Source organism: Actinokineospora guangxiensis, from assembly GCF_042657845.1.
In the GTDB taxonomy this organism is placed as follows: Bacteria; Actinomycetota; Actinomycetes; order Mycobacteriales; family Pseudonocardiaceae; genus Actinokineospora; species Actinokineospora guangxiensis.
Genome location: NZ_JBHSKF010000004.1, coordinates 110,422 through 164,807, shown reverse-complemented (window position 1 = coordinate 164,807; position 54,386 = coordinate 110,422). Strand labels below are relative to the sequence as shown.

At 72.6% G+C, this 54,386-nt stretch carries 60 protein-coding genes and 2 tRNA genes (3 of these 62 cut by a window edge); 23 read left to right on the top strand and 39 right to left on the bottom strand.

The genetic code is table 11. The features are described 5' to 3' along the window. From ACFPM7_RS11030 to ACFPM7_RS11010, 5 genes are all read left to right on the top strand, one after another. Positions 1-428: the 3' portion of a response regulator transcription factor gene (locus ACFPM7_RS11030; protein WP_378246702.1), read on the top strand. It extends 223 nt beyond the left edge of the window; 428 of the gene's 651 nt are visible here — the last part of the coding sequence; its start codon lies off the left edge, out of view; it ends in the stop codon at positions 426-428. Positions 429-541: 113 nt separating this feature from the next. After that, positions 542-1,609, top strand: coding sequence for a WD40/YVTN/BNR-like repeat-containing protein (locus ACFPM7_RS11025; RefSeq protein WP_378246700.1), 1,068 nt, complete (start codon positions 542-544; stop codon positions 1,607-1,609). Between the two features lie 109 nt (positions 1,610-1,718). Then, positions 1,719-2,126 (top strand): VOC family protein, encoded by a 408-nt coding sequence (locus tag ACFPM7_RS11020; RefSeq protein ID WP_378246698.1) that lies wholly within the window; start codon positions 1,719-1,721, stop codon positions 2,124-2,126. Positions 2,127-2,416: 290 nt separating this feature from the next. Then, on the top strand, positions 2,417-3,091 hold the full coding sequence (locus ACFPM7_RS11015; protein ID WP_378246696.1) for a copper homeostasis protein CutC: 675 nt from the start codon (positions 2,417-2,419) through the stop codon (positions 3,089-3,091). Between the two features lie 197 nt (positions 3,092-3,288). After that, positions 3,289-5,949 (top strand): serine/threonine-protein kinase, encoded by a 2,661-nt coding sequence (locus ACFPM7_RS11010; RefSeq protein ID WP_378246694.1) that lies wholly within the window; start codon positions 3,289-3,291, stop codon positions 5,947-5,949. On the opposite strand, the gene ACFPM7_RS11005 is transcribed toward ACFPM7_RS11010, so the two are convergent. The 4 genes from ACFPM7_RS11005 to ACFPM7_RS10990 form a co-directional block, all read right to left on the bottom strand. Beyond that, positions 5,946-7,901, bottom strand: coding sequence for a transglutaminase TgpA family protein (locus tag ACFPM7_RS11005; protein WP_378246691.1), 1,956 nt, complete (start codon positions 7,899-7,901; stop codon positions 5,946-5,948). The two genes, ACFPM7_RS11010 and ACFPM7_RS11005, sit on opposite strands and share 4 nt — an antisense overlap. 155 nt (positions 7,902-8,056) lie before the next feature. Further along, positions 8,057-9,148, bottom strand: coding sequence for a DUF58 domain-containing protein (locus tag ACFPM7_RS11000; RefSeq protein WP_378246689.1), 1,092 nt, complete (start codon positions 9,146-9,148; stop codon positions 8,057-8,059). Further along, positions 9,145-10,125, bottom strand: a complete 981-nt coding sequence (locus ACFPM7_RS10995; protein WP_378246687.1) for an AAA family ATPase — start codon at positions 10,123-10,125, stop codon at positions 9,145-9,147. The genes ACFPM7_RS11000 and ACFPM7_RS10995 overlap by 4 nt, the downstream gene beginning before the upstream one ends. Then, entirely contained in the window at positions 10,122-12,305 is a 2,184-nt protein-coding gene (locus tag ACFPM7_RS10990) for a hypothetical protein (RefSeq protein WP_378246685.1), read from the bottom strand. Before ACFPM7_RS10990 ends, ACFPM7_RS10995 begins: the two co-directional genes overlap by 4 nt. An 89-nt stretch (positions 12,306-12,394) precedes the next feature. Between ACFPM7_RS10990 and ACFPM7_RS10985 the strand changes: the two genes are divergently transcribed. The 5 genes from ACFPM7_RS10985 to ACFPM7_RS10965 are packed head-to-tail and all read left to right on the top strand — an operon-like array spanning position 12,395 to position 16,058. Further along, positions 12,395-12,868: an NUDIX domain-containing protein gene (locus tag ACFPM7_RS10985; RefSeq protein ID WP_378246684.1), complete on the top strand. Its 474-nt coding sequence runs from the start codon at positions 12,395-12,397 to the stop codon at positions 12,866-12,868. Between the two features lie 23 nt (positions 12,869-12,891). Continuing rightward, entirely contained in the window at positions 12,892-13,839 is a 948-nt protein-coding gene (locus ACFPM7_RS10980) for a CobW family GTP-binding protein (RefSeq protein WP_378246682.1), read from the top strand. Positions 13,840-13,892: 53 nt separating this feature from the next. Next, entirely contained in the window at positions 13,893-14,060 is a 168-nt protein-coding gene (locus ACFPM7_RS10975; RefSeq protein WP_378246680.1) for a hypothetical protein, read from the top strand. 10 nt (positions 14,061-14,070) lie between these two features. Beyond that, entirely contained in the window at positions 14,071-14,760 is a 690-nt protein-coding gene (locus tag ACFPM7_RS10970) for a peptidoglycan-binding domain-containing protein (RefSeq protein ID WP_378246678.1), read from the top strand. Between the two features lie 26 nt (positions 14,761-14,786). Then, complete coding sequence (locus ACFPM7_RS10965) at positions 14,787-16,058, top strand: MFS transporter (protein ID WP_378246676.1); 1,272 nt, start codon at positions 14,787-14,789, stop codon at positions 16,056-16,058. 35 nt (positions 16,059-16,093) lie between these two features. On the opposite strand, the gene ACFPM7_RS10960 is transcribed toward ACFPM7_RS10965, so the two are convergent. The 4 genes from ACFPM7_RS10960 to ACFPM7_RS10945 all read right to left on the bottom strand — a co-directional run bounded on the left by ACFPM7_RS10960 (position 16,094) and on the right by ACFPM7_RS10945 (position 18,762). Then, positions 16,094-16,366: a putative quinol monooxygenase gene (locus ACFPM7_RS10960; protein ID WP_378246674.1), complete on the bottom strand. Its 273-nt coding sequence runs from the start codon at positions 16,364-16,366 to the stop codon at positions 16,094-16,096. Between the two features lie 10 nt (positions 16,367-16,376). Beyond that, on the bottom strand, positions 16,377-16,796 hold the full coding sequence (locus ACFPM7_RS10955) for a pyridoxamine 5'-phosphate oxidase family protein (protein ID WP_378246672.1): 420 nt from the start codon (positions 16,794-16,796) through the stop codon (positions 16,377-16,379). 310 nt (positions 16,797-17,106) lie between these two features. Then, on the bottom strand, positions 17,107-18,273 hold the full coding sequence (locus tag ACFPM7_RS10950) for a S8 family peptidase (protein ID WP_378246670.1): 1,167 nt from the start codon (positions 18,271-18,273) through the stop codon (positions 17,107-17,109). Between the two features lie 162 nt (positions 18,274-18,435). After that, positions 18,436-18,762 (bottom strand): winged helix-turn-helix transcriptional regulator, encoded by a 327-nt coding sequence (locus tag ACFPM7_RS10945; RefSeq protein ID WP_378246668.1) that lies wholly within the window; start codon positions 18,760-18,762, stop codon positions 18,436-18,438. A 96-nt stretch (positions 18,763-18,858) separates the two neighbouring features. Here ACFPM7_RS10945 and ACFPM7_RS10940 point away from each other — a divergent pair, with 96 nt between their 5' ends. Further along, positions 18,859-19,701, top strand: coding sequence for an NAD(P)-dependent oxidoreductase (locus tag ACFPM7_RS10940; protein WP_378246666.1), 843 nt, complete (start codon positions 18,859-18,861; stop codon positions 19,699-19,701). Positions 19,702-19,717: 16 nt separating this feature from the next. Here the strand turns inward: ACFPM7_RS10940 and ACFPM7_RS10935 are convergent, their stop codons facing one another. Then, entirely contained in the window at positions 19,718-19,891 is a 174-nt protein-coding gene (locus ACFPM7_RS10935; protein WP_378246664.1) for a hypothetical protein, read from the bottom strand. Positions 19,892-20,043: 152 nt separating this feature from the next. Between ACFPM7_RS10935 and ACFPM7_RS10930 the strand changes: the two genes are divergently transcribed. The 3 genes from ACFPM7_RS10930 to ACFPM7_RS10920 all read left to right on the top strand — a co-directional run bounded on the left by ACFPM7_RS10930 (position 20,044) and on the right by ACFPM7_RS10920 (position 21,784). Further along, positions 20,044-20,116, top strand: a tRNA-Asn gene (locus ACFPM7_RS10930). A gap of 131 nt (positions 20,117-20,247) precedes the next feature. After that, a tRNA-Ile gene (locus ACFPM7_RS10925) sits at positions 20,248-20,324 on the top strand. Positions 20,325-20,548: 224 nt separating this feature from the next. Beyond that, positions 20,549-21,784: a S8 family peptidase gene (locus ACFPM7_RS10920; RefSeq protein ID WP_378246662.1), complete on the top strand. Its 1,236-nt coding sequence runs from the start codon at positions 20,549-20,551 to the stop codon at positions 21,782-21,784. A gap of 75 nt (positions 21,785-21,859) precedes the next feature. On the opposite strand, the gene ACFPM7_RS10915 is transcribed toward ACFPM7_RS10920, so the two are convergent. Genes ACFPM7_RS10915 through dnaG form a run of 3 tightly spaced genes read right to left on the bottom strand, consistent with a single transcriptional unit; the run spans position 21,860 to position 25,088 of the window. Further along, positions 21,860-22,615 carry a trans-aconitate 2-methyltransferase gene (locus ACFPM7_RS10915; RefSeq protein ID WP_378246660.1) on the bottom strand — a complete coding sequence of 252 codons (756 nt, stop codon included), beginning with the start codon at positions 22,613-22,615 and terminating at the stop codon, positions 21,860-21,862. Positions 22,616-22,656: 41 nt separating this feature from the next. After that, entirely contained in the window at positions 22,657-23,184 is a 528-nt protein-coding gene (locus ACFPM7_RS10910; RefSeq protein ID WP_378246658.1) for a hypothetical protein, read from the bottom strand. After that, a complete protein-coding gene (gene dnaG, locus ACFPM7_RS10905) occupies positions 23,181-25,088 on the bottom strand; it encodes a DNA primase (protein WP_378246656.1) in 1,908 nt (635 codons plus the stop codon). Before dnaG ends, ACFPM7_RS10910 begins: the two co-directional genes overlap by 4 nt. Before the next feature lie 38 nt (positions 25,089-25,126). Here dnaG and ACFPM7_RS10900 point away from each other — a divergent pair, with 38 nt between their 5' ends. Continuing rightward, a complete protein-coding gene (locus ACFPM7_RS10900; RefSeq protein ID WP_378247221.1) occupies positions 25,127-26,062 on the top strand; it encodes a sigma-70 family RNA polymerase sigma factor in 936 nt (311 codons plus the stop codon). Positions 26,063-26,249: 187 nt separating this feature from the next. Here the strand turns inward: ACFPM7_RS10900 and ACFPM7_RS10895 are convergent, their stop codons facing one another. From ACFPM7_RS10895 to ACFPM7_RS10880, 4 genes are all read right to left on the bottom strand, one after another. After that, positions 26,250-26,810 (bottom strand): carboxymuconolactone decarboxylase family protein, encoded by a 561-nt coding sequence (locus ACFPM7_RS10895; protein WP_378246654.1) that lies wholly within the window; start codon positions 26,808-26,810, stop codon positions 26,250-26,252. 72 nt (positions 26,811-26,882) lie between these two features. Beyond that, the gene (locus ACFPM7_RS10890; protein ID WP_378246652.1) at positions 26,883-27,962 is read right to left on the bottom strand and encodes a serpin family protein; all 1,080 of its coding nucleotides are present in this window, start codon (positions 27,960-27,962) and stop codon (positions 26,883-26,885) included. Positions 27,963-28,030: 68 nt separating this feature from the next. Beyond that, on the bottom strand, positions 28,031-29,320 hold the full coding sequence (locus ACFPM7_RS10885; RefSeq protein WP_378246650.1) for a deoxyguanosinetriphosphate triphosphohydrolase: 1,290 nt from the start codon (positions 29,318-29,320) through the stop codon (positions 28,031-28,033). A gap of 13 nt (positions 29,321-29,333) precedes the next feature. Continuing rightward, a complete protein-coding gene (locus ACFPM7_RS10880) occupies positions 29,334-29,918 on the bottom strand; it encodes a YdcF family protein (protein WP_378247219.1) in 585 nt (194 codons plus the stop codon). A 231-nt stretch (positions 29,919-30,149) separates the two neighbouring features. On the opposite strand from ACFPM7_RS10880, the gene ACFPM7_RS10875 reads away from it, so the two are divergent. Continuing rightward, positions 30,150-31,094: a hypothetical protein gene (locus ACFPM7_RS10875; RefSeq protein WP_378246648.1), complete on the top strand. Its 945-nt coding sequence runs from the start codon at positions 30,150-30,152 to the stop codon at positions 31,092-31,094. A gap of 71 nt (positions 31,095-31,165) precedes the next feature. Here the strand turns inward: ACFPM7_RS10875 and ACFPM7_RS10870 are convergent, their stop codons facing one another. The 3 genes from ACFPM7_RS10870 to ACFPM7_RS10860 all read right to left on the bottom strand — a co-directional run bounded on the left by ACFPM7_RS10870 (position 31,166) and on the right by ACFPM7_RS10860 (position 32,379). After that, positions 31,166-31,579: a Fur family transcriptional regulator gene (locus ACFPM7_RS10870; RefSeq protein WP_378246646.1), complete on the bottom strand. Its 414-nt coding sequence runs from the start codon at positions 31,577-31,579 to the stop codon at positions 31,166-31,168. Continuing rightward, positions 31,576-31,950, bottom strand: a complete 375-nt coding sequence (locus ACFPM7_RS10865) for an ArsR/SmtB family transcription factor (RefSeq protein ID WP_378246644.1) — start codon at positions 31,948-31,950, stop codon at positions 31,576-31,578. Before ACFPM7_RS10865 ends, ACFPM7_RS10870 begins: the two co-directional genes overlap by 4 nt. Before the next feature lie 156 nt (positions 31,951-32,106). Further along, positions 32,107-32,379: a DUF6703 family protein gene (locus ACFPM7_RS10860; RefSeq protein WP_378246642.1), complete on the bottom strand. Its 273-nt coding sequence runs from the start codon at positions 32,377-32,379 to the stop codon at positions 32,107-32,109. 128 nt (positions 32,380-32,507) lie between these two features. Between ACFPM7_RS10860 and ACFPM7_RS10855 the strand changes: the two genes are divergently transcribed. Both ACFPM7_RS10855 and ACFPM7_RS10850 read left to right on the top strand, forming a co-directional pair. Beyond that, complete coding sequence (locus tag ACFPM7_RS10855) at positions 32,508-32,900, top strand: antibiotic biosynthesis monooxygenase (protein ID WP_378246640.1); 393 nt, start codon at positions 32,508-32,510, stop codon at positions 32,898-32,900. Between the two features lie 186 nt (positions 32,901-33,086). Next, a complete protein-coding gene (locus ACFPM7_RS10850; protein ID WP_378246637.1) occupies positions 33,087-34,472 on the top strand; it encodes a glycine--tRNA ligase in 1,386 nt (461 codons plus the stop codon). A 66-nt stretch (positions 34,473-34,538) separates the two neighbouring features. On the opposite strand, the gene ACFPM7_RS10845 is transcribed toward ACFPM7_RS10850, so the two are convergent. From ACFPM7_RS10845 to hrcA, 17 genes are all read right to left on the bottom strand, one after another. After that, on the bottom strand, positions 34,539-35,417 hold the full coding sequence (locus tag ACFPM7_RS10845; protein ID WP_378246635.1) for a TIGR03943 family putative permease subunit: 879 nt from the start codon (positions 35,415-35,417) through the stop codon (positions 34,539-34,541). Then, a complete protein-coding gene (locus ACFPM7_RS10840) occupies positions 35,414-36,436 on the bottom strand; it encodes a permease (RefSeq protein ID WP_378246633.1) in 1,023 nt (340 codons plus the stop codon). The genes ACFPM7_RS10845 and ACFPM7_RS10840 overlap by 4 nt, the downstream gene beginning before the upstream one ends. 67 nt (positions 36,437-36,503) lie before the next feature. After that, on the bottom strand, positions 36,504-36,932 hold the full coding sequence (locus tag ACFPM7_RS10835) for a hypothetical protein (RefSeq protein WP_378246631.1): 429 nt from the start codon (positions 36,930-36,932) through the stop codon (positions 36,504-36,506). After that, the gene (locus tag ACFPM7_RS10830; RefSeq protein WP_378246629.1) at positions 36,929-37,774 is read right to left on the bottom strand and encodes an isoprenyl transferase; all 846 of its coding nucleotides are present in this window, start codon (positions 37,772-37,774) and stop codon (positions 36,929-36,931) included. Before ACFPM7_RS10830 ends, ACFPM7_RS10835 begins: the two co-directional genes overlap by 4 nt. 53 nt (positions 37,775-37,827) lie before the next feature. Further along, positions 37,828-38,565 (bottom strand): DNA repair protein RecO, encoded by a 738-nt coding sequence (gene recO / locus ACFPM7_RS10825; RefSeq protein ID WP_378246627.1) that lies wholly within the window; start codon positions 38,563-38,565, stop codon positions 37,828-37,830. A 37-nt stretch (positions 38,566-38,602) separates the two neighbouring features. Next, a complete protein-coding gene (locus ACFPM7_RS10820) occupies positions 38,603-39,037 on the bottom strand; it encodes a CD225/dispanin family protein (RefSeq protein ID WP_378246625.1) in 435 nt (144 codons plus the stop codon). A gap of 79 nt (positions 39,038-39,116) precedes the next feature. After that, positions 39,117-39,545, bottom strand: coding sequence for a DUF2752 domain-containing protein (locus ACFPM7_RS10815; protein WP_378246623.1), 429 nt, complete (start codon positions 39,543-39,545; stop codon positions 39,117-39,119). Further along, positions 39,545-40,444 carry a GTPase Era gene (gene era, locus ACFPM7_RS10810; protein ID WP_378246621.1) on the bottom strand — a complete coding sequence of 300 codons (900 nt, stop codon included), beginning with the start codon at positions 40,442-40,444 and terminating at the stop codon, positions 39,545-39,547. Before era ends, ACFPM7_RS10815 begins: the two co-directional genes overlap by 1 nt. A 4-nt stretch (positions 40,445-40,448) precedes the next feature. Further along, positions 40,449-40,784 (bottom strand): (2Fe-2S) ferredoxin domain-containing protein, encoded by a 336-nt coding sequence (locus tag ACFPM7_RS10805; protein WP_378246619.1) that lies wholly within the window; start codon positions 40,782-40,784, stop codon positions 40,449-40,451. Then, positions 40,781-41,116: a cytidine deaminase gene (locus tag ACFPM7_RS10800; protein ID WP_378246617.1), complete on the bottom strand. Its 336-nt coding sequence runs from the start codon at positions 41,114-41,116 to the stop codon at positions 40,781-40,783. The genes ACFPM7_RS10805 and ACFPM7_RS10800 overlap by 4 nt, the downstream gene beginning before the upstream one ends. Next, positions 41,109-42,440, bottom strand: a complete 1,332-nt coding sequence (locus ACFPM7_RS10795; RefSeq protein ID WP_378246615.1) for a hemolysin family protein — start codon at positions 42,438-42,440, stop codon at positions 41,109-41,111. Before ACFPM7_RS10795 ends, ACFPM7_RS10800 begins: the two co-directional genes overlap by 8 nt. Positions 42,441-42,452: 12 nt before the next feature. Continuing rightward, a complete protein-coding gene (ybeY, locus tag ACFPM7_RS10790; RefSeq protein ID WP_378246613.1) occupies positions 42,453-43,016 on the bottom strand; it encodes an rRNA maturation RNase YbeY in 564 nt (187 codons plus the stop codon). Positions 43,017-43,050: 34 nt separating this feature from the next. Further along, a complete protein-coding gene (locus tag ACFPM7_RS10785) occupies positions 43,051-44,100 on the bottom strand; it encodes a PhoH family protein (RefSeq protein WP_378246611.1) in 1,050 nt (349 codons plus the stop codon). 98 nt (positions 44,101-44,198) lie between these two features. After that, positions 44,199-44,540: a histidine triad nucleotide-binding protein gene (locus tag ACFPM7_RS10780; RefSeq protein ID WP_378246609.1), complete on the bottom strand. Its 342-nt coding sequence runs from the start codon at positions 44,538-44,540 to the stop codon at positions 44,199-44,201. A 208-nt stretch (positions 44,541-44,748) separates the two neighbouring features. Further along, positions 44,749-45,480 carry a 16S rRNA (uracil(1498)-N(3))-methyltransferase gene (locus ACFPM7_RS10775; RefSeq protein ID WP_378246607.1) on the bottom strand — a complete coding sequence of 244 codons (732 nt, stop codon included), beginning with the start codon at positions 45,478-45,480 and terminating at the stop codon, positions 44,749-44,751. Continuing rightward, positions 45,477-46,634, bottom strand: a complete 1,158-nt coding sequence (dnaJ, locus tag ACFPM7_RS10770) for a molecular chaperone DnaJ (RefSeq protein WP_378246605.1) — start codon at positions 46,632-46,634, stop codon at positions 45,477-45,479. The genes ACFPM7_RS10775 and dnaJ overlap by 4 nt, the downstream gene beginning before the upstream one ends. 52 nt (positions 46,635-46,686) lie before the next feature. Continuing rightward, entirely contained in the window at positions 46,687-47,712 is a 1,026-nt protein-coding gene (gene hrcA, locus ACFPM7_RS10765) for a heat-inducible transcriptional repressor HrcA (protein ID WP_378246603.1), read from the bottom strand. 181 nt (positions 47,713-47,893) lie between these two features. Between hrcA and ACFPM7_RS10760 the strand changes: the two genes are divergently transcribed. After that, entirely contained in the window at positions 47,894-48,778 is an 885-nt protein-coding gene (locus tag ACFPM7_RS10760) for a bile acid:sodium symporter family protein (protein ID WP_378246601.1), read from the top strand. Here ACFPM7_RS10760 and ACFPM7_RS10755 read toward each other — a convergent pair. Then, a complete protein-coding gene (locus ACFPM7_RS10755; protein ID WP_378246599.1) occupies positions 48,733-49,149 on the bottom strand; it encodes a hypothetical protein in 417 nt (138 codons plus the stop codon). The genes ACFPM7_RS10760 and ACFPM7_RS10755 overlap by 46 nt on opposite strands. Before the next feature lie 104 nt (positions 49,150-49,253). After that, a complete protein-coding gene (locus ACFPM7_RS10750) occupies positions 49,254-50,456 on the bottom strand; it encodes a cytochrome P450 (protein WP_378246597.1) in 1,203 nt (400 codons plus the stop codon). A gap of 54 nt (positions 50,457-50,510) precedes the next feature. On the opposite strand from ACFPM7_RS10750, the gene ACFPM7_RS10745 reads away from it, so the two are divergent. Continuing rightward, a complete protein-coding gene (locus ACFPM7_RS10745) occupies positions 50,511-51,116 on the top strand; it encodes a TetR/AcrR family transcriptional regulator (RefSeq protein ID WP_378246595.1) in 606 nt (201 codons plus the stop codon). 4 nt (positions 51,117-51,120) lie between these two features. On the opposite strand, the gene hemW is transcribed toward ACFPM7_RS10745, so the two are convergent. Beyond that, positions 51,121-52,335 (bottom strand): radical SAM family heme chaperone HemW, encoded by a 1,215-nt coding sequence (gene hemW / locus ACFPM7_RS10740; protein ID WP_378247217.1) that lies wholly within the window; start codon positions 52,333-52,335, stop codon positions 51,121-51,123. Positions 52,336-52,525: 190 nt separating this feature from the next. Between hemW and ACFPM7_RS10735 the strand changes: the two genes are divergently transcribed. Next, entirely contained in the window at positions 52,526-52,609 is an 84-nt protein-coding gene (locus ACFPM7_RS10735; RefSeq protein WP_378247215.1) for a putative leader peptide, read from the top strand. Positions 52,610-52,705: 96 nt separating this feature from the next. Then, positions 52,706-54,386, top strand: the 5' portion of a protein-coding gene (locus tag ACFPM7_RS10730) for a nitrite/sulfite reductase (RefSeq protein WP_378246593.1). The gene runs 2 nt beyond the window's last position; 1,681 of the gene's 1,683 nt are visible here — the first part of the coding sequence; it begins with the start codon at positions 52,706-52,708; its stop codon straddles the right edge of the window (only 1 of its three bases is visible, at position 54,386). Then, positions 54,385-54,386, top strand: partial view of an Insertion element protein gene (locus ACFPM7_RS10725; protein WP_378246591.1) — a 2-nt sliver only. The gene runs 160 nt beyond the window's last position; just 2 of its 162 coding nucleotides fall inside the window; only part of the start codon is in view: it crosses the right edge, with 2 bases visible at positions 54,385-54,386; its stop codon lies off the right edge, out of view. Before ACFPM7_RS10730 ends, ACFPM7_RS10725 begins: the two co-directional genes overlap by 4 nt.

The following is a 54,386-nucleotide window of genomic DNA, read 5'->3' as shown; positions in this document are numbered from 1 at the left end:
GGCCCGCGGTGGTAGCGCTGACGACCTTCGACGCCGACGAGAACGTGATCAGGGCGATGCGCGCGGGTGCGGCGGGATTCCTGTTGAAGACGACTCCCCCAGGCGACCTGATCGACCTGGTCCGGGTGGCTGCGGCCGGGCACACGGTCATGTCTCCGGCGGCGACGAAGCGGTTGATCGCGGCGCAGAGCGGGGAGCAGAAGGCCCGCGAGCGGGCCACCGAGCTGGTGGACCGCCTGTCGGAGCGGGAAGCCGAGGTGCTGGCCGGGCTTGGCCTGGGGCTCACCAACGCCGAGATCGCGAAGCGCCTGCACCTGAGTGTGGCGACGATCAAGGGCTACGTGGGCAGCACCCTGGCCAAGCTCGAATGCGGCAACCGGACCGAGGCCAGCAGGTTGGCCTACGACGCCGGGCTGGTGACGAGATGAGGCGGGTGGGCCATTGGCATAGGCCGTGATCGCCGGGAACTCGCACGCGAGCGTTCGTCACCCGGGCCGCGAGGCCTATACCGTGCGCGCTGAGTCGACTACGGTGCGCGGGCATGAGGCGATCCTTGGTCATCACCGCGCTGGTCGCGGTCGCGGTGGGTGGGGTACCGACGGCGGGGGCGGCGACCCCGGCCCGCATGCCGGATCTCACCTGGCGTCTGTCGGACACGGGTACGACCGCGCAGTTGCGCGGGTTGGCGGCTGTCAGCTCACGGGTGGCGTGGGCCAGCGGCTCCCGCGGGACCGTGCTGCGTACCGTCGACAGTGGACGAACCTGGCAGCGGAGCACGCCGCCGGGCAGCGAAGGGCTGGAGCTCCGGGACATCGAGGCCTTCGACGCGACCACCGCTGTGGCGCTGTCGATCGGGCCTGGTGACCAGTCGCGGATCTATCGGACCACCGACGGGGGCGCGTCGTGGACGGAAACGTTCCGCAGCGGGGAACCGACAGCTTTCTACGACTGCATGGCGTTCTTCGACCGCAGGCACGGGCTCGCGATGAGTGATCCGGTGGACGGGAAGTTCCGCGTGCTGAGCACTGACGACGGGGGCGCCAGCTGGCGGATCGTGCCCGACGACGGGATGCCGCCCGCGTTGGAAGGCGAGTTCGGGTTCGCCGCGAGCGGGCAGTGCCTGACGGTCGCCGACGGGCGGTATGCCTGGATCGCGACCGGCGGCGGGGCGACGGCGCGGGTGCTGCGCTCGGCGGATCGGGGCCTGACCTGGGCGGCGGTCGACACCGTGCTGGCGGGCGGGCCGACGGCGGGCGTCTACGCGACGGCGTTCCGGGACAAGTCCCGGGGGATCGCGGTCGGAGGTGACTACACCGTGCCGACCGGGGCGGTCGACGCGCTCGGAGTGACCCGCGACGGTGGGCGGACGTGGTCGCGGCCGAAGACCGCGCCGCAGGGCTACCGATCGGGGGTCGCCTGGCACTCGATCCTGCCGACGGTGGCCATCGCGGTCGGACCGACGGGCAGCGACGTCACGCTGGACGGCGGGGTGCGCTGGCGCCAGTTCGACTCGGGGACCTTCGACAGCGTCGACTGCACGCGCGACGGGGCGTGCTGGGCGTCTGGGGCAGCGGGGCGGGTGGGTGTGCTGAAGCTGACCTGGTCCTGAGCTTCTCGGCTTGGCGGGGCCGGGCGTCCGGAAGTCGGGGCGTCCGGCACCCCTCGGCGCGGCGTTAATCGGTTTGACGGAGGCGGTCAGTCGCGCAACGGTGCGTCGCATGACGAGTCTCATTCAGAACGTTGTGATCGACTGTGCTGACACGTACAAGGTGGGGACCTTCTGGGCGCAGGTCGTGGGCTATCCGCTGGCCGACGACGATGAGCCTGGGGACCCCGAGGCGGTCATCGTGCTGCCCGGAGGGATCGGGCTGTACTTCGCTCAGGTGCCCGAGGGGAAGTCCGTGAAGAATCGGCTCCACCTGTGCTTGAAGCCTGACAACCCACGCGATGACGAGGTGCAGCGACTGCTGGGGATCGGCGCGACGATGGTCGATGACCGGCGTAAGCCGGATGGGCGTGGGTGGGCGGTGCTGGCCGACCCGGAGGGCAACGAGTTCTGCGTCTTGCGCGGCGAGCACGACAGCCCGCCGAACCACGGATGGCCGACCGACCCGACGCCTGCGTGACCCAAGGGCCGGAGGCGACCGACCCTGCGTGACCAGAGGGCCGACGTCGACCGAAGCCTGCGCGACCGGAGGGCCGAGGTCGGCCCCAACCCGTCCGGCCGCGGCCGGCGGGCCACTCCAGGTCCGGCGCGACCGCCGTCCGCAACGCCCCGGACCTGGAGTGATCGCGCCGTCGCACCCGCTCCGGGCCACCTCGCCGGAGCCTGCTGCCTGCCTGGTGTGACCAATCGGCCGGAACCGCTTCCGGACCCGGGGTGACAATTCAATTGGTCTAGACCCATTATGGTGGGGTGCGCACACCACTGCTGGAGATCATCGCCCTGACGACCGAGGACGCCCGCGCCGCTGAGCGCGGTGGGGCGGATCGGCTCGAAGTCGTCGCCGACATGGCTCAGGACGGGGTCACGCCCGATCCTGAGCTGGTGGCCGAGATACGGGCGTCGGTCGGCATCCCGCTGCGGGTCATGGTCCGGGGTGGGGCCGGGTTCACCGCGAACGAGGCCGAGGTGGAGCGCATGGTGGACGCGGCCGGGCGGTTGCGGGCAGCGGGGGCCGAGGAGTTCGTGTTCGGGTTCCTCACCGATGACGGGGCGGTGGACCTGGCCGCCACGCGGGCGGTCGTCGAGGCGATCGACGGGTGTCCGTGGACGTTCCACCGGGCCGTCGACCACGCGGGGGACGTGCGGCAGGCGTGGGACGCGCTCGCGGGGCTGCCGGGACTGGACACCGTGCTGACCGCGGGCTCGGCGGCCGGGCTCGGCGACGGGCTGGAGCGGCTGGCCTGCCGGGCCGACTGGCCCGGGCCCCGCCTGCTCGCGGGCGGTGGCCTGCGGCACGCGCACGTTCCGGCGCTGCGGGCCATGGGCGTCACCGCCATCCACGCGGGCGGCCTCGTCCGCGACGGCTGGGAGCAACCGGTCGACTCCGACCGGGTCCGCGTCCTCAGGACGATGCTCGACGCCTGAGTCCCGCTCCACCCCCGGTCGATGGCTGAGCAGCCGGGTGGGCAGGCGGCTGAGCGGCGTTCGGGTGGTCGGTGCAGGTCGGATCGAGTGTCCGCGGTTCGACCGCGCACCAACCGTCCGGGCAGGTGGCCCCCGTCCTGCGGTCGTAGAGGGGGCGTGGGCCGTTACGATGCGCGCGGGAGAAGCGGGGGCGCTGCGTGCGGGATGAACTGTCGGCCGATGAGATGCGGGCCTGGGCGCCGCAGCCTGAGACGTCCCCGCCGCCTGCCGATCTGCGGCTCCCCGGATACAGCGGGTTCCAGCTCGTCGCTCAAGGCGGCGAGGGGTCGGTGTACCGGGCTCGGCAGGACGGGCTCGGGCGGGATGTCGCGATCAAGGCGTTGCAGGTGGTCGATCCGGCGACACAGGCCCGGTTCCGGCGCGAGCTGGAGATCACCGTTCGGCTCGGCAGGCAGCATCCGCACATCGTCACCGTGTTGGACACGGGCACGCTGCCGGATGGGCGGCCGTGCATCGTCATGGAGTTCTACGACCTCGGTTCGCTGCACGACCGGCTTCGTGCGCACGGACCGCTGCCGGTCGCCGAGGTCGTCGCCGCGGGAACGGCGGTCTCGGACGCGCTGGCGTTCGCGCACGGGCAGGGGTTCTTGCACCGGGACGTGAAGCCGCAGAACGTGCTGGTGCTCCCGACCTCGTACGTCCTCGCCGACTTCGGTATCGCCAGGGGCGCGGACGCGGGGCACTCGGCGTCGCTGCAGATGGTCAGCTACCGGCACGCCGCACCGCAGATGATCGCCGGGGAGGCGCCCGCGGCCGCCGACGACCTGTGGTCGCTGGGGTCGACGCTGTTCACCCTGCTGACCGGGCACCCCCCGTTCGCGGGGGTGAACCCCGACGAAGACACCGTGCTCTCCTATCTCGACCGAGTCCGCGCCGCCGATCCCCGCCCCCTGACCAGGTCGGATGTCCCCCGCGCACTCGCCGAGATCATCGCCCGCTGCCTGAGCAAGCGCCGCGAAGACCGCTTCCCCGACGCGACCGCCCTGCGGGACGCGCTGGCAGGCGTCGGCACCGACCTGCGCCGCTGGCAACCGCCCGTCGACCCGGACGCGACCTCGATCGCCCCCACCCCGGCCCGTCCCGCCGAGGACGCCACCAGCCTGCCCGCCGACTTCGGCCCGAGCCCGACTCCCGCACCCGACCCGCCACAGGCCCACGAACCACCACAGCCGCACCCTGCCCCGGAATCCCGCGGCACGATGACCGGCCGCCTGGCCGACCTCACCCAGCGCCACAGCGACACGTCCCCCGCCGACTTCGGCCCCGGCACCGCGGGCCCCGCCCTGCCGCCATCCGCCCCTCCCCCGACGTGGACGCCGCAGCCCGACCCGCCGACAGCCGCCACCCCACCAAGCAGCCGGATCACCCCGGCACCCCCCACAAGGTCATCCCAGGCCGAGCCACCGACAGCTGCCCCGACAAGCAGCTCATCCACCCCCGCACCCTCCCCACCGCGACTCGAACCACCGACGGCTGCCGTCCCAGCAAGCGGCACAGCCGACCCCGCGTCCTCCCCACCGCCGCAGCCCGAACTCCCGGCACGCGGCACCACCGCCCCTGGGCACCCCGCAAGGCCACCCCAGCCTGAGCCCTCGGCAACCGCCGCATCAGCAGACCGCCCAGCCGACCCAGCCCCTCAGCAGCATCCCAAGCGGCCCCAACCCGAGCCCCCGACGGCGACCGCCCCGGCAGGCAGCACAGCCGACCCCGCATCCTTCCCACCGCAGCCCCAACCACCAACGACTTCCACCCCCGCACACGGCCCAGCACACCCCGCAAGGCCACCCCAGCCCGAACCCTCGGCAACCGCCGCATCGGCAGACAGCCCAGCCGACCCAGCCCCCCAGCAGTCACCCAGGCCGCCCCAAGCCGAGCCCTCGGCGGCAGTCACCCCGACGGGCAGCACCGCCGACTCGGCACCCCTGCCACAGCCGACCAAGCCACCCCACCCCGAGCAACCCACCACCGCCGACCCCGCAAGCCCAGTCGTCACGCGACAGCCCGCGACTCCGCCACGATCTGAGCCCCCCACACCCGTCACCCCGGCGGACCGCACCGCTGTCCCCACCCGTCCGCCGCAGTCCGCGCAGCCGACACCGCCCCAGCGGCCGACAGCCGCCCCGGGCAACACCGCCGATTCGGCACCTCACCCGCAGAACGCGCGTCCGCCCCATCCCGTGCGCCCGGCGGCCGTCGTCCCGCCCCCCAACCAGGACCACTGGCAGCCGTCGTTCCCCGCCCGTGACACCCCCACGGTGCCGAAGCTGACCCCCAGCGCCATCGACGGCTTCCCCGCGATGCCCAAGGCGCACGAGTGGGAGTACGACACCGCCCCCCGCCCGTCGGCCGAGCCGCAGGCCCAGCGGTGGCGTGGGTTCGCGATCGCCGGGATCGTCGCGGCTGTGGTGGGGGTGGGGATTGGGGTGTTGGCCAGTCGGGAGGTGGCTACCACGCCGCCTGTGGCGAGTACGCCGCCAGTCACCTCCAGCGTGTCGATTCCGCCGGGTGGGGATCCCGCGGTCGCGCCCGTGCTGACCGATGTGGACGATCGAGGGGACGAGGTGGAGCTGACCTGGACTGATCCGACGCGGGGGCAGGCGCAGTTCGTCCTCTATGACGTCACCGCGGCCGGTGGCGTCCCCCAGCCGATCACCGGGATCGCCGCGGGGCTCACAGGGTTCGTGGTCACCGGGCTGGACCCGAGGGTGCCGGAGTACTGCTTCCAGCTGGTCGCCATCGGGCTGACCGATCCGTCGACGCAGCGCGGGGCCTCGGATCGGGTGTGCGTGTCGCGTTAGCGGTGGCGTAGGGGCCTGGGGTCGATGGGCCACAGGAGTCTGCGGTACCAGGGGGCCTTGCGGGCGACGGCGGTGCGGGCCCGGCGGGCGAGGGTCCAGGGGTCGGTGGCGGCCGGGGACGGCGGGTAGGGGGCGAAGGCGGCGCGGTCGGCCAGGGTGGCGAGGGTGTGGGCCGCGGGGTCGGGGATGGTGGCGGCGATGGCGGGGGCGGTCAGGTGGGGGGCCGGGGTGCGGCCGGAGACGACCAGTTGGTCGAGGACGTGGCGCCAGGCGCCGGTGGCGCCGGATCGGCGCAGGCGGGATCGGCGAGCCAGGCGCAGGGTCGCCAGGACGGCGGCGGCCAGGACAGGCAGCAGGGCGATGCCGGTGGCGACCACCCACACCCGCGACGGCGGTTCGGCGGCGGCCTGCGGCGGGGGCGCGTGGGGGGGCGGGAGCAGCGGGGGCAGGTCCGACGGCGGGGTGGGCGGGGATGCGGTGACCGAGGCCAAGCGGTCGAGGACTTCGCGCTTGGCGGCGGCGCTGGGGCCGCTGTCGGTGCCGGAGACGGGGTCGAACGGGACCCAGCCCCAGCCCTGGAAGTAGACCTCGGGCCAAGCGGTGACGTCGACGCCGCGCAGGACCCGGTACCCGTCGGGGCCCTCCGGCACGGGCGGGAAGCCGACGACGACGCGGGTGGGCAGGCCGACGGCGCGGGCCAGGACGGCGTACGCGGTGGCGAACTGCTCGGCGGTGCCCTCGCCCGCCCCGTTGGTGCCGGGCGCGCCGAACAGGAACTGCGAGATGCGCGCGTAGGAGGAGCCGGTCGGGGCTTCGGCGTCGGGCACGCGGTCGAGCCGGACGACCTGTTCCAGGGCGACGGCCTGCTCGTAGGGGTTGGTCGCCGACTTGACGCTGGTGCGCGCGTACTCGGCGAGGTCGGCTGGCAGTCTCGGCAGTTCGAGGTACTCCTCGACGGGTGCGCCGCCGGGCACGCCCGCGCCTGCCAGCTGCTCGTCGGTGGGCTGGTCGAGGATTCCGTCCACGGTGTACCGCAGGCCGGGGGTCAGGCCCCTGGGCAGCACGAGGGCGCCGGAGTCGGGGTCGACCAAAGCGTCGCTGAGGCTGGTCGAGACGGTGCGGCCCATGCCGGGCAGCCAGGTTCCGTCGAGCGCGCCGACGGTGATCTCGACCGACACGCCCTCGACACGTCCGCCGGGCGGCAGCGCGGGGGCGTCGACGGCGCCCAGCGGGCCGTAGAGGGTGGCGGCGCGCCAGCTCGCGCCGGTGTACTTCGACAGCACGGCCAGGCGCACGGCGTGTTGCGGACCGCGCAGGCGCAGCAGTTCGGTGTCGGGGGCGGCCGCCCAGGCGGCGAGGCGGGGCAGCGGGTTGGCGACCTGGACGTCGGCGATGGGCGGCTGGACCAGCTCGCGCGGCTCGAAGGCGTCCCCGGCGGGCAGCACCACCGCGACGAGGCCGACCACCGCGCCGAGTACCGCGGGCGCCTCGGACCGGCGCACCCAGCCCGCCAGCGCGATGGCGACCACGCCGACCGCGGCGAGTCCGTACGGGTCGGCTGAGCCGCCGGTGAGCAGCGCGCCCGAGGCGTACAGCGCGACGGCGGCCAGCGGTGGGCCGAGCAGCCGGGTGCCGCGCAGCGACACGGCGGCGACCACGGCCACGCAGAACACGAACACCACGCCGGGCATCAGCAGGTCGACCGTCGGCGGCGCGGGACGGGCGGCGGTGAGCAGCCGGGGGACGCTGTCGCGCAGCACCTCCATCGGCCCGCCCTCGATGGCCCCGCGCGCGGCGAAGTACCCGCCCGCCAGGCCCGCCGGGATCAGCACCGTCAGCACCGAGCCCGCCGGGAACCGACCGGCGGCGGCGACGAGCACGTGGGCGAGCACGACGGCCGCGACGAGCAGCCCGAGCGCGAGCAGCCCCGACCAGCCCTGCGCCAGCGGCACGACCGCGACGCCCAGAAGCAGCGCTGACCAGGCGAACCTCAGCCCTCCGGGGCCGCGCTCGGCTGCCTGTGGCGTCCGGCCCCCCGCCGCCAGGTTATCGGGGCGCGGGGGTGCGGCGCCGTCACGGTTTGGGGGTGTGGACAACTGTGCGCTGGTCACCGCAGCACCACCGCGTCCCACGCGCGCAGCAGCGACTGGGCGCAGGGGCCGCGCAGGATCAGCGTGGTGCCGCCCGCCGAGACCGAGTCGGCCTCGCCGACCGACAGCACGACCCCGTAGGCGCCCCGGCCCGCGGCGAGCACCAGGTCGTCCACGGCGGTGCCGCCGACGGCCGCGACGACGTCCAGGTCGCGCACCGGGACCGCGCGCATGCCCTCCAGGTCGGCGGTTGTGACGTCGGCCAGGGCGGCCAGGGCCTCGGCGGCGTCCGGGTCGAGGACTTCCACGTCGACGCTGCCCGATGCCGAGAGCAGGCGCACCGGGTGGCCGTCGGCGGCGGCCGAGGCGACCAGGGACGCGGCGATCTCGACGGCTTCCTCGAAGGTCTCGTGGGTGTGCCCCGCGGCGCGGTCGTCGAGGAGGACGGCCAGGTGGGGGCGGGCGGGGTCGGCGTCCTCGCGGATCATGAGGGTGCCGGTGCGGGCGCTGGTCGCCCAGTGCAGCCTGCGCAGGTCGTCGCCGGGGACGTACTCGCGCAGGCCGACGAGGTCGGTGCCGCCGCGCTCGACGCGCTCGTCGGCGCCCACCTGGCCGCGCCGCACGCCCGAGGGCAGGCCGCGCACGGGCAGCACGCGGGGCACCACGCGCACCTCCAGCACGCCTGCGGTCCGCCGCGAGGACAGGGCGAGCCCGGCGGGGGCGTGCCTGCGCACGGTCAGCGGGCCGATCTCCACGACGCCGCGCCGCTCGGTGGGCACCGGGTAGGCGACCTTCCCGGACTCGGGGACGTCGAGCACCACGGGTGTGCCGCCGACGAGGTCGACCACGTCGACCTGGAGCCTGCCGACGCCCGTCACCGCGACGGACCCCGTGCAGGCGGCGAGCCGGGGCACCGTGCGCGGGCGCACGTCGCGGGTCGCCTCGACCGGCGACGCTGCCACCGCGACCGCGACCGCGATGGCCACCACCGCCACCAGTGCCACGCCCAGCGCGGCCAGGCCCGGGTAGCGCCACCACAGCCCGCAGACCGCGCACAGCACGCCTGCGGCCAGCACCGCGACGCCGCGCGCCGTCGGGCGGACCGTCATCGCGCCGTCGGCCGGGGCACCTCGACCCGGTCGAGCACGTCGGCGAGGACGTCGGCGGCGGAGACGCCCGCCAGCTGCGCCTCGCGGGTCAGCACCAGCCGGTGGGCCAGCACCGGCCCGGCCAGGCCCTGCACGTCGGAGGGGACGGCGAAGTGGCGGCCGTGCGCGGCGGCGTGCACCTGCACGCAGCGCACCAGCGCGCGCAGGCCGCGGGTGGACGCGCCGAGGCGCAGCCGGTCGTCGCCGCGGGTGGCGGCGCCCAGGTCGGTGATGTAGCGCAGGATCGGCTCGGCGACGTGCAGCAGCGACAGCCTGCGCGCCACCTCGGCGACCTGCGCCGGGCTGGTCACCGTGGGCACCGCGGCCACCGCGCCCGCGCCGCTGCCGGGGCGCAGCACGTCGAGTTCGTGCTCGGTCTCCGGGTAGCCGATGGCGGTGCGCAGCATGAAGCGGTCGAGTTGGGCCTCGGGGAGGCGGTAGGTGCCGTCGAGGTCGATCGGGTTCTGCGTGGCGACGACGAGGAACGGGTCGGGAACCGTGTGGGCGACGCCGTCGACGGTGACCGTGCGCTCCTCCATCACCTCCAGCAGCGCCGACTGGGTCTTGGCGGCGGCGCGGTTGATCTCGTCGGCGAGGACGACGTTGGCGAACACCGGACCGGGCCGGAAGCGGACCTCGCCGGTGCGCGGCTCGTAGACCGAGGTGCCGGTGACGTCCGACGGCAGCAGGTCGGGGGTGAACTGCACGCGCCGCGACACCCCGCCGAGCGCGCCCGCCACCGCCCTGGCCAGCGTGGTCTTGCCGGTGCCGGGGACGTCTTCGAGCAGCACGTGCCCGCCAGCGAACAGCGACACCAGCACCAGGTCGATCACCGGGCGCTTGCCGCGCAGGGCGGACTCGACGGCGTCGCCGACGCGCGCGTGCAGGGTGCGGAAGGCCGCGATCTCGGCCTCGCCGACCTGGATGGACGCGGTCACTCGCGCTCCTCGCGGCGGCGTGCGCGCAGCAGCGCGGAGGTGAGCAGCAGGCCGAGGCCCGCGCCGACCATCACGCCGGTCTGCGCCTCCTGGGCGGCGGGCTCGGACTCGATGGCCCGCGGGATCTGGCACGGCGGGCGCTGCCCCTCGCACGGGTTCGGCGGCTCGCGCTTGAAGACGCTGCGAGCGGCGGAGTCCACCGAGCCGCCGCCCGCCCCGTGCGCGCGGACCACGATCGAGTTGGCGCCGTCCTGTACGTAGATGACCGCGGACGTCGCCGAACAGGCCACCGGCTGCGAGTCGCCCCAGGTGAGGTTGACGATCTCGCAGGTGCCGCTGTGGTTGGCCCAGTCGGCGGGCGGGGCGAGGGTGAGCGTGCGCTCGTAATCGGTCATCAAGCCGGACGCGCCGGTGATGACCGTGGCGCCCGCGGTGGGCAGCTGCGGCGGCGGGGGCGTGGTGGTGGTCGGCGGCGGCGGGATCGTCGTCGTGGTGGTCGGCGGCGGAGGCGTGGTGGTCGTGGTGCGCGGGGGTGGCGGGACGGTCGTCGTCGTCGGCGCGGGCCGGGCGGGCAGGGTCCACGTGGTGACCGCGGCGGTGCCGACGGCGGTGGCCGAGTACGCGGCGACCTGGATGTCGACGGGTCCGCCGGTGGCGCAGATCGCGCCGCAGTCGAAGGTCAGCTCGTCGGAGGTGCCGCCGGTCTGCTTCGACGCCCCGTTCGCGGTGATCGTGTACCCGGCGACGGCAGTGGTGTCGGCGGGCGCGGTCCAGCTGATCCGCAGCGTCACCTGGGTGTCGGTGCGGCCGGTCTGCGCGACGGTGATGCCCGCTGGCTGGCCGGGGGCGCCCGGTCCGCTCGGCGGGACGGACACCGGTGTCGTCGTCGGCGCCGGACCCGTGGTGACGGGCGGGGTGTTCACGCCGTTGCCGTTGCCGTTGCCATTGCCGTTGCCGTTGCCGGGGCGGGTGGGCGGCGGCTGGTTCGGGCGGGTGCGGGTGGGCTCGTCCGGGTCGGGCTTGGGCGGCGACGGCGGGGTGGGCGGCGGGTCGCGCTCGGGGTCGGTGACCGGCAGCTCGGGGTCGCGGACGCGCACGGAGCTGGTGTCGCCGTCGGGGTCCACGACGATGCCGGTCTCGCCGCCGGGGGTCTGGATGAAGAGGCGGTCGTCGTCGAAGACCAGCTGCGGGTCGCGGCCCCCGGTGCGCACGTCCTCGCCGCCGCGCTCGCCGTCCGGGCCGAGCACGATGACCTTGCCCGAGCCCAGGCAGGGGACGTAGACGCGGCCGTGGAACACCGCGGGCCTGCCCGGCTTCGGGCAGCCCAGCCTGCTGACGTCCACGCTGTGCACCTGGTCGTCGGACAGGATGACCACGACGCCGGAGCCGGGGACGGCCGCGGGGACGAGGTCGTCGGGGCTGGTCTGGGCGGCGAGCACGTCGCCGTCGCGGGGGTCGGTGCTGGCCGAGTGGTCGCGGCCGGTGCCGTCCTGCAGGACGACGCCGCCTTCGAGGCCGAGCACCGTCACGCCCTTGCCGTGCGGGACGAGGACGGTGCGCGGGCCCGCCCCGGGCACGGCCCGGCTGGCGCGCTCCAGGAACCGGCTCGCGTCCCATTCCAGGGTGTGCAGGACGCCGTCGGCCGAGGCGGCCCACACGAGGCCGTCCTCGTCCACGACGGCGTCGGCCAGCGGCTGGCCCGCCGTCCACGGCTCGCCGACGTCGGCGAGGGTGACGGGGTCGGCGTTGACGATCGTGCCCGTGGCGCGGTCGACGATGAAGAGCTTGTCCGCGGCCAGCAGCACCTTGCTCGTGGTGCCGGGCGCGGCCTGGCGCCTGCCGCTGGCCAGCAGGGTGGCGAGGTCGATGACGGTGATCTGGCCGGTGCGCCGGTCGAGCACGACCAGCGCGCCGTCGCGCTGGATGATGTCGAGCTGGGCGTCGCCACCGGCCACGGCGAGGCGGATCTCCGGCCTGCCGGAAGCGGGGTTGACCTGCACGAGTTCACCGCGCTGGTCGTCGCCGAGCCAGGTGAGGCCGTCGGAGACGGCGACGGCGGTGCGGGCGATGCCGGTGCCCAGCGCCGCGCCCGCGAGGAGCAGCACGCCCATCACCGCGGCTCCGATGCTGGCCGACTGACGCCGCTGCTTGACGAACACCCGTCTCACGAAACGCTTCATCACCACTCCCCTGGCCGCGACGGGATCGTAACCGGTGGCGGTGACGGTTCTGCCGTCGGAACCGACGATTTGCCGGTAAAGATCTGACCATGCCCTTCTGCTCAGCGTGCGGTGACGCCGTCGGCCCCGAGTGGCCCAGGAAATGCGCCCGCGGACACGTCGCCTACCGCAACCCGACACCGGTCGCGGTGCTGCTTCTACCGGTTGACGGCGGCCTGCTCGCCATCCGCCGCGACATCGACCCCGGCCGGGGAAAGCTGGCCCTGCCGGGCGGATTCATCGAATACGGCGAGTCGTGGCAGGACGCCGCCGCGCGCGAGTGCGCCGAGGAGTCCGGCGCGGTCGTGGACCCGGCGGGCGTCACGCTGTTCGACACGGTCAGCGCGCCCGACGGCACCCTGCTGGTGTTCGGACTCGTTCGGGGTGCCACCGAGCTGCCCGAGTCCGCCGCCACCGAGGAGTCCACCGGCTGGGAAGTCCTGCGGGGCCCGGAGGAGCTGGCATTCCCCCTGCACACCGCCGCCGCGGCGCGCTACTTCGCCTCGGCCACAGTGGACGGCTGAGCGGGCCGGCTATCCTCGTCACCGTGCGGATTCCCGTGGTCGTGGTCGCCGGCTTCCTCGGCGCAGGCAAGACGTCGCTGCTCAACCACCTGCTGCGCACCGCCGACGGCAGGCGCATCGGGGTGATCGTCAACGACTTCGGGCGGATCAACATCGACGCGATGGCCGTGGCCGCCCAGGTCGACTCGATGGTCACCCTCGGCAACGGCTGCCTGTGCTGCGCGGTCGACGCCTCCGACCTTGAGGAGATGCTGGGCACGCTCGCCGAGGCCGACGTGGACGCGATCGTGATCGAGGCCAGCGGCCTGGCCGAGCCACCCGCGATGGCGAGGATGGTGCTGGCCTGCCCCGGCGTGGAGTTCGCCGGGCTGGTCGAGGTGGTCGACGCCGTCGAGTTCACCGCGACCCGCGAGCGCCACCCGCAGATCGACAAACACCTGCGCTACGCCGACCTCGTGCTGCTGAACAAGATCGACCGGGCGACCGAGCCCGGCCTGGCCGACCTGGTCCGCGACTTGGCGGGCGGCGCGCCCGTCGTGCCGACCGAGCACGGCCGCCTCGACCCCGCGCTGCTGTTCGACCCGGTGGCCCGGCCCGCGGCGGCGCAGCTGTCGTTCTTCGACCTGGAGGACCACTCCCAGCACATCCACGCGGGCTACGAGACCGTGGAGTTCACCAGCGACGCGCCGCTGGACCCGGTGCGGCTGGCCGCGGTGCTCGCCGACCGGCACAGCGGCGTCTACCGGGCCAAGGGCCACGTGTGGTGCGGCACCGGGGAACGCTTCGCGGTGCAGGTGGTCGCCGGGTCGGTGCGGGTGGAGCGCGAGGCGGGCGAGGGCACGGCGCTGGTGTTCATCGGTCGCGACATCCCCGCCGAGGACCTGCGCGCCCGCCTGCGCGCGACCGAGTCCGACCGCCCGGCCGACCCGACGGCGCTGCTGTCGCTCACCCGCTACGAGCGCTGCCCCTAGACCCGCCCCATCGGACATTGGCGCACGCGCCCGGCCGCCGCACGATCTGGCGCATGGACGAGCACGCCAGCGTCGAGTTCGAGGACGAGATCCCCACCGAGGAGCGCATCGACCTCAACGGGGAATGGGTGGCGTGGCTGGAGGAGCAACCCGTCCCGGACTGCGTCGACGGGGTCGACGAGTCCCTGCGCCACGGCTCCGGCGACACGGCACTGGCCTGAGGAGGCCGCCATGAGCAACCCCGAACTGCGCCGCGACAGCCCCGAGCACGACTGGGTCACCTACCTGCAGGGCCTGCTGGAGGCCAGGCTGACCGACGACGCCGCGGCGGGGCACGTCCGGCTGAGCCCGGTCGACGGCCTCTTCGGCCCGATCACCGAGGGCTCGGTGGAGTACTTCCAGCGCCGCGAGGGCCTGCCCGAGACCGGCGTCGTGGACACCGCGACCTGGGACGCCCTGGAGCGCGAACCCCAGCAGCGGCAGCCGGTCGGGCCGCTGAACCTGACGATCCCGTTCGAGCTGTGGCTGAGCTGGCAGGACACCACCCTCGACCTCATGGTCCAGGACTTCCGGACGTTCACCCTGGGCAGCCACCCCGGCGCCCGGCTGCGCCTGGGCGGCGGCGCCCCGGTCGGCCCGCTGGCGGGCAACGGCAGCGTGGAACTGCTCAACCGGGAGATCCGGCTGTGGCCGAACTGGTTCCTGAACCACACCCACAAGTTCACGCTGGACTGGTCCCGGGACAACGGCTTCGAGCTGGGCCTGGAGAACGAGGCCGAGTTCGGCTACCGGCCGCTGCGCAACGTCGAGCTGTTCCTGCGCGGGCAGTTCGGCCTGTCGTGGGAGCCGCAGGCGGGCAGCGGCGGGGTGCAGTGGTACATCGGGCCGCAGCTGCGCTGGAAGTTCGACCTGGCCAGGTAACCAACCAGCGGCCTACTGTGTGAACCATGGCCGATCCTGCGGTTCGGCACCGGCTCCCGGTGCGCAAGCTGGTCGCGGCGAGCGCGGGCAACGCGCTGGAGTGGTTCGACTGGACGATCTACGCGACGTTCAGCATCTACTTCGCCTCCGCGTTCTTCCCCTCGGGCAACGACGCGCTCGCCCAGATCAACACCTTCGCGACCTACGCGCTGGCGTTCTTCTTCCGGCCGCTGGGCGGCATCCTGCTCGGCCGCTTCGCCGACCTGCGCGGCCGCAAGCCCGCGATGGTGCTGACCATCGTGATGATGGCGGGCGGCTCGGCGCTGATCGGGGTGCTGCCGACGTTCGAGCAGGTGGGCTGGCTGGCGCCGATCGGGCTGCTGCTCGCGCGGATCGTGCAGGGGCTCTCGCTCGGCGGGGAGGTGTCGAACGCCTCGGCCTACCTGGGGGAGATCGCGCCGGACGAGCGGCGGGGGCGGTACTCGGCGTTCTTCTACATCTCCACCGGCACCGCCGTGCTCACCGCGTCGGTGCTCGGTTTCACGCTGGCCAGGACGCTCAGCGAGGACGCGATGAACTCGTGGGGGTGGCGGCTGCCGTTCCTGCTCGGCGGGGTGCTCGGCCTGGTCGGGCTGTGGCTGCGGCGCAGCCTCGCCGAGACGGAGCTGTTCGAGGCGAACAAGGCCAAGCGCGTGGTCAACCCGCTGCGCACGACGCTGCGCGAGCACCCCAGGGCCGTGGGTCAGCTCATCGGGTTCACGATGCTCTCCACGCTCTGCTACTACACGTTCTTCAGCGCCCTGACACCGTTCGCGGTCAAGTCGCGCGGGGTGGACGCGGTCGAGGTGTTCCTCGCGCTGTCCATCGCGACGGCGGTGTTCGTGGCGCTGCAGTACCCGATGGGCGCGCTCGCCGACCGGTTCGGGCGCAAGCCGCAGCTGCTGGTCTGGTCGGCGGCGACGGCGGTGCTGATCGTCCCGCTGTCCACTTTGGTCAAACCCGGGTTCGGGAACCTGCTGGTGGTCTTCACCGTCGGCCTGGGGCTGTACACGGCCATGACGTCCATCGCGCCCGCGCTGATGAGCGAGCTGTTCCCGACCGAGCTGCGCGGGCTGGGCATCGGCGCCTGGTACAACCTGACCGTGGCCGTCTTCGGCGGCACCGCCCCGCTGCTGATCAGCGCGCTGTCCGGGGCGGGCGCGGCGACGGCGTTCTTCTGGTACGTCGCCGCGGGCGCGGCGGTGTCCTTCGCCGTCGTGCTGACGCTGCCGGAGACCCGAGGGACCGCGCTGCGCTAGGACACCGCGCTAGGACACTGCGCTAGGACACTGCGCTAGGACACAACGGCGTACTGCTCGACCCGCACGTCGACGATCATCGCGCTGAGGTCGTCGCCGGGTCCGGAGCCGCGGAAAGCCATGAGGGCCTCGGCGGACTCCCAGCGTTCGAGCACCACGACGACGTCGGCGAGCACCGGGTCGGCGGCGACGACGAACTCGTGGCACCCCTCGGTCGCCCTGGCCCGCACGACCGACTGCCGGGACGCGGCGACGAACTCGTCCCGCGTGCCCGGCTCGACCCGAATGGTTCCCGCGACGATCACCATGCGCGCAAGCCTAACCCCTGGACTGGTCGTTGCTCAGCCAGCGCTCCGGTCGCATGCTCACCAACACCGAGCCTTCCCCCAGCGCCGAGTCCACATAGCCTTCCGCGTCGGGGGGCGCGAGGTAGCGACCGGCGATGGCGACCGCCTCGGCCCGGCTCGGCGACCGGGCGTCCACGACCGGCCCCTCGGCGGAGACGTACTTGTAGGGCATGCGCTCGCTCTGCACGACCAGGGTGAACCGGCCCGCCCGGCACAGCGCCCGGTATTTGACCGAGTCCCGCTCCATCCACACGCAGACCTCGCCGCGGGCGTAGCGGTACCAGATCGGCACGGCCAGCGGCCCGCGCCCGTCCCGGCTGATCGCGATGACCCCCACCCTCGGCTCGCCGAGAAACGCCACCCGCTCGGCCTCCGACATCACCAGCGACATCGCCACTCCTCCCATGATCAACTCAGGGAGCACCGTAGCGGCCGGACCTGGCGCGCGCGACCCCTCGGCCGCGACGTGGCGGGTCCGGGCGGGGACGAGGAACCGCCCGCCCGGACCGCGCCTCCCGCGGGTGCTGGTGAGGGTTCCTGACCTCGGCGGGAATGTGGTGCGCGGCAGAAGGTAGCCCCCGGCGCGGCGGGCGCGGCAGGGGTGAACACGACAATGTCGGCTATCGGACAGGCTTGCCCTGGACAGGCCGGAGGCCCGGGCGGTGCGTCCGCGCCCGGGCCTCCGGAGTTTCAGCGATCGGTCAGGAACCGACGTAGAGCAGGGCGTCCGGCGAGCCGGTGCCCGGGTTGGTGACCTTGCCGGCACCCGCCGCGCCGGTCAGCGCGGTGGCGACGTCGGCCGGGGTGGCCGACGGGTTGGCGGCCAGGTGCAGCGCGGCGGCGCCGGCCACGTGCGGCGCGGCCATCGAGGTGCCGCTGATGGTGTTGGTGGCGGTGTCGCTGTCGATCCACGGCGCGGTGATGCCCTCGCCCGGGGCGAAGATGTCGGTGCAGGTGCCGTAGTTGGAGAAGGACGCGCGGGCGTCGGTGTCGGTGGTGGCGTTCACCGTGATGGCCTCGGGCAGGCGCGCCGGGGAGAAGTTGCAGCCGTCGGAGTTCGAGTTGCCCGACGCGATGGCGTAGGTCACGCCCGAGTCGATGGAGCGCTTGACGGCGTCCTCCAGGGTGGCGTTGGCGCCGGGGGCGCCCAGGCTCATGTTCGCGACGGCGGGCTTGACGGCGTTGGCCGTCACCCAGTCGACGCCGTCGGCCACACCGGCGAGCGTGCCGGAACCGTTGCAGTCCAGCACCTTCACAGCGACCAGGTCGACCGCGGTGGCCACACCGTGCGCGGTGCCGCCCACGGTGCCCGCGACGTGCGTGCCGTGGCCGTTGCAGTCCTCATCGGCGTCGCCGACGGTGTTGGTGCCCCACGTCGCCCGGCCGCCGAAATCGCTGTGGCTGACGCGGATGCCGGTGTCGATGATGTAGGCGGTCACACCCTCCCCAGTGGACGGAGCGGTGTAGCTGTTGTCCAGCGGGAGATCCGCCTGGTCGATGCGGTCCAGGCCCCACGACGCGGTCGCGGTGGTGCGCACGACCTTGTTCTGCTCGACGTAGGCGACCGACGGGTCGGCCGCGGCGCGCTTGGCCTCGCTTTCGGACATGCCGCCCGCGAAACCCTTGAGCGCGTGGGTGTACCGGTGGGTGACCTCGGCGCCGTAGGTGTCCGCGATGTCCTCAGCGGACTGGATGCCGATGCCGTCCTTGAGGACGACGATGTAGCTGCCCTCGATCGCGTCCGCGGCGTTCGCGCCGAGGACCTGCCCTTCTGCCGCGCCCGCCGACGGGATCACGGCAAGACCGAGTGCGCCAGCGGACAGCGCCACGACGGCGCTGCGCAGGACCCGCTGCCTCCGGTTCGTCATTCCGTACTCCGTTCGTTGCTTTCCAACGCCCCCGACTTGGACTTTGGAAGTTGTCATCAACCTAATCGGAGATCACGGTCAGATAACCAGTTAATGGGAACGAGAAGGACCGATCCTATGAGCCGGTTACACCATCTGGCGTAGTACGATCGTGCTTTTCGACTATCCGACCCGAGTGATGACGTTCTCGGCGCCCCACGCGCACAGGGGCTCCAAGGCGGCGTTGAGGGAGTCCCCGAGGGGCGTCAGCGAGTACTCGACGTGCGGCGGCACGGTGTCGCGGGCCTCGCGCCGGACGATGCCGTCGGCCTCCAGCTCGCGCAGCTGGGCGGCCAGCACCTTCTCGGTGACGCCGAGGAGCCTGCGCAGCTCGCCGAAGCGCCTGGTCTGGCCGTCGAGCGCCCAGAGGACGCTGACCTTCCACTTGCCGTCGATGACCTCCATCGCCGCCTCCGTGCCGCAGTGGAACGCACCGGGTCGCCTGACCATCGCGAACTCCCCCTGTCTGGACGCTCACCGGAGGGTAACCACGCACTCCGAAGTGCGTACTTGATCAACGTTGTCCCTGGTCGCAGGCTAATCGCCATGTCCGACACCACCCTCATCGGCCTCGGCGCCATGGGCACGGCCCTGGCCGCCGCCTGGCTCGCCGCCGGCCACCGCCCGACCGTCTGGAACCGCACCCGCGCCCGCGCGGAGAACCTGGGCGCGCCCGTCGCCGACACCCCCGCCGACGCGGTCGCCGCGAGCCGCCTCGTGGTCGTCTGCCTCCTCGACGACGCCGGCGTCGGCGCCGTCCTGGACGGAGTCGACCTGGCAGGCAAGGACCTGGTCAACCTGACGACCTGCACCCCGGCCGAGGCCCGCGCCCGCGCCGCGTGGGCAGGCGCGCGCGGCGCCCGCTACCTCGACGGCGGAATCATGGCCGACCCGCCGATGATCGGCACCCCGGACGCCTCCGTCTTCTACAGCGGCTCGGCCGAGGCCTTCACGACCTGGGAGCACGTGCTCGCCGTCCCGGCCGCCACCCGGTACGTCGGCGAGGACCCCGGCCACGCGGCCCTGCACGACATCGCCCTGCTCAGCGCCATGTACGGCATGTTCGCGGGCATCGCCCACGCCTTCGCCCTCATCCGCGCCGAGCCCATCGCCCCGACGTCGCTGGCCCCGCTGCTGGCCGACTGGCTGAGCACCATGGCGGGCTCGGCCCACCTCACAGCCGCCCAGCTGGAAACCGGCGACTACCGCGCAGGCGTCTCCTCCACCCTCGCCATGCAGGTGGCAGGCATCCCCACGTTCCTGCGGACGGCGCGGGAGCAGGCCGTGCGCCCAGACCTGCTGACCCCGTACTTCACCCTCATGCACCGCCTCGCCGCCGACGGCCGCGGCGACGAGGACACCACCGGCGTCGTCGACCTGCTGCGCTAGTCCCTGCTAGTCCCTGCTAGTCCCTGCGCTTCTCGAACCCCAGCTTCGCCCGCGCGATCCCCGCCGCGCCCTGCACGGTGGGGCTGTCGCTCAGCCGCCGGTAGGTGCGCATCAGCTGGTCGTAGCGCCCCCGCCCCGCCTTGGCTCCCAGCACGTACCCGACCGCCGCCCCGAGCAAGAACCTCAACACGGCGTTCGCCTCCCGACTTCGACAGCAACTGCCCCCATCCTCCCATCCGCACCGCCGCCCGCGCGCATCGTCACCGGGAGGTACCCCCGCGAAACCGGTCGCGGGGGTGCGCTAGAGTTGTCTCCCGTCGGGCCCGCCCGGCAAGGAGCCCTTCCTCCATAGCTCAATTGGCAGAGCATTCGACTGTTAATCGAAGGGTTGCTGGTTCGAGTCCAGCTGGAGGAGCAAGCAACGAAGGTCCCAGGTTCGCCTGGGGCCTTCTTCGCTTTGCGGATCGCCCCGGCGGCTTCGGGATGATCTCGCTTTGGCAGTGGATCATGGATGGGCCGCCCGGGTGAGTACGATCACTCGGGTCGGGGGCGGTAGCTCAGTTGGTCAGAGCAGGGGACTCATAATCCCTTGGCCGTGGGTTCGAGCCCCACCCGCCCCACCACCGGCATCACGTCCACCCCGAGTACTGGCAGGCACCCACCGTGCTGCCCTACGGCTGCACGTTCGAGGCGCCGGACAGTGAGCCGCACATCATCAAGCAGGGCTCGCGAACCTGATCGGGACGGCTCTGAGCAGCGCGTCCGCGCTCTGCTGCCAGATTGCAACCGGTCTGCAACCACCATCCGTTCTTCTCGGGATGTCCCTGCCACCCGTGGAGGAAGAACGATGAAACCCACCCGCAGCCTCATCCTCGCCGCGGCCGTCATCACGTCCCTCGGCGTCATCGCCGGACCCGTCGCCGCCGCCCCCGCCGGTCTGCGCCTCGCCGATGCCGGGCCCGGACGCATCAGCACCGCCGCGGCCGAGCCGATCGCCGACAGCTACCTCGCCTTACTGGCCGACGAGCAGGCAAGCCCCGACGTGGTCAAGAGAACCGGCGACGAAGTGGCTCGTCAGTACGGGATCACCGTCGTGCACCTCTACACCAGCAGCCTGAAGGGCTTCGCGGTCAAGGCCGACGCCGAACAGGCTCGGGCGTTGACCCTCGACCGCCGGTTCCGCTCCATCTGGCAGGACGCGGAGGTGCGCACCACCGCCCTGCAGGTGCAGAACAGCCCGTCGGCCTGGGGGCTCAACCGGATCGACCAGCGGTCGTTGCCGATGGACACCAAGTACCACTACCCCAACACCGCGTCCTCGGTGAAGGCGTACATCATCGACACCGGCATCCGCTACACCCACCAGGAGTTCAACGGCCAGGCCATCTACGGCATCGACACCGTCGGCGGGGTCTTCCCGCCCGGCAACGACTGCAACGGCCACGGCACGCACGTCGCGGGCACGGTCGGCGGGCAGACCATGGGCGTGGCCAAGGACGTGCAGCTGGTGTCCGTGCGCGTGCTGAACTGCGCGGGGGCGGGCTCCTACGCCGGGGTCATCGCCGGGGTCGACTGGGTGACCAACAACTCGATCATGACGGGCACGAAGGCGGTGGCCAACATGAGCCTCGGCGGACCGGCCTTCCCGCCGCTGAACACCGCCGTCGCCAACTCCATCGCCGCGAACGTGCACTACTCGGTCTCAGCGGGCAACTCCAACAACAACGCCTGCCTCCAGTCGCCCGCGAGCACACCCGCCGCGACGACGGTGGGCGCCACCACCAACACCGACGCGCGGGCCCCGTTCTCCAGCTTCGGCACATGCCTTGACCTGTTCGCCCCCGGCGTCAACATCACCTCCGCGTGGGCGACCTCGGACACCGCGTACCAGACCATCAGCGGCACGTCGATGGCGGCGCCGCACGCCACCGGCACCGCCGCGCTGTGGCGGCACAAGTTCCCCGCCGACACCGCGTGGCAGACCGCGGCCGCGCTCGCCGACAACGCCACGCCCGGCGTCGTGAGCAACGCGGGCCTGGGATCGCCGAACAAGCTCCTGTTCATGGGCATGGTCCCGGCGTAGCGAGGCGAGCACGGAAGGGAGGCCGGGCCTGGGGCGGGTCCGGCCTCCCTTCCGCGCGTCCGACTGGCCGCTCGCCTATCCCGAGGTCTGGATGACGGCGAAGATGCGGCGGAAGGGGAACAGGGTCGTGCCGTCCGGGCGGGGCGGGTACTCGGCGCGCAGGGCTGGGGCGAGGGTTTCGCGGAACTCGGTCCACTCCGGGTCGGGGAGGGCGGCGCGGATGGGGCGCAGGGCGGTGCCGGTGATCCAGTCGAGGACGGGGTCGGTGCCGGTCAGGGGGTGGAGGTAGGTGGTTTCCCAGGCGTCGACGTCGTGGGCGGGGAAGAGGTCGGCGTAGGCGGTGGGGGTCAGGACGGAGTCCTCGCCGCGCAGGGGTGGGACGCGGTCGCGCCAGGGTGGGGAGGCGGCGAGGGCGCGGACGAGTTCGTGGGAGGGGGCGGAGAAGTTGCCGGGAACCTGGAAGGCCAGCCAGGCGTGCGGCGGCAGGGCCGTTGCCCACTCGCGGAGCAGGGTCGGGTGGTCGGGGACCCATTGGAGGGCGGCATTGCTGACCAGGACGTCGGTGTCGGCGGTGGGGACCCAGGTGCTGAGGTCGCCTTCGGTGGCCTCGACGCCGCGGGACTTGGCGGCGGCGACCATCTCCGGGGACGAGTCGATGCCGGTGACGCGCGCGCCCGGCCAGCGGTGCGACAGGGTCGCGGTCAGGTTGCCGGGGCCGCAGCCCAGGTCCACGACGGCGCGCGGATGGGTGGTGGCGACGCGGGAGAGCAGGTCGTAGAAGGGCCTGGCTCGGTGGTCTCCGAACGCGAGGTAGTCGGTCGGGTTCCACATCGGCGCCTCCTGATAGTAAACCGTACGTACGGTTTACCACATCAGGCGTCGTCGCGGGCGGCTTCGATCTTGGCGGCGACCTCGGCGGCGATGGTGCGGATGGCCGCGACGTCGGCGCCGGGGTCGGGCCTGACCTGCAGGACGATGCCGTCGCGGCCGGGCACCTTGCGCTGGACGAACCACGCGCCGCCGCCGTCGAGTTCCTGGCGGTGCCGCGACTTGATCGAGCCGGTGACGCGCTGGTGGACGGCCTGCGGGAGCTTGCCGGGCTGCTCGACGGCGATCCGGCGCGGCGCGAGGTCGCGCAGGACGACCGCGCTTCCGGCCTGCTCGGTCTCCTCGGCCTCGGTGATCGTGAAGACCCCGGAGGCCCACGCCGCCTTCGACACCAGGTGCCAGCCGATGCGGCGCGCGTCCTCGCCCTCGGGCACCCACAGGCCCAGCGACGTCGCCACCAGGTGCCCGCCGCCGCGCACCTGGGCGGAGGCGGCCACCGCCTCGTCCTTGTCCAGCTTGCCGGGGAAGCCCGCGGGCACCCCGCCGCCGAAGATCCGCGAGAACAGGCTCATTCGTACTCCCCCGCCGCCTGCTTGCCCAAGGCCTTGTACCACTCCTCCATCGCCACGATGTCGCCCCAGAGCGCGCGCGCCTCGTCCGGCTCCTCGACGGGTGAGACCCGCTGCAGCTTCGACTTGAGGTCCGCGATCTGGCGGGCGACCAGTTCGCGCTGGGCGGCGGCCAGGATCGCGCCCGCGTAGCGGGACGCGGCGGCGTTCTTGGTGGGCAGCGGCATGGGTTCGACGGTCAGCTCGCTGGCCAGCGTGCGCAGCACAGGGCTCTGGCAGTTCCTGGTGACCGCTTCCAGCAGCTCGGCCCCCGCCAGGCCGCACGACGCGCCGCCCGCGTCCAGGATCGCCCGGTGCAGCGCGTCGTAGGCGGGGTGCGTGAACACCTCCGACGGCAGCGCGTCGTACATCGGGCCCGCGAGCGCGGGTTCCTGCAGCGCCAGCTTGATGACCTCGCGCTGGGCGCGCAGCCGCAGGTCGCGGGCATCGGGCCGGGGCGGACCGGTCGCCGCCTCGACGGCGAGCGCGCCCTGGTTGGGGTCGGCGGGCCTGGCCTTCTTCGGCGCGGGGCCCGCCCCGGAGCTCTCGCGGACGCGGCGCACGACCGTGGCCATGTCGTCCCAGCCGACCCAGCCGGCGAGCTGGCGGGCGTAGTCGTCGCGCAGCGAGTGGTCCTTGATGCCCGCGACCATCGGCACGGTGCGCCGCAGGGCCTCGACGCGGCCTTCGGAGGTGTCCAGGTCGTGCTCGGCCAGCTCGGCGCGGATGGCGAAGGCGAACAGCGGCTGCCTGCGGGCGACCAGGTCGCGCACGGCGACCTCGCCCTTGTGCTGGCGCAGCTCGCACGGGTCCATGCCGTCGGGGGCGATGGCGATGAAGGTCTTGGCGGCGAACTGCTGGTCGCCCTCCTCGAAGGCCTTGCGGGCGGCCTTCTGGCCCGCGTCGTCACCGTCGAAGGTGAAGATCACTTCGCCGCGGAAGGCGTCGTCGTCCATCAGCAGCCTGCGCAGGACGCCGATGTGGTCCTTGCCGAACGCGGTGCCGCACGAGGCGACGGCGGTGGGGACGTCGGCGGCGTGCATGGCCATGACGTCGGTGTAGCCCTCGACCACGACCACCTGGTGGCGCTTGGCGATCTCGCGCTTGGCCAGGTCGAGGCCGAAGAGCACGTTCGACTTCTTGTAGATCGCGGTCTCGTTGGTGTTGAGGTACTTGGCCTGGATCTGGTCGTCGTCGAAGAGCCTGCGCGCGCCGAAGCCGACGACGTCGCCGCTGATGTCCTTGATCGGCCAGAGCAGGCGGCGGTGGAAACGGTCGATCGGGCCCTGCCTGCCCTCGCGGGAGATGCCCGCCTTGATCAGCTCGGCGAACTCGAAGCCGCGGCCGAGCAGGTGCTTGGTCAGCCTGTCCCAGCCCGTGGGGGCGTAGCCGCAGCCGAACCTGGTCCAGATGTTCTCGTCAAAGCCGCGCTCGGCGAGGAACTCCCTGGCCTTGACCGCCTCGGGGGAGCGCAGCTGCTCGGCGTAGAACTCGGCGGCGGCCTTGTGGGCGTCGACCAGCCGGGCGCGGGTGCCGCGGTCGCGCTGGACGCTGGCGCCGCCGCCCTCGTAGGTCAGCTGCACACCGCAGCGCTCGGCCAGGCGCTCGACCGACTCCACGAACGAGAGGTGGTCGATCTTCATGATGAAGGCGATGACGTCGCCGCCCTCGCCGCAGCCGAAGCAGTGGAAGGTGCCGTGCGTGGCCCGGACGTTGAACGACGGGGTCTTCTCGTCGTGGAACGGGCAGAGCCCCTTCAGCGCACCGCCACCGGCGCGCCGCAGGGCGACGTACTCGCCGACGACGTCATCGATGCGGCTCCGCTCGCGCACGAGCGCGATGTCGCTTTCCCTGATGCGCCCCGCCACAGCCGCCGAGTCTATGCGCGCCGCGCGCCGGGACTAGCATTGGCCTCGTGACCGCTGGGAACGTGCTGCTCGCCGAGACCTTCGACGAGCACCGCGACCACCTTCTCGGCGTCGCCTACCGGCTGACCGGCACGCTGGCCGACGCCGAGGACGCGGTGCAGGACGCCTGGCTACGCCTGTCCACTGTGGATGATCCGGCGACGATCAGGGACCTGCGCGGCTGGCTGACCACCGTCGTCGGCAGGCTCTGCCTGGACAGGCTCCGCTCGGCCGCGGTGCGCCGCGAGCGCTACGTCGGCCCGTGGCTGCCCGAGCCCGTCGTCGCCCCGCTGGTCGGCGCCCCCGGCGAGGACCCCGCCGACGCCGCCGTCCGCGGCGACGACGTGCGCATGGCCGCCCTCGTCGTGCTCGACCGGCTCACCCCGGAGCAGCGGGTGGCCCTCGTCCTGCACGACGCCTTCGCCGTCCCCTACGCCCAGATCGCCGCCACCCTGGGCTGCACCGAGCCCACCGCCCGCCAGCACGCGTCCCGCGCCCGCAAGGCCGTGGCCGCCGCCGACCCGCCGCCGAGGGTCGCGCTGGCCGAGCAGCAGGAGATGCTCGGCCGCTTCCTGGCCGCCCTCGCCGAGGGCGACCTGGCCGCCGTGGTCGCCCTGCTGCACCCGGACGTGGTCCTGACCGGCGACAGCGACGGCAAGGCGCGCACCGCCCGCCACCACGTCGCGGGCACCGACAAGGTGAGCAGGTTCCTGCTCGGCCTCATGCGCCAGTACGGCGTGGACAAGCTCGGCAGCATGACCCCGGTGCTGGTCAACGGCGACCTGGGCATGCTCGCCCCCGAGGTCACCGGCGAGCGCACCCTGAACCGCCGCGTCACGACGTTCACGATCCGCGACGGCCGCGTCGTGGCCATCTACGACATCGTCAACCCCGACAAACTCACCCGCGTCCCCTTCCCCGACACCGCCGCCTGACCTCGCGGACAGGCACGACGACCCGCGGTCAGGCAGACTCGCTGCTCGACCGCGGCCTCCGCCGACCCGCCGCAGGCGAGGTGGGGTCCGCGCGTGGGCGGTCGGGGCTGGATGCCTGCCGGATCGGCCAGGGGCGGGTGCCCGCGGGGTGGGTCGGCGGCTGCCCGGCGCCGCCTCCGGACGTCGCCTACCGGGTCGTCGGCACCCGGCACGCCTCGCCGGTGCTGAAGCCCTGGTCGACGATGCCCAGCGCGCTGTTCACCCTGGCACGCATGTTCTCCAGTCCGATGTGGTAGGTCAGCTCGATGACCCCCTTCTCGCCGAACGCCGCGGTGAGGTCCGCGACATCGGCGTCGGTGACGGTGACCGGGTCGGCGGTCATCGCGTCGGCGTAGGCGATGGCCAACCGCTCGCGGTCGGTGTAGGCCGGGTGCTCGGCGTAGGCGTCGATGTGCTGGAGGCGCTCGACGTCCAAGCCCTCCAGCCGCTGGAGCATGGTGCCGAAGTCGACGCACCACGAACAGCCCAGCCGCTGCGCGACCCGGTACACGGCCAGTTCCCGCGCGCTGGCGGGCAGCGTTCGGGAAACCTTCTCCGCGATCAGCTCGTGCATCCCGTTGGCCATCAGGAGCCCGCGGTGGTGGGCGATGATCTCCATCGGCTCGGGGACCGCCCCGAAGCGGCGGCGGGCGAGCCGGTAGAGGACCTTCATCAGGCCTGTCGCCGGGACTGCTGCAACGCGGGGCATCGGTGACCTCCCAGTGGTGGTGGCGTTCCACCGTGAGGACGAGACGACGCGCCCGGGCGTGACAGCCCGGGGTCAGGACGGGTCGGTGACGCGCGCCACGAAGTAGACCACCCCCGTCTCCCGGTGCCGGACGAGGAACAGGAACGGCCGGTCGGCGGCGACCTCCACCGGCTCCGCGGGCATGCTGGCCAGGCGCATCATGACCGCGGTGGCCGCGGCGCCCTCGAAGCCCTGCTCGTCGACCTTGAGCACCGACTCGTGCAGGACCGCCTGCACGGCAAGCCAGTCGGGGGTGATGCCGCCGAGGTCGGCCTCGCGGGTGAAGACCGTCCGCACGCCGAGGGCAGCCAGCACATCGGACAGCTCGGCCTGGGTCTTGGCCTTGAGCTTGGGCAGCAACAGCCGGACCTGGGCGGGCTCGGGCGCCGACAGCAGCGCGCCGAGGCTCTGCGGGGTGAGGGCGGCCTCGGCCTCGGCGAGGTCGGCGTCGGGCAGCAGCACGACCGCGTCGACACCGCCGAGCGCGGGGACGGTGACGACCTGCCAGCCGTCGCGGGCGGCGTAGCCGATGCGCTCGTTGAGCATCATCGTCGGCACGTCGACCCGGCCGCCGGGGGCGTGGAACGGCCGGTCCTGCGTGCCGCCCTCGGCGAACGGGTTGCGCCACGCGCTCTTGAGGTACAGCGCGTTGACCAGCGAGGCCACCGTGTCGGAGCGGATCGCGCCCGCGGGCACCAGCTCCGGGATCAGGCCCCTGGTGGTCTCGGCGACGTCGTCGTTGATCATCCCGCGGGCCTTCTCGGCCTCGGAGCGGAAGGGCGCGTTGCGGACCGAGCCGTCCGACCACCCGGCGAGCTCCTCGGCGAAGGAGCGGTGGATGGTGATGGCCTCGTCGGCCCAGAGCGTGTTGGACACCGCGATGGTGGGGGCGTCGTCGTCCGGGCCGACCTCGTCGAGCCGGGACGCTGCGGCGATGGCCGTGGTCAGCTCGCCGAGGTCGCCGAGCACGGCGACCAGCTCGTCGCGGGTGGCGCCGCGGGCGCCCAGCGCGAGCAGGCCGAGCGCGCTGGCCACCGAGAACGGCGACCAGCACACCTGCTCGCGCGGGTCGGGCGCGATCGCCCGGTGCAGGCTGAGGGTGAAGTCCAGCACGGTGGTTCTCCCGACGTCGACTCGTGGTCCTTGCGTCGAGTCTGCCGGCTGGGCGGGTAGGCGCCGGTTCAGTTGTCCACAGGCTCGCGGTTGTCCACAAGTGCGGAGTGCCACGTGGCGGCCTGGACGTCGGTCAGGGATGCTGCCTGGTCGATCACGACCCGCAGCCGCCCGCAGTCGTCGGCCGCGGCCAGCCAGGCGGGCTGGAACGCGGGCTCCAGCGAGGACGGCGCGCGCTCGGCGAGCGCGTCGACCAGCTCGACCAGCATCGCCCGCTGCCCCTCCTGCATCGCGAGCCGGTGCGGGTCGCTCATGACGTAGTGCAGCGCCATCGCCTTGAGCAGCGCGACCTCGCAGTGCACCTGGTCGGGCACCACCAGGTCGGCGGCGTGGCGGGTCAGCGGGCCCTCGCCGTGGACCTCGCGGGTGCCGGTGACCACGGCGGAGGCGTAGCGGCCGACGAGTTCGCTGGTCAGCCGCTTGAGCGCGACCTGGGCGCCGAGGGTGCCGTCGTAGTCGCGCGAGGCCAGGGCGTTGACGACGGGCAGCCGCAGCAGGCCGGCCGCGGCTTCCTCGATGTCGGTGACGGAGTGGCCGGAGAAGTGCTTGGCGGCCAGGGCGGCCAGCACCGAGCGCTCCTGCCGGTCGGCGAGCGCGCTGACCCGGATGCGGCCGGCGCGGACGCCGTCCTCCACGTCGTGCACCGAGTAGGCGACGTCGTCGGACCAGTCCATGACCTGGGCTTCGACGCACTGGCGCAGCGGCGGCGCGCCCCGGCGCAGCCAGTCGAAGATCGGCATGTCGTCGTCGTAGGCGCCGAACTTGACGGTGTCGGGGCGGCGCGGCCACGGGTACTTGGTGGCCGCGTCCAGCGACGCCCTGGTCAGGTTGAGGCCGTACTCGGCCCCGTCGGGGCCGAGCACCTTCGGCTCCAGGCGGGTGAGGATGCGCAGGGTCTGGGCGTTGCCCTCGAAACCGCCGCACGCGCGCGCCGCGATGTGCAGAGCGCGTTCACCGTTGTGGCCGAACGGCGGATGGCCGATGTCGTGGGCAAGGCCCGCGGTGTCGACGATGTCGGGATCGCAGCCCAGCTCCTCGGCGATGCCGCGGCCGATCTGGGCGACCTCCAGCGAGTGGGTCAGCCGGGTGCGCGGCACACCGTGCACCTCCGAGCCCTCGTGCGGGCCCACGACCTGCGTCTTCCCGGCGAGCCTGCGCAGCGCCGCGGAGTGCAGCACCCGTGCGCGGTCACGGCTGAACGGGCTGCGCGTGGGCGCGAGGGCGCCGGGGATGTCCGCGCCCTTGGGTGGCTCGGGGTGCGCGCGCTCCCCGTCGGCGTCGATGTAGCCGGAAGTCACCGACGAAGCGTACTCAGCCGACTTCCTGATCGATGGCGATCCGGTCCGCGCCCGCCTTCGTGGCGCGGTAGTACAGCAACGCCGCCGTCTCGCGGAGGATGTACTTGGCCTGGGTCTCGCGGGTCTGCACGATCGGGCCGGAGTGCGTCGGCGAGGTCCACGCGTCCAGGCCCGCGTCGCTGGCCATCGTGCGCGCGCGCAGCGAGTGCCACGGGTCGCTGACGATGACGGCTGTCTTCCAGCCGCGCTTCTTGACCTCGTCGGCGACGGCGCGCAGCGTGCCCAGGGTGTCGTTGCCCTGGCCCACCTCGATGACCCTGTCCGCGGGAACGCCTTGGCGGACCAGCCAGTTCTTGCCTGCCTGGGCCTCGGTGTAGCGGTCGCCCTCGCGCCTGCCGCCGCCGGTCACCACGTACTCGGAGACGCCTTGGTCGAAGAGCAGCTTCGCCTTGCGCAGCCGCGCTTCCAGGACCTTGGACGGCTTGCCCGCGTACTGGGCCGCCCCGAGCACGACGACGACGTCGGCCTTGTCGCGGTCATCGATCCTGGCGACCTGCCAGACGCGGAACGCCGTGCCCCCGACCAGCAGCACGCCCATGATCACCGCGCCGAGCAGGAACCTGCGCAGGAAGCGGACGACCGGGCGTGGTGGGGACGACACTCTCCACATACTTCCAGAAACGGGAAGAGACCCGACGGGCGGGCGTATTAGCAGAGGGGAACGACATTCCCGGCGCGTGGAACCAGATCCATCCACAGGGCAACTAACTGTCCACAGACGGTGAACTTCCCGTGGCGGCCCGCCCGCCACCCGCGATTGGCTGGACCCATGACGAACCACGCCCTCCTCGACCTGGACCGACTCCCCCGCCTCTTCCCGCACGGGGTGGCCCGGACCGCGGAGCTTTCCGCGCTCGGGATCACCGACGAGCACATCCACCGGTGCTGCGGCCCGGACGGCCCGTGGCGGCGACTACCCGACGGCGTGGTACTGCTCAGCCAAGCCGCGCCCGCCCGCACCCAGCGGCTGCAGGCCGCGGTCGGCGTCGCCGCGCCCGGCGCGGTGGTCACCGGGCGGGAGGCGATGTGGCTGCACGGGGTCCCCTTGCCCTCGCGCGGCGCGATCCACCTGCTGGTGGACGGCCGCTCCGCCGAGCGCAACGACGGCTCGGTGGTCATCGAGCGGGTCCGGCGCCTGCCGCAGGCGCAGTGGCGCCGCGGGTTCCCGGTGGTGCCGCTGGCGAAGGCGACGGTGGACGCGTGCCTGCGCACGCCGTCGTTCGGGGAGATGCGGGTGCTGGTGCTGGAGGCGGTGCAGCGCTGCGGTCTGACGGTCGACTCCCTGTCCCGCGAGGTGTCGGGCGACAAGCGCAAGGGCATCGGCGCGCTGCGGGCGGTCCTGGCCGAGCGCAATGCCTCGGCCAAGGCGCTGCGGGCCCGCCGGGCGAAGCAGGTGGTGGCGCTGGCGGGCCTGCCGGAGCCGCGGTGGAACGCGCGGCTGGCCACCCGGGCCGACGTCCACCTCGGCCTGGTCGACGCGTGGTGGCCCGAGGTGGGCTTGGCGTGGGACGCCGAGATCCACGACGCCTGGGACCCCAGGACAGCGGCGGCCGCGGCGGCCCGGCAGGCCCGTTTCCTCGGCGCGGGGGTCATCCCGGTGCACACCGACCCGGCCCGGCTGGCCGAGCACACCGAGGCGGTCGCGGCCGAACTGCGCGCGGTCTACGACTTCGCCGCCCGCACTCCGCAGCCGGAGGTCCGGGCGGACCGGTGACTCCTGAGAGGCGAACAGGGCCGGATGAGATGGGGGGGACGAGGGGACAACTCACTGGGCCGCCCCGCGGCCTAGGCGGCGCAGCGCTCGCAGGTGCCGAAGATCTCGACGGTGTGGCTGACGTGGGAGAAGCCGTTCTCGGCGGCGATGCGCTCGGCCCAGCGCTCCACGGCCGGGCCTTCCACCTCGACGGTGTGGCCGCAGGTGCGGCAGACCAGGTGATGGTGGTGGTGGCTGGAGCAGCGGCGGTAGATCGCCTCGCCCGAGTCGGTGCGCAGGACGTCGATCTCGCCAGCGTCGGCGAGGGACTGCAGGGTGCGGTAGACGGTGGTCAGGCCGATGCCCTCACCGCGCTTGCGCAGTTCCTCGTGCAGTTCCTGGGCCGAGCGGAAGTCGTCGAGCTGGTCGAGGAGGCGGGCGACGGCCGTGCGCTGGCGGGTGGAGCGCTTGCCGGGGACGGTCGCGGCGGACCTGTCGTCGCTCACTCCTCCTCCACGTGCGCGACGGCGTCCACGACGATGTGGGAGAGGTGTTCGTCCACCAGGCGGTAGACGACCTCGCGGCCGTGGCGCTCACCGTGCACGACGCCCGCGGACTTGAGGACGCGCAGGTGCTGGCTGATGAGCGGCTGGGCGACGCCGAGGGCTTCGACCAGTTCGTGCACGCAGCGGTCGGCCTCGCGCAGTTCCAGCACGATCGCGATGCGCACCGGGGCCGCGAGGGCACGGAGCAGGTCGCCCGCGGCGGCCAGGGTCGTGGCGGGTCGACGGGTCACCCGCGCCACGGCCGGGCGGTCCGGCGAATGCTCGGCGGCGCGGAGCTCGTCCGAGGCGGCGTCCGGGGTCACGGTCGACATCGTCCTCCCTGCCCTCCCGGCGGCGCCGGGGTGATGGTTACCGTGTTCAACATTCTAGGCGTCGCGGACAATCCCGTCCGACACGCCGCGCCGACGATCACTCGTGGTCACCGGGGCCGTGCGGCGGAAGGCTGTCACACCGGCTTCACGCGGCCGTCACAGCACCGAGACGGCGACGGCCACGAGGACCCCCAGCACCAGCACCCGGCCGACCCGCTGGCCCGGTTCGAGCACGCGCCACGTCGCCGCCAGCAGCACCGCGACACCGGCCGCCAGCAACAACAACAGGGCGGCACCGAGGGTTCCCTTGACCAGCACACCCGTCGTGAACAGGGCGATGACCACCAGGAACGCCAGCAGCGGCGAGACCCGGGCGAGCGGTCCGCTGCCGGGCAGCAGCGGCGACTTCATGGAACGGCCTCGGGCCATGACGTCCTCCTCGGGCGACTCGTCGGCGGGGGCGGGCCCCGCGCCGTCCCGCCCAGTCTGTCCGAGCCCGACCGCCCCAGTCGCTCCGCCCCGGCCACGGGGGCTCGGGCAGCGGTCGGGGCACTAGGTTGGGCGCACCCGATCAGGAAGGCGTCAGCGTGCTGCTCATCGCCCGGTTCCCCGAGGCGCCCCCGGTCGCCGAGGCCAAGCGCGCCCTCGAACTGCTGCTGGCCCAGCCGGGCTGCCGCCGAGGGCTGTTCACCCGCTCCACCGAGACCGAGGCGTGGGTGCTGACCGTCGAGTTCGAGTCGATCTCGGCCTACCGGCGGGCACTGTCGCCCTTCGAGGTCCGCACGCACGTGATCCCGTTGCTGGCCCGCGCCGAGACCGCCGAGCCCGCCGCCTACGAGATCGTGCTGGAGGCCGACTCCGACGGAGTCCGCGAGCACACCAGCCTCCTGGCCGCCGACGCGGCGACGGTCCGGCTGGGCGAGGCGAGCGGTCCCACCACGGCCAGGTGAGGCGGAGCGGGGGCTGGGGGGACCCGCGCTCGGCCGCGTGCCGGAAACCGGTTCGGGCGGGGGCGCTGCGGCGGGCTACCGTTGGGCGGGTGCCGCGTGGCCTCGGGGTTCATCCCCCGGTCGTGGCCGCGAGCGGCATGGCTACCCTTGCAGACCTCTTCTTGTAGTACTCCCGCTGGAGGATCAGTGCCCGCCGACCGGATCGACACCGTGGTCAGTCTCTGCAAGCGCCGGGGCTTCGTGTACCCGTGCGGGGAGATCTACGGCGGCACCAGGTCGGCATGGGACTACGGCCCGCTGGGCGTCGAGCTGAAGGACAACATCAAGCGCCAGTGGTGGAAGACCATGGTGCAGGGCCGCGACGACGTCGTCGGCCTGGACTCCTCGGTCATTTTGCCGCGGCAGGTGTGGGTGGCCTCCGGCCACGTGAACGCGTTCAACGACCCGCTGGTCGAGTGCACCTCCTGCCACAAGCGCTTCCGCGCCGACACCCTCGCCGAGGAGTACTCGGCCCGCTCGGGCAAGCAGACCTCCGAGGACGACCTGTCCGACGTCCCGTGCCCCAACTGCGGCACCCGCGGCCAGTACACCGCGCCGCGCGAGTTCAACATGATGCTCAAGACCCACCTCGGCCCGGTCGAGTCCGAGGAGGGCCTGCACTACCTGCGCCCGGAGACCGCGCAGGGCATCTTCGTCAACTTCCTCAACGTGCAGACGACCTCGCGGCGCAAGCCCCCGTTCGGCATCGGCCAGATCGGCAAGTCGTTCCGCAACGAGATCACCCCCGGCAACTTCATCTTCCGCACGCGCGAGTTCGAGCAGATGGAGATGGAGTTCTTCGTCGAGCCGGGCACCGACGAGGAATGGCACCAGTACTGGATCGACGAGCGCTCGCGCTGGTACACCGACCTGGGCATCGACAAGGACAACCTGCGGATCTACGAGCACCCGCAGGAGAAGCTGTCGCACTACGCCAAGCGCACCGTCGACATCGAGTACCGCTTCGGCTTCTCCGGCTCGGAGTGGGGTGAGCTGGAGGGCATCGCCAACCGGACCGACTTCGACCTGACGACGCACTCCAACCACTCCGGCGTCGACCTGTCGTACTTCGACCAGGCCACCAACTCCCGCTACCGCCCGTTCGTCATCGAGCCCGCCGCGGGTGTCGGCCGTCCGATGATGGCGTTCCTGGTCGAGGCCTACCACGAGGAAGAGGTGCCCAACGCCAAGGGCGGCGTGGACAAGCGCATCGTCCTGCGCCTGGACCGCAGGCTCGCCCCGGTGAAGGTCGCCGTGCTGCCGCTCTCGCGCAACGCCGACCTCTCCCCCAAGGCCCGCGACGTCGCCGCCGCGCTGCGCAAGCACTGGAACGTCGACTTCGACGACGCCAGCGCGATCGGCAGGCGCTACCGCCGCCAGGACGAGATCGGCACGCCGTTCTGCGTGACGATCGACTTCGACACCCTCACCGACCACGCGGTGACGGTCCGCGAGCGCGACTCGATGGCCCAGGAGCGCGTCTCCCTGGACAGCCTGGAGTCCTACCTGGCGGCCCGCCTGATTGGCTGCTGAGACCCCCGCAACGCGACAGCGCCGTCCGGACCCCGGGGTCCGGACGGCGCTTTCGCGTTGCGGGGCCTAGTCCTCGTACGGGTTCTCCGGCTCGGGGATCTCCGAGAGGCCGGTGACCGTGAACGTCGGGACGAAGTCGGTCTCCTTGGTCGCGGTGCCCATCTGGACCTGGCCGACGGCCTCGACCCACATGTCGTTGCTGAGGCCCTCGGTGCCCGAGCCCTCCAAGGCGACCTTGACCGGGAACGCGTCCGCAGCGCAGCAGGCGATGGACAGGCGGGCCAGGTAGACCTCGTCGCCCTGGACGACGATGAAGCCGGTCAGCCGGATGGTGCGGTTCTCCAGCGAGTTGCCGGAGTCCCAGGCGGCGCGGGCGGCGAAGTCGCTCATGGCGACCGAGATGACCTCGCCCTGCGGCAGCGGCGGGAACAGCGAGGAGCCGTCGGTGCCGGAGGCGCGGCTGGCCGCGGCCGAGTTGTCGGTGCGCATGACCGAGTCCGAGCCCAGGGCCGGCGGGGCGATCAGGAAGATGGCCATGACCGGCAGAAGCAGCAGCCACGCGCTGCGCGCGGAGTGGTTGTGCTCGTGGTCGTCGTGGACATCTCCGTCGGGCCCGCCGTCGGGTCCGTGGTCTGGCCCGTGATCGGGGCGCGGGGCGACGCCGGACTGGGGGTCGTGGTCGATCTGGGCCACCTGCGCGACCTGGGCGGGCTGGGCGACGTGCGCGGCGTGCGCCTCGCCGGAAGGCGCCGCGGCGGGCTCGCGGGTGCCGATGAGGTCCTTGGCGATGGAGACCACGGCGAGCGCGACCATCACCACGCCGCCGCCGACCAGCCACGGCAGGTGCGCGGGCTTGACGTACTGCAGGTACGCGCCCGAGAAGCTGATCTTGAGCAGCGCGCCGCCCGCCAGGATCAGCAGGATGTTCTGGGTTTCGCGCCTCATCCGATCCCTCCGAGGAAGACCAGGCCCGCCAGCACCGCGCAGGCGACCGCGACCACGAAGGTGGCGGGTGCGAACCGCATGGCGAACGAGCGGCCGAACGTGCCGGTCTGCAGGGCGAACAGCTTGACGTCGATGGCCGGGCCGACGACGAGGAACACCAGCTTCGGCAGCAGCGGCATGCCCGCGATGGACGCCGCGACGAACGCGTCGGCCTCGCTGCACAGGGCCAGCAGGACCGCGAGCACCGCCATGACGATGATCCCGACGACGATCTGCTCGCCCAGGGTGTCCACCCACGAGCGCGGGATCGCCACGTTGAGCACCGCCGCGGTCAGGCCGCCGAGGACCAGGAAGCCGCCCGCGTCGACCAGGTCGGCCCGCGAGGTCTCGAAGAACATCCGCCAGCGGGCCTTGCCCTGGCGGTCGGGCAGGCGCTTCAGCGCCCGCTCGATGATCCACTCGGACTTGCCGAAGCGCGCCCACAGCCAGCCCATGACGATCGCGGTGGCCAGCGAGCCGACCAGCCGGGCGGCCACCATCTCCGGGTTGTTCGGGAACGCCACGTTGGTGGCGACCAGCACGATCGGGTTCACCGCGGGCGCGGCCAGCAGGAACGCCAGCGCGACCGAGGTCGGCACGCCCTGCTGCATCAGCCTGCGCGCCACCGGGACGGCGGCGCACTCGCAGGTCGGCAGCGCGACACCGGCGACACCGGCGACCGGCACCGCGATGGCCTGCTTCTTCGGCAGCAGCCGGTTGAGCGCCGTCGCGGGCACGAACGCCGCGATGGCGCCGCTGATCAGCACGCCGAGCACCAGGAACGGCAGGGCCTGCACGCAGACCGCCACGAAGATCGTCGCGCCGGTCTGGATGGCCGGGACGTCCAGCCACGAGGTCAGCCAGCCCTGGCCGATCAGCGCCACCACCAGCAGCCCGCAGAGGATCTCCAAGGAGGTGATCCGCCGGGCGGGCTTCTCCTCGGGTGCCCGCGGTTCGGCGGTGCTGACCTCGCTGCTCATCGGCGCTCCATCACTGCGTGCGTATATATGACTTCGGCGCATGATGCCGGCAGCGACGCCCCGGCGGTTAGCGTCGACCGGCTGGTTTGCCCGATCCGGTGTTTCCCAGCAGGTCGGTCCGCAACTGGGAAGCCGTCGACACGACCAGGACCAGCAGCGTGCCGAGCGGGGCCACGTCGAGGCCGTGCGCGGGGAAGGCGTAGCGCAGGGTCACGTCCATCCCGCGCTCGGTGTGCACGACGCCGAGCGTGCCGAAGAGGCCCTGACCAGCGCGTTCGGCGGCGGACACGGCAAGGGCGGGGTCGTCGGGCAGGTCCCAGGCGACCACGCAGGTCAGGCTGACCACGACCAGGCCCTCGGCCAGCTCCATCGCCTGCACCGCGCACGGCACCTCGCCGTGGCGGAAGGACAGCGAGCCGTCCGGGTCGGCGGTGACGTCGTGGTAGAGCTCCAGCGCCTCGCGGACGCGGTCGAGCAGCTCGGCCTCTGGCTTCATCGGGTTTCCTCGGTCTGGATTCGGGCGGCGACGTCGTCGGAGTCCTGCGCCGCGCCGAAGCGGCGGTCGCGGCGGGCGTACTCGGTCACCGCGGCCCACAGGTGGGTGCGGTCGAAGTCCGGCCAGAGCACGTCCTGGAACACCAGCTCGGCGTAGGCGGACTGCCAGAGCATGAAGTTGGACGTGCGCCGCTCCCCCGACGGCCGGATGAACAGGTCCACGTCCGGCATGTCCGGCTGGTACATGTGCTTGGCCAGGGTCCGCTCGTCGACCTTGTCGGGGTTGATCTTGCCAGCGGCGGCGAGCCGGGCGATCTCGCGCGCGGCGTCGCCGATCTCGGCGCGACCGCCGTAGTTGATGCACATGGCCAGGTGGAGCTTGTCGTTGGGCCGGGTGCGCTCGGCGGCCACCTCCAGCTCGGTGACGACGCTGCGCCACAGCCGCGGGCGCCTGCCCGCCCAGTGCATCCGCACGCCCATCTCGTCCAGGTCGTCGGTGCGGTGGCGGATGACGTCGCGGGAGAAGCCCATGATGAAGCGGATCTCCTCGGGGCTGCGCTTCCAGTTCTCGGTGGAGAACGCGTAGAGCGAGAGCCACTTGACGCCCAGCTCCAGGCAGCCGATCGCGGCCTCGACCACCCGGGCCTCGCCGCGCTTGTGGCCCTCGACGCGGGTCAGCCCGCGCTGGTTGGCCCAGCGGCCGTTGCCGTCCATGACGATGGCGATGTGGTTGGGCACCAGCTCGGCCGGGATGGCGGGCGGACGGGCGCCGGAGGGGTGGGGCTCGGGCGGCCGGATCGGCCTGCCCGCCTCGCTCCGGCTGGGCGGGCGCCGTCGCAGCACCGCGGGACCTCCGTACTCAGGGGGATGAACGCCGACGATCCTATCGACCGGGCTCAGGTGCGCTTGCGCTCGACCAGCGGCAGCGAGCGCAGCTGGCGCTCCAGGTGCCACTGCAACAGGGCGGCCACCAGCCCCGACGTCTCGCGGCGCACCGGCTCGCCGCACGCCTCGGCCACGTCCCAGGTGCCGTGCGCGAGCGCGTCCATCAGGGTCAGCACCTCGCGCGGCGGGCTGGCCGAGCCCGCGGGGCGGCAGCGCGGGCACACCGAGCCGCCCGCCTGCACGCTGAACGCCGGGTGCGGGCCGGGCTCGCCGCAGCGCGCGCACTCGGCGATCGCGGGCGCCCAGCCCGCGAAGGCCAGCGCCCGCAGCAGGAAGGCGTCGAGCACCAGCGAGGAGTCCCGCGCACCGTCGGCCAGCGCCCGCAGCGCGCCCGCGACCAGCAGGTAGAGCCGCAGTACCGGCTCGCCCTCCTCGGCGGAGAGGCGGTCGGCGGTCTCCAGGACGGCGCAGCCCGCGGTGTAGCGGCGGTAGTCGGCGGCGATGGAGGCCCCGAAGGCGTCCAGCGTCTGCACCTGGGTGATCACGTCCAGGGTGCGCCCGGTGTAGAACTGCGCGTCGACGTGCGCGAACGGCTCGACGCGCGCACCGATGCGCGAGGTCATCTTGCGCACGCCCTTGGCCACGGCGCGGACCTTGCCGTGCTTCTGGGTGAGCAGGGTGATGATGCGGTCGGCCTCGCCGAGCTTCTGCACGCGCAGCACCACTCCGGTGTCGCGGTAGAGGCTCACCGGTCGAGTCTAGATGGGCCGGTCCGGATGGGCGGTGCTAGATCGAGGACAACCCCACGATGAGCACGATGATGCCTGTCAGGCAGCCGAGTCCGCCGAGGATGGTGCCGATCAGGCAGATCGTCTTCGTGGTGTTCGACGCCGAGAGGGCCATCTGGTAGTCGCCGCGCATCTTGTGCTGGACGACCTCGTTCGACTTCATCAGCGCGAGGATTCCGAAGAGGATGCCGCCGATGAAGAAGCTGGCGATCGCCCAGCCCTTGTAGTCCGGGATGGCGTGGATGTCACCGTAGGGCTGGCCGTAGCCGGGCTGGCCGTACGGCTGCCCGTAGGGCTGGCCGTAACCGGGCTGCTGACCGTATCCGGGCTGGCCATAGGGCTGCTGACCGTAAGGCTGCTGCCCATAGGGCTGCTGCCCGTAAGGCTGCTGCTGGCCGTACGGCTGCTGCGGCTGACCGTATGGATTGGTCACGAAAGTCCCCCTGCGAAACCCGGATCGGCGATGGCTGCGCCGAAGGATAACGGGTGGCCACCGCCGTCGTGTGGCGGATTCACACGGAGAGGTGCAGGAAGGGCGGGAAGGGGAGATTCCGGACGACGAACCACAAGATCAAAAGTGGAATGACCACGTGCGGGGTGTATTTCCAGTGCAGCCACGTGCGCACATGGCGCCCGCGCAGCCTGCCCACCGCCCACGCGACGACGGCCCAGGCGAACAGGCCGATGAAGACCAGCGACACCGCGTTGTAGCGCAGAGCCGCCCAGAGGTCGCCGTGCAGCAGGCTGTAGAGCATCCGCATGCCGCCGCACCCCGGGCAGCACAGCCCCGCCAGCGACTTCGTCGGGCACGTCGGCAGCCAGCCGCCGGGGGTCGTGGGGTCATCGGCCAGCACCGCGGCGCACACCCCGACCGCGAGCGCGCCGATGGCCAGCGGCGGACCCAGCGCCCGCCCCGGCGACCGCCGGGGCATGAAGACCATCAGAAGCCGAGCCTGCGCAGCTGGCGCGGGTCGCGCTGCCAGTCCTTGGCGACCTTCACGTGCAGGTCGAGGTAGACGCGGGTGCCCAGCAGCGACTCGATCTGCCGCCGCGCCGCCGTGCCCACCTGCTTGAGCCGCTCGCCGCGGTGGCCGAGGATGATGCCCTTCTGGCTGGGCCGCTCCACGAAGACGAACGCGTGCACGTCCAGCAGGTCGTCACGACCCTCGCGGGGCACCATCTCCTCGACGGTGACGGCGATCGAGTGCGGCAGCTCGTCGCGCACCCCCTCCAGCGCCGCCTCCCTGATCAGCTCGCCGACCAGCACCATCTCGGGCTCGTCGGTCAGCTCGCCGCCCGGGTACAGCGCCGGGCCCTCGGGCAGGCGCGCGACCAGCAGGTCGGCCAGCGTGCCCACCTGGTAGCCGTCCTTGGCCGACACCGGGACCAGCTCGGCGAAGTCGAAGGCCTCCTGCAGGGCGAGCAGCTGCTCGGCCACCCGCTCCGGCGGCACCAGGTCGGTCTTGGTGACGATCCCGACCACCGGCGTCTTGCGGGCCACCTTGACCAGCTCGCCGAGGATGAACTTGTCGCCGGGACCGACCTTCTGGTCGGCGGGCGCGCAGAAGCCGACGACGTCCACTTCGGACCACGTCTGGCGGACGACGTCGTTGAGCCGCTCGCCCAGCAGCGTCCTGGGGCGGTGCAGGCCGGGGGTGTCCACCAGCACCAGCTGCGCGTCCGCGCGGTGCACGATCCCGCGGATCGCGTGCCGGGTGGTCTGCGGCTTGCTGGAGGTGATGGCGACCTTGCCGCCGACGAGGGAGTTGGTCAGCGTGGACTTGCCCGCGTTGGGCCGCCCCACGAAGCAGGCGAACCCGGACCGGTGCGTGTCACTCACCGGGCTATTGTGCCCCGCGCTGCCCCGGGGCGGTGATGCGGTGCAGCTCCAGGACGTCCGGCAGCGGCGCGACTCCCGGCCCGCCCGAGGTCAGCCACGCCTCGATGTCGTCGAGGACCGCGTCGGAGAGCACCCAGCCCAGCCACACCGGCTTGGCGCCGGGCGCCTGCACGACGACCACGTTGGAGGTCTCGCAGGTGTCCAGGCACTCGGCCAGCCGCACCGTCGCGCCGACCTTCTCGCCGATCGCGCGCAGCCGCGCGACCTGGGCGCCGTGGTCGACCTCGGGGTGCTTGCGCACCGACCCGCAGCAGCAGTCCCGGCAGACGGTGACCCTCACGTGAGGGTGTCGAGCACCGTGCCGGAGGCGTCGGCGCGCAGCACCGGCGCGTCCGGGGCCAGGTCGCGCACCGCGGCGACGGAGTCGGCGTCCACGGTGTCGGCGGCGGTGACCACGGCGGCGGCCTCCAGGCCGGGCGCGCCGCTGGAGACCGCGGCGGCCACGGCGGCCTGCAGCGCGGTCAGCTTCAGCGAGGGCAGCTCGACGGTGGAAGCGGCGTAGGTGCGGCCGTCGGTGTCGCGGACCGCGGCGCCCTCGGCGGCCCCGGTGCGCGCCCGGCTCGACCGCGCCAGGGTGACGATCTTGGCGTCCTCCGGGTCCAGCTCAGCCACGGTCACCGCTCCTCTCGTCCACGGCCTTGTCGAGCTGCTCCTCGACCGGCTCGTCGCTCTCCGCGCGGCGGACGACCACCGAGGTGATGCGCACCCGGCCGCGGTTGTCCTTGCCGCCTTCCGCACGGAACCGTAGCCCGGTGATCTCCGCCTCCGCGCCGGGGAGTGGCACACGTCCCAGCCGCTGGGCCAGCAGCCCGCCGACGGTCTCCACGTCCGGGTCCTCCAGCACCAGGCCGAACAGCGAGCCGAGGTCCTCCACCGGCAGCCGGGAGCTGACCCGCACGGCGCCGTCCTCCAGGTGCTCCACCGGGGGCCGGTCGTCGGTGTCGGACTCGTCGGTGATCTCGCCGACGATCTCCTCCAGGATGTCCTCGATGGTCAGCAGGCCCGCGGTGCCGCCGTACTCGTCCACCGCGATGGCCAGGTGGTTCTTCGACTGCTGCATCTCGCGCAGCAGGTCGTCGACCCGCTTGGTGTCGGGGACGAACACCGCGGGGTGCATCAGCTCGACCACCGTGCGGTTCTCCGCGCCCGGCTCCATCCAGGCGCGCACCAGGCCCTTGAGGGTCACCGTGCCGACGATGTCGTCCACGCTCTCGCCGATGACCGGCAGCCTGCTGTAGCCGGTGCGCAGCGACAGGGCCAGCGCCTGGCGGACGGTCTTGGTCTGCTCGATCCACACCATCTCGGTGCGCGGCACCATCACCTCGCGGGCGATCGTGTCGCGCAGCTCGAACACCGAGTGGATCATCTCCCGCTCGTCGGCGTCGACCACGCCGCGCTCCTCGGCCATGTCGACCAGCTCGCGCAGCTCGACCTCGGAGGAGAACGGGCCCTCGCGGAAGCCCTTGCCCGGGGTGATCGCGTTGCCGATGAGGATCAGCAGCCGCGACAGCGGCCCGAGCAGCCGGCCGAGGACCCGCACCGGCCCGGCCATGAGCAGCCCGACGCCGTAGGGGTGCTGGCGGCCGATCGTGCGCGGGCCGACGCCGACCAGCACGTAGGAGACGACGATCATGCCGGTGGTGGCGATCAGGCCCGCCACCAGACCGGGCTCGATGGTGCGCAGGCAGACCGCGGCGACCAGCACCGTGGCGGCCAGCTCGCAGCTCAGCCGCAGCAGGAGCAGCAGGTTGATGTGCCGGGGCCGCTCGTCGAGCACCGAGGCGAGCTGCCTGGCGCCCGCCCTGCCCTGCCTGACCAGGCCGTCGACGCGGGCCTTGGACACCGTGGAGAGCGCGGCGTCGGCCGCGGCGAACACCCCGGCGGCCAACACCAGCACCACGGCGACGATGAGCAGTCCCACCGAATCCGCAGACACCCCAGTCCTCCGTCAGCGCCGGTCGTCGTCGGATGCGGCGGAGTCGGACTTGGCGAGCCCGACGGCCCCGAGGAGCTTGTCGTCCTCGACCCGCTGCGCCGCGCGCCGCTTGGCGTCGGCGGTGGCGGTCTTGAAGTCGGCGAGGATGCGCTTCTGCAGCGTGAACATCTCGCGCTCCTCGGCGGGCTCGGCGTGGTCGTAGCCGAGCAGGTGCAGCACGCCGTGCACGGTGAGCAGGTGCAGCTCCTCACCGAGGCTGTGCCCGGCCTTGCGGGCCTGCTCCTTGGCGAACTCCGGGCACAGGACGATGTCGCCGAGCAGCGCCGGACCCATGTCCGAGGCGTCGGGGCGGCGGGCGTTGTCCAGCTCGTCCATCGGGAAGGCCATCACGTCGGTGGGACCGGGCAGGTCCATCCACCGCTCGTGCAGGTCGGCCATGACGTCCAGCTCCACCAGCAGCACGGACAGCTCGGCCAGCGCGCTCACGTTCATCCGGTCCAGCGCGAACCGCGCCGCGGCGACGATCGACGCCTCGTCGACCGCCACCCCCGACTCGTTCGCAATCTCGATGCTCACCGGGCCATTGTTCCTGGTCTGACGGGTCCGGGGTCTAGCGCCCCTGCCTGCGCCCCGCCCTGACCCTGGCGGGCTCGGCCTTCGCCTCCTGGGAGTCCGTCCACCGCTCGTAGGCGTCGACGATGTCGCCGACCAGCCGGTGCCGGACCACGTCACCGCTGGTCAGGGTGGAGAAGTGCACGTCATCGATGCCTTCGAGGATGTCCTTGACGACCCGCAGACCGCTGCGCTGCCCACCGGGCAGGTCGACCTGCGTGATGTCCCCGGTGACGACGATCTTTGAGCCGAAGCCCAACCGGGTCAGGAACATCTTCATCTGCTCGGGCGTGGTGTTCTGCGCCTCGTCCAGGATGATGAAGGCGTCATTCAACGTCCTACCGCGCATGTATGCCAGGGGGGCGACCTCGATGGTGCCCGCGGACATGAGCCTGGGGATGGAGTCCGGGTCGACCATGTCGTGGAGGGCGTCGTAGAGGGGGCGCAGGTATGGGTCGATCTTCTCGAAGAGGGTGCCGGGGAGGAAGCCGAGGCGTTCGCCCGCTTCGACGGCGGGGCGGGTGAGGATGATGCGGTTGACCTGCTTGGCCTGCAGGGCCTGGACGGCCTTGGCCATCGCCAGGTAGGTCTTGCCGGTGCCTGCGGGGCCGATGCCGAAGACGACGGTGTTCTCGTCGATGGCGTCGACGTAGCGCTTCTGGTTCAGGGTCTTCGGGCGGATCGTCTTGCCGCGCCGGGACAGGATGTCCAGGCTCAGGACCTCGGCGGGGGACTCGGCCGTGCCCGCCGACAGCATGGCGACGGTGCGGCGGACCGCGTCGGGGCCGACCTGGTGGCCGCGGGCGGCGAGGGTCACCAGTTCGGAGAAGACGCGCTCGGCGAAGGCGACGTCGGCGGGGGTGCCCGAGAGGGTCACCTCGTTGCCGCGGACGTGGACGTCGGCGTCGAGCAGTTCCTCGGCGATCCGCAGGTTCTCGTCGCGGGAACCGAGCAGGGCCAGCACGGCCCCTTCCGGGATCGCGAACCGGGACTGGGCGTCGCGCGCGGCGTCCTGGGGGGCGTCGTCCTGTGCGCTACCGGTCGTCACGTGCTCTGGATCCTGCCTTCTGCGCCCGCGCGCTGATGTCGGTTCTGGCCCTGTCGATGCTAGACCTGTGCACCGACACCGCGCACCGGAGAAACGCGCTAGCGGCCGAAGCCCGCGAGCTGTTCACCACCGAGGACGTGCAGGTGCGCGTGGAAGACGGTGCGGCAGGCGTCGTCGCCGGTGTTGAAGACGAGGCGGTAGCCGGATTCGGCGATGCCCTCGATGCCCGCGACCTCGGCGGCGCCGGCGATCACGTCGGCGAGCAGCTGGGGGTCGCCCGAGAGGGCAGCGGCGTCCTCGTGGTGGGCCTTGGGGACGACCAGCACGTGCACCTTGGCCTGCGGGTTGATGTCGCGGAACGCGAGGACGGTCTCCGTCTCGTGGACCTTGGTCGACGGGATCTCGCCGGCGATGATCCGGCAGAACAGGCACTCGCTCATGCCTGGAGAACCTAGTGGAAGAGGCCGCGCGGGCGGTGGAACCTGGGGGTCGTCCCACCGCCCCGCGCGGCACCGCCGGACCGAGGGGGGAGGTGTCCGGCGGTCGTCGTCCCGGTTCGGCCTGACTGGTTCCTTTGGCCGATCCTGGTCAGCGAAGCGTAACTCGACCGCGGAGGGTTCCGCCACCGCGAGATGTCCGAATTGGGACCTACTGCCAGCGCGGTGTCAGCGCGCCGATCGCGCCGAGGGCGACGGCGGCGGCGGTCGAGGTGCGCAGGACGGACGGGCCGAGGCGGACGGGGGTGGCTCCGGCGCTGGTCAGGGCGTCGAGTTCGGTCGGGTCGATGCCGCCTTCCGGGCCGACGACCAGGAGAATGTCGCCCTCACCTGGCAATGTGACCTCGGCGAGCGGGCGGGCCGTGCCCGCTTCGAGCACGAGCGCGAGCGCGGCCGCTCCCACGCGCTGGGACAGGCCGTCCAGGTCCACCGGGTCGGCGACGTCGGGCAGCCACGCGCGGCGGGACTGCTTGCCCGCCTCGCGGGCTGTGGAGCGCCACTTGGCGAGGGCCTTGTCGCCGCGCGGACCGGTCTCCCACTTGGCGATGCTGCGCCGGGCGCGCCACGGGACGATCTCGTCGGCGCCCGCCTCGGTGGCGAGTTCGACGGCGAGTTCACCGCGGTCGCCCTTGACCAGCGCCTGCACGACGACGACGCGGGGGGCGGGGGCGGGCTCGGTCCAGCGCCGCTCGACGGTGAGGTCGAGGGTGTCCTTGCCCGCCGCCGCCACGACGCAGCGCGCGACCGTGCCGCGTCCGTCGCTGACCTGGAGCCGCTCGCCCGCGCGCAGCCTGCGCACGGCCGCGGCGTGGCGGCCTTCCTGGCCGTCGAGGGTGAAGTCGGCGGACGGGACCGACTCCACGAGGAACTGCGCCAGGGTCACCGCGGGTGCCGGGAGCGCAGGCGGGAGAACAGCCCGCCACCGCTACGGCCGGCGCTGGCCAGCGTGCTCTCCTCCTCGCCGCGCAGGGTGGCCAGTTCGCGCAGCAGCTCGGCCTGCCGGGCGTCGAGCTTGGTGGGGATCTCGACCTCGATGTGCACGTGCAGGTCGCCGCGGCCGTCGACGCGGCCGGTGGAGCGCAGCCTGGGCAGGCCGCGGCCGGACATGACCAGCTCGGTGCCTGCCTGGGTGCCGGGGGTGACCTCCAGCTCGACCTGGTCCTCCAGGGTGTCGAGCTTGAGGACCGCGCCGAGGGCGGCGGTGGTCATCGGGACGCGCAGGGTGCAGTGCAGGTCCGCGCCCGCGCGTTCGAAGGTGTGGTGGGGCAGCTCCTGCACCTCGACGTACAGGTCGCCCGCCGGGCCGCCGCCGGGGCCGACCTCGCCCTGGCCGGACAGGCGCACCCGCATGCCGTCGGCGACGCCGGGCGGGATCTTGGCGGTGATGGTGCGCCGGGAGCGGACGCGGCCTTCGCCGATGCAGGTGCCGCACGGCTCGGGGATGATCTCGCCGTAGCCGCGGCAGGCCGGGCAGGCGCGGGCGGTGACGACCTGGCCGAGGAAGGAGCGCTGCACGGACTGGACCTCGCCGCGGCCGCCGCAGGTGTCGCACTGGGTCGGGCTGGTGCCCGCCGCGCAGCCGGAGCCGCGGCAGGTCGAGCACAGGATGGCCGTGTCGACGGTGATGTCACGGCTGACGCCGGTGTTGCACTCCTCCAGCGTCAGCTCGATGCGCAGCAGCGCGTCGGAGCCGGGCTGCACGCGGCTGCGCGGGCCGCGGCCTCCGCCGCCGCCCGCGGCGGCGCCGAAGAAGGCGTCCATGATGTCGCCGAGGCCGAACCCGCCGAACGGGTCGCGCCCGCCGCCGGAGGCCGCGCCGTTGGACAGCGGGTCGCCGCCCATGTCGACGATCTTGCGCTTCTGTGGGTCGGACAGGACCTCGTAGCAGGCGGTGACCTCGCGGAACCGCTGTTGGGCGGCCTCGTCGGGGTTGACGTCCGGGTGCAGTTCGCGGGCCAGCTTGCGGTACGCGCGCTTGATCTCGTCGGCGCTCGCGTCCTGGCGCACGCCCAGCGTGCCGTAGTAGTCCCTCGCCACCGTGTTCCTCCTGCCCTGAGAACCCCAGGGCTCCCTCGATCGCTTCCCCCGCCTACTGGCTGAGGATCTCTCCGACGTAGTTGGCCACCGCGCGGACGGCGGCGATGTTGGTCGGGTAGTCCATGCGTGTCGGCCCGACGACGCCGAGCCCGCCGAGGTGTCCCCCGCCGAGCCTGCCGTAGCCGATGGACACCACCGACGTGCTGCGCATCTGCTCGGCCTCGTTCTCCTCGCCGATGCGCACGGTGATGGTGCGCTTGTCGTCCGCGGCGGCCAGCAGCTTCAGCACGACGACCTGCTCCTCCAGGGCTTCGAGCACCTGGCGCAGGGAGTTCGGGAAGTCCGTGGCGCTGCGGGTGAGGTTGGCGGTGCCGCCGAGCACCAGCCGCTCCTCGGGGTGTTCCACCAGCGACTCCACCAGCACGGTGCTGATCTTGAGCACGTGGTCGCGCAGGTCGCCGGGCGCGGTCTCGGGCAGCTCGGCGACCTTGGCAGCGGCCTCGGTCAGGCGCCTGCCGGTGAGCGCGGTGTTGAGCATGGCGCGCAGCCGGGCGACGGACTCGTCGGTGACGACGTCGCCCAGGTCGACCATGCGCTGGTCGACGCGGCCGGTGTCGGTGATCAGGACGAGCATCAGCCGGGCCGGGGTGATGCCGACGACCTCGACGTGGCGCACCGTGGAGGTGGTCAGCGTCGGGTACTGGATGACCGCGACCTGGCGGGTGAGCTGGGCGAGCAGCCGCACGCTGCGCCGCATGACGTCGTCGAGGTCGATGGCGCCGTCGAGGAAGCTGCGAATGGCCCTGCGCTCGGCCGAGGACAGCGGCTTGACCTCGCTGAGCCGGTCCACGAAGAGGCGGTAGCCCTTGTCGGTGGGGATGCGCCCGGCGCTGGTGTGCGGCTGGGTGATGTAGCCGTCCTCCTCCAGCGCGGCCATGTCGTTGCGCACCGTCGCGCTGGAGACGCCGAGGTTGTGGCGCTCCACGATGGCCTTGGACGCGACGGGCTCGCTGTCGCGGACGTAGTCGGCGACGATGGCGCGCAAGACCTCGAACCGGCGCTCGTCGGCGCTGCTCACGGCCACCTCCCTGGTCGGTCGTCGGCTCAAACCTGCTGGTCCCGACTCAAGTTTACGGAGCGATGCCGACGATGTGGTCAGTCGGCCTCTGATCACGGTTCGACAAATTGCCGGAGTGCCCTTGCGCACGCCGTCTGGTCTGTCCGAATCTTCATGCCTGCCGAGGGTGAAGGAGCCCTGGATGGAAGCCTCGTCAACGCTGACCACGGTGTTCCTGCCGGTCGCGCTCGCGATCGTCATGTTCGGCCTCGGCCTGCACCTGACCGTGGCCGACTTCACCAGGGTCGCGAAGGTGCCCAAGGCGGCGCTGCTGGCGCTCGTCACGCAGATCGTGGTGCTGCCGCTGGTGTGCCTCGGCCTGGTCCTGGTCTTCGACCTGGACCCGCTGCTGGCGGTGGGCATGATGCTGCTGGCCGCCTCGCCCGGCGGGACGACGGCCAACATCTTCAGCCACCTGGCAGGCGGCGACGTCGCGCTGAACATCACCCTGACGGCGATCAACTCGGTGCTGGCCGTGGTCACGCTGCCGATCGTGGTGAACCTGTCGATCGCGGGCTTCCTCGGCTCGGACACCTCGATCGGTCTCCAGCCCGCCAAGATGCTGCAGGTCTTCGCCATCGTGCTGATCCCGGTGGTGCTCGGCATGGCGGTGCGCAAGCGGTGGCCGGACTTCGCCGACCGGATGACCAAGCCGGTCAAGATCGCCTCGATGGTGGTGCTGGCCGCGGTGATCATCGGCGCGATCGTGGCCGAGCGGGAGAACTTCGTGGACTACATGCGCCAGGTAGGGCTGGTGTCGCTGCTCCTGGTGCTGATCAGCCTGGGGCTGGGCTACTGGATTCCGCGGCTGGCGAGGGTGGAGCGCAAGCAGGCGATCGCGTCGTCCTTCGAGGTGGGCATCCACAACTCGACGCTGGCGATCACCATCGCCCTGTCGCCGACGCTGCTCGACAACGGGACGATGGCCGTGCCCGCGGCGGTCTACGGGGTGATCATGTTCATCCCGGCCGCGATCCTGGCCTACTGGGTCGGCGGGCGGAGCCGGGAGCCCGCTTCCCAGTCGTAGTAATCGGGGTTGTCGGGACTGTCGGGATTGTCGGGGTCGTCGGGGTCGTCCCAGTCCTCGCCGAGGTCGAGGTCGTCCAGGTCGTCGGCCGGGGGTGCGGGCGTGCCGCCGGACTCCAGGTTGCGCAGCGCGGCCACGGCGGCGACGCGCAGGATGGGGTCGCCGCGCTCGGCGGCCTCGGTGATGATCGACGCCGAGCCGTCGCCGCCGATGGCGCTGGCCAGGTAGACGGCCTTGGCGGCGAGCAGGGTGTCGTCGCCGGTGGCCAGCTCGGCCAGGTGCGGCAGGGCGGCCGAGCCGAGGGAAGCCGCTCGGGTGTAGTCGACCTCGGCGGCGTCCAGCACGCTCCGGACATCCCGCATCGTCACCATGTCGCGCTCCTACTCGGCGTGGGTGCCTGGCAAGAGCGGCGTGGCCGCCGCTAGATACCTCCGCACGGCGGATGGGTCCGTTCGGCCCATCCGCCGTGCGCCGTTCAGACCGAGATCGGCACCTTCGACGCGCCGCGCAGGTTGATGCGGCCGTTCCACTCGACCTCGCCCGCGAGGGCGAGCTTCGGGTAGCGGGCGACGAGTCCGCCGATGGCCAGCTGTCCTTCCATGCGGGCCAGGGCGGCGCCGAGGCAGTGGTGCGGGCCCGCGCCGAAGGAAACGTGCAGCCGGGCGTCACGGCGGTCCAGGCGCAGCTGGTCGGCGTCGGGTCCCCAGAAGCGCTCGTCGCGGTTGGCCGAGGCCTGGCCGAGGATGACGAAGCTGCCCGCCGGGATCTCCTGCCCACCCGCGGTGATCGGCTCGGTGGTGACGCGCCTGCCGGACTGCACGGGGCTGTCGTAGCGCAGGAACTCCTCGACGGCGTTGCCGATGAGACCGGGCTCGGCACGCAGCGCGGCGTGCTGCTCGGGGTGGCCGAGCAGCGCGACGACGCCGTTGGAGATCAGGTTGACGGTGGTCTCGTGGCCGGCCACATAGAGCAGGATGACCTGGGCGACGAGTTCCTCGTCGTCGAGGACGTCGCCGTCCTCCTCGGCGCGGATGAGGGCGGTCAGCAGGTCGTCGGCCGGGTCCGCGCGCTTGGCGGCGATGGCGGCGCGGCACAGCTCGGCCAGTTCGAGGTCGGCGCGCATGATCTGCTCGGCCAGCGCGGGATCGGCGATGGGCTCCAGCGACCGGACCAGGGTGCCGGTGAGCTCGCGCAGGCGGTCGGCGTCGGCCAGCTGCATGCCCAGCATCTCGTTGATCACCGCGAAGGGCAGCGGGAAGGCCAGCTCGGCGACCAGGTCGCCGCCGCCGTCGAGGCGGTCGAGGGACTCGTCCACCAGCTGCTGGATGCGCGGCTTGAGCGCGCCGATGGCGCGCGGGGTGAACACCTTGGTGACGAGCTTGCGCAGGCGGGTGTGGTCGGGCGGGTCGCGGTCGAGCATGGAGAGCCCGCCGCTGCGCAGGTGCTTGTCCCCGGACGCGGCGCGGATCTGGTCGCGGACCGGGTGGGGGGCGAGGTGGCGCTGCTCGACGGACAGCCCGGCGCGCAGCAGGTCCGCGACCTCGTCGTGGCGGCTGAGGAACCAGAAGCCCAGCGGGTGCTCGTGCACGGGCGCGGTGTCGCGCAGCTCGCGGTAGTGCGGGTACGGGTCGTCGGTGAAGCCGGGCATGAACGGGTTGAAGAGGACCATCTCGGTCATATCGCCTACCCTGTGTCGGTCACATACGCTGTGTATGTGGATACCGTACACCGCATGTCAGCCCCCAGGAGCCGCCGCGAGCAGTACTCCGACGCCACCCGCGCCGCGATCCTGGACGCAGCCACCCACCGCTTCGCCACGAACGGCTTCGCCGCCACGGGCCTGGAGGACATCGCCGCCGACATCAACGCCACCCGGGGCGCGGTCTACCACCACTTCGCCAGCAAGAAGGCCCTCTTCGAGGCCGTGCTGACCGAGCAGGAGATCGCCGCGATCACCCGCACCCGCACCGCGCACCAGTCGGCTCCGGGTCCGTGGCAGGGCGCGCTGGCGGCGCTGGAGGCCTTCCTCGACCAGTGCGTCGACCCGGTCTACAGCCGCATCGTGTGGCTCGAAGGCCCCATCGCCCTGGGCTGGGCGGCCTGGCAGGAAGCCGAGCAGAAGTACGCCCTGGCCCACATCGGCGACATCCTCGGCGAACTGGTGGCCGAGGGCCTGCTGGACCCGATCCCCCTGGAGACGGCCACCCAGATCACCTTCACGGTCCTGGGGACGGCGGGCCTGGCCCTGGCCCAGGCGCCCCCGGACGAGCAGCCCCGCCTGCGCGCCGAGTACGCCGACGTCATCGCCCGCATGATCGGCGGACTCCGGTCGACCTGACGCCTCAGGTCAGCCGGTGCACCACCGCGTCGGCCAGCAGGCGACCGGCGGGGGTGAGCACGCAGCGGCCCCCGGCGAGCGCGCCGGGGTCGAGCAGGCCGTCACCGGCGGCGCGGCCCGCCTCCAGCCGGGCCGGGGCGGCGAGGACCTCGACCGGCAGCCCCTCGGCGAGGCGCAGTTCCAGCAGCACCCGCTCCGTCCTGCGGTCCGCGTCGGTCAGGGTCTCGCGCCCGGCCGCGGGGGACAGTCCCTCGGCGAGGAGACCGGCGTAGCGGGCCGGGTGCTTCACGTTCCACCAGCGCACCCCGCCGACGTGGCTGTGCGCGCCCGGTCCGATCCCCCACCAGTTGTCGCCGCGCCAGTACAGGAGGTTGTGGTGGCAGCGCGCCGCGTCGTCGGCGGCCCAGTTCGACACCTCGTACCAGCGCAGCCCGGCGGCCACCAGCGCCGCGTCCACCTGCTCGTAGCGGTCGGCCATCACGTCGTCGTCGGGCATGGGCAGCTCGCCCCGCCGGACCCGCCGGGCCAGGGCGGTCCCGTCCTCCACGATCAGCGCGTAGGCCGAGACGTGGTCGACTCCCGACTCCAGCACCGACTCCAGCGACAGCGCGAGGTCGGCGGCGGTCTCCCCCGGGGTGCCGTAGATCAGGTCGAGGTTGACGTGCTCGAACCCGGCCGCCGCGGCCTCGCGGGCGGCGGCGACGGCCCGCCCGGGCGTGTGGTTGCGGTCCAGCACCTTCAGCACGTGCCGTGCCGCCGACTGCATCCCCAGCGACACCCGCGTGTACCCGGCCGCCCGCAGCGCGGCGAAGAACTCCGGTGACGTCGACTCCGGGTTGGCCTCGGTGGTCACCTCGGCCCCCGGGGCCAGCCCGACCGTCGAGCGCACGAGGTCGAGCACCGCCCCCAGCCCGTCGGCCCCCAGCAGCGACGGCGTGCCCCCGCCGACGAACACCGTCGACGCCGCGGGGGCGTCCCCCAGCACCCGCGCCGCCAGCTCCAACTCCTGGCCGACGGCGGTCAGCCACGAGGCGGGCGAGGCGGAGCCGCCCAGCTCCCCCGGCGTGTAGGTGTTGAAGTCGCAGTACCCGCAGCGGGTGGCGCAGAAGGGCACGTGGACGTAAATGCCGAATGCGCGCCGCCCCGCCGATGTGAGCGCGCTAACAGGAAGTGATCCGTCGGATGGGGCCGGATCGCCGTCGGGAAGAACGGAAGGCACGCCCGATATGGTCGCATCCCGGTAATTGACCGTACATTCGCACCCACCCTGACCGGATGCAAATGTCCGGTCAATCTTCCCGAACGCCCCGGCATCCCAGTCGGGGTCGGAGTTGGCAAGCGGCACCAGGCACGTCTCAGCATGCGGGCCGAGGTGGACCACCCCCTGGACGCGTGGCACTGTTTGAATCATGGCATCAGCGACCGAAGTCCGACTCGTGGCCCGACGCCACGTGGATTTCCGTCGCGTTTCCAGCGCGATGTGCCGTCCTTGACGTTCCCGTCTCGATTTTCAGCAGGCGTGGCGCGCTGACCGCGATCCTTTGGCGGGTGGCTGAGCGCGCGAGCGCCCCGACCCGGAGGACAGACCGGTGTCTCCCACCACCACTCCCCCGCCCGCGAAGCGCACGCGCCGCGGGGAGGGCCAATGGGCGCTCGGGTACCGCGAGCCGCTGAACCCGAACGAGCGCTCGAAGAAGGACGACAACCCGCTGAACGTGCGGGCGCGCATCGAGAACATCTACGCCCACGGCGGCTTCGCCAGCATCGATCCCGGCGACCTGCGCGGCCGGTTCCGCTGGTACGGCCTCTACACCCAGCGCAAGCCCGGCATCGACGGCGGCCGCACGGCCACGCTGGAGCCCGAGGAGCTCGACGACGAGTACTTCATGCTCCGCGTGCGCACCGACGGCGGCGCCGTCAGCACCGAGCAGCTGCGGGTGCTGGGCGAGCTGTCGCAGACCTACGCCCGCGACACCGCCGACATCACCGACCGCCAGAACATCCAGTACCACTGGATCCGCATCGAGGACATGCCGGAGATCTGGCGCCGCCTGGAGGGCGCGGGCATGACCACGATGGAGGCGTGCGGGGACTCCCCGCGCGTCGTCCTCGGCTCCCCGCTGGCGGGCATCGCCGTGAACGAGGTCATCGACGGGACCCCGGCGATCGAGGAGATCCTGCGCCGCTTCATCGGCAAGCCGGAGTTCGCCAACCTGCCGCGCAAGTTCAAGTCCGCCGTCTCGGGCCTGCCGGACATCGCCCACGAGATCCACGACGTGGCCTTCGTCGGCGTGGTGCACCCCGAGCACGGCCCCGGCTTCGACGTGTGGGTGGGCGGCGGCCTCTCGACCAACCCGATGATCGCCCAGCGCCTGGGCGCGTGGGTGCCGCTGGAAGAGGTCGCCGACGTCTACGGCGCGGTGATCAGCGTCTTCCGCGACTACGGCTACCGCAGGCTGCGCGCGCGGGCCCGCATCAAGTTCCTGGTGAAGGACTGGGGCGCGGCGAAGTTCCGCGAGGTGATGGAGGAGAAGTACCTGGGCCGCAAGCTGCTCGACGGCCCCGCGCCCGAGGTCCCGGCGCAGCCGGTCGACCACATCGGCGTGCACAAGCAGAAGGACGGCCTCTACTACGTGGGCGCCGCGCCGATCGCGGGCCGGGTGTCCGGCTCGATCCTGGTGGAGATCGCCAAGGCCGCCGAGCGGGCCGGGTCGCGGCGGGTGCGCTTCACCCCGCAGCAGAAGCTGGTGGTGCTGGACGTGCCCGAGGCCGAGGTGGACGCGCTGCGCGCCGACCTGGCCGCCCAGGGCCTGCAGGTGGACGCCTCGCCGTGGCGGCGGGGCGTGATGGCCTGCACCGGCATCGAGTTCTGCAAGCTGGCGATCGTGGAGACGAAGGCCCGCGCGCACAACCTGGTCGCCGAGCTGGAGACCCGGCTCAAGGACATCACCGACGGCATCACCGCGCCGATCTCGGTGCACATCAACGGCTGCCCGAACTCCTGCGCGCGCATCCAGACCGCCGACATCGGGCTCAAGGGCCAGATCGTCACCGACGACGAGGGCAGGCAGGTCGAGGGCTTCCAGGTGCACCTGGGTGGCGGGCTCGGCCTGGACGCGGGCTTCGGCAAGAAGCTGCGCGGGCACAAGGTGGTCGCCAGCGAGCTGCCCGACTACGTCGAGCGGGTCGTGCGGGCCTATGTGGACGAGCGCGCGCCCGACGAGCGATTCGCGCAGTGGGTCACGCGCACGGACGAGGGCAATCTGCGAT

Bases quoted from the DNA above. Each gene is read 5' to 3' on its own strand.
- ACFPM7_RS10945 (WP_378246668.1), bottom strand. From the start codon at position 18,762: ATGGTCAGGCGACCCGGTGCGTTCCACTGCGGCACGGAGGCGGCGATG.
- ACFPM7_RS11020 (WP_378246698.1), top strand. From the start codon at position 1,719: ATGACGAGTCTCATTCAGAACGTTGTGATCGACTGTGCTGACACGTAC.
- ACFPM7_RS10955 (WP_378246672.1), bottom strand. From the start codon at position 16,796: ATGTCGCTGGTGATGTCGGAGGCCGAGCGGGTGGCGTTTCTCGGCGAG.
- ACFPM7_RS10780 (WP_378246609.1), bottom strand. From the start codon at position 44,540: ATGAGCGAGTGCCTGTTCTGCCGGATCATCGCCGGCGAGATCCCGTCG.
- ACFPM7_RS10985 (WP_378246684.1), top strand. From the start codon at position 12,395: ATGCCCTTCTGCTCAGCGTGCGGTGACGCCGTCGGCCCCGAGTGGCCC.
- ACFPM7_RS10970 (WP_378246678.1), top strand. From the start codon at position 14,071: ATGAGCAACCCCGAACTGCGCCGCGACAGCCCCGAGCACGACTGGGTC.
- ACFPM7_RS10910 (WP_378246658.1), bottom strand. From the start codon at position 23,184: ATGAGCCTGTTCTCGCGGATCTTCGGCGGCGGGGTGCCCGCGGGCTTC.
- ACFPM7_RS10755 (WP_378246599.1), bottom strand. From the start codon at position 49,149: ATGGTGACGATGCGGGATGTCCGGAGCGTGCTGGACGCCGCCGAGGTC.
- ACFPM7_RS10880 (WP_378247219.1), bottom strand. From the start codon at position 29,918: ATGGGCGTGCTGCTGGTCGGGGGCACGGCGTTCCGCGTCTGGCAGGTC.
- ACFPM7_RS10990 (WP_378246685.1), bottom strand. From the start codon at position 12,305: ATGAAGCGTTTCGTGAGACGGGTGTTCGTCAAGCAGCGGCGTCAGTCG.
- ACFPM7_RS10840 (WP_378246633.1), bottom strand. From the start codon at position 36,436: ATGAGCAGCGAGGTCAGCACCGCCGAACCGCGGGCACCCGAGGAGAAG.
- ACFPM7_RS10960 (WP_378246674.1), bottom strand. From the start codon at position 16,366: ATGGTGATCGTCGCGGGAACCATTCGGGTCGAGCCGGGCACGCGGGAC.
- ACFPM7_RS11000 (WP_378246689.1), bottom strand. From the start codon at position 9,148: ATGACGGTCCGCCCGACGGCGCGCGGCGTCGCGGTGCTGGCCGCAGGC.
- ACFPM7_RS10875 (WP_378246648.1), top strand. From the start codon at position 30,150: ATGACGAACCACGCCCTCCTCGACCTGGACCGACTCCCCCGCCTCTTC.
- ACFPM7_RS10965 (WP_378246676.1), top strand. From the start codon at position 14,787: ATGGCCGATCCTGCGGTTCGGCACCGGCTCCCGGTGCGCAAGCTGGTC.
- ACFPM7_RS10950 (WP_378246670.1), bottom strand. From the start codon at position 18,273: ATGACGAACCGGAGGCAGCGGGTCCTGCGCAGCGCCGTCGTGGCGCTG.
- ACFPM7_RS10815 (WP_378246623.1), bottom strand. From the start codon at position 39,545: ATGGTCTTCATGCCCCGGCGGTCGCCGGGGCGGGCGCTGGGTCCGCCG.
- ACFPM7_RS10750 (WP_378246597.1), bottom strand. From the start codon at position 50,456: ATGACCGAGATGGTCCTCTTCAACCCGTTCATGCCCGGCTTCACCGAC.
- ACFPM7_RS10735 (WP_378247215.1), top strand. From the start codon at position 52,526: ATGGCATCAGCGACCGAAGTCCGACTCGTGGCCCGACGCCACGTGGAT.
- ACFPM7_RS10835 (WP_378246631.1), bottom strand. From the start codon at position 36,932: ATGAAGCCAGAGGCCGAGCTGCTCGACCGCGTCCGCGAGGCGCTGGAG.
- ACFPM7_RS10760 (WP_378246601.1), top strand. From the start codon at position 47,894: ATGGAAGCCTCGTCAACGCTGACCACGGTGTTCCTGCCGGTCGCGCTC.
- ACFPM7_RS10940 (WP_378246666.1), top strand. From the start codon at position 18,859: ATGTCCGACACCACCCTCATCGGCCTCGGCGCCATGGGCACGGCCCTG.
- ACFPM7_RS10745 (WP_378246595.1), top strand. From the start codon at position 50,511: ATGTCAGCCCCCAGGAGCCGCCGCGAGCAGTACTCCGACGCCACCCGC.
- ACFPM7_RS10920 (WP_378246662.1), top strand. From the start codon at position 20,549: ATGAAACCCACCCGCAGCCTCATCCTCGCCGCGGCCGTCATCACGTCC.
- ACFPM7_RS10845 (WP_378246635.1), bottom strand. From the start codon at position 35,417: ATGAGGCGCGAAACCCAGAACATCCTGCTGATCCTGGCGGGCGGCGCG.
- ACFPM7_RS10975 (WP_378246680.1), top strand. From the start codon at position 13,893: ATGGACGAGCACGCCAGCGTCGAGTTCGAGGACGAGATCCCCACCGAG.
- ACFPM7_RS10895 (WP_378246654.1), bottom strand. From the start codon at position 26,810: ATGCCCCGCGTTGCAGCAGTCCCGGCGACAGGCCTGATGAAGGTCCTC.
- ACFPM7_RS10865 (WP_378246644.1), bottom strand. From the start codon at position 31,950: ATGTCGACCGTGACCCCGGACGCCGCCTCGGACGAGCTCCGCGCCGCC.
- ACFPM7_RS10860 (WP_378246642.1), bottom strand. From the start codon at position 32,379: ATGGCCCGAGGCCGTTCCATGAAGTCGCCGCTGCTGCCCGGCAGCGGA.
- ACFPM7_RS10915 (WP_378246660.1), bottom strand. From the start codon at position 22,615: ATGTGGAACCCGACCGACTACCTCGCGTTCGGAGACCACCGAGCCAGG.
- ACFPM7_RS11025 (WP_378246700.1), top strand. From the start codon at position 542: ATGAGGCGATCCTTGGTCATCACCGCGCTGGTCGCGGTCGCGGTGGGT.